Below are 57,671 nucleotides of genomic sequence, written 5' to 3'. Positions count from 1 at the left end.
GCGGCTGCCGTTCGAGCTGACGGCGGGGCAGCGGGAGGTCGGCGAGCAGATCGTCCGGGACCTGTCCGGCGAGCACCCGATGAACCGGCTGCTCCAGGGGGAGGTCGGCTCGGGGAAGGCGCAACCGCTCGACGCGAAGGTGCTGACGCCTGCGGGCTTCCGGTTGATGGGTGATATCCGGTCGGGTGACGAGGTCATTGCGGCCGACGGCGAGGTGACCGTGGTCACCGGTGTCTTCCCGCAGGGCGAGCGCGAGGTCTACCGGGTCGTCCTCTCCGACGGCACCAGCGTCGAGTCCGACTTGGAGCACCTGTGGGCGGTCGACACGACCGTCCGGCGGAACCGGGGGAACCCGCTGAAGGTGCTGACCCTGCGCGAGATCCGGGACGACCTGACGACTGCCAACGGCTCGTCGAAGTGGCACCTGCCGACGATCACCGCGCCGGAGATCGACTGCCACGAAGAACGGCCGGTGGATCCTTACCTGCTGGGGCTGCTGCTGGGAGGTGGCGGCTTGGTGAACGGGCGTGTCGTCTTCACCAGCGCGGACGCGGAGCTGATCACCGGACTGGTCGAAGTCCTGCCCGACGGCTGCGAACTGACGAAGTGGTCGGGCAGTCGCGCGGACGACTGGCACGTCGTGGGCCGTGAGCGCGGTCGCAACCCGCTGCTCGCGGCACTGCGCGAGATCGGCGTCCACGGCCACCGGTCGCACACGAAGCGCGTCCCGGAGTCCTACCTCGTCGCGCCGGTGAAGGACAGGCACGCGCTCCTGCAGGGCCTTCTCGACACCGATGGAACGCTGGATGGGAAACAGGGGTCGAACGTCAGTTTCGTGTCGGCTTCGGCGACGCTCGCCGAGCAGGTCGGGTGGCTCGCGGAGTCGCTGGGTGGAACGGGTCGGGTCCGGCCGATCACCAAGATGGGCAACACCTACCACCTGGTGAGCCTCCGCCTGCCGAACGACTTCCCGCCGTTTCGGCTCGCCCGGAAAGCGGATCTGGTCCAGGCGCGGACGAAGTACGCGAAGCCGGTGCGCGCGATCCGCCGGGTCGAGTACGTCGGTCGCAAGCCGGTGCAGTGCATCTCGATCGCTCACCCCGATCAGCTCTACGTGACCGATCACTTCATCGTGACCCACAACACGATCGTGGCGTTGCGGGCGATGTTGCAGGTGGTCGACGCCGGGCGGCAGGCGGCGATGCTCGCGCCGACCGAGGTGCTGGCGGCGCAGCACGCGCGGTCGTTGCGGGAGTTGCTGGGCGATCTCGGGCAGGCCGGCGAACTGGGTGGCGCGGAGCACGCGACGCGGGTGACGTTGCTGACCGGGTCGATGCCGACGGCGGCGCGGAAGCGGGCGTTGTTGGAGATCGTGTCCGGCGAGGCCGGGATCGTGGTCGGCACGCACGCGTTGATCCAGGACAAGGTCGAGTTCGCGGACCTGGGGCTGGTCGTGGTGGACGAGCAGCACCGGTTCGGCGTGGAGCAGCGGGCCGCGCTGAGCGGGCGCGCGGGCGGGTCGACTCCGCACGTGCTGGTGATGACGGCCACGCCGATCCCGCGCACGGTGGCGATGACGGTGTACGGCGACCTGGAGGTGTCCGCGCTGCGCGAGCTGCCGCAGGGGCGTTCGCCGATCAGCACGTCCGTGGTGCCGGTGGCGCAGAAGCCGGGCTGGCTGGACCGGGCCTGGCAGCGGATCCACGAAGAGGTCGGCAAGGGCCACCAGGTGTACGTGGTGTGCCCGCGCATCGGCGACGGCGACGCGGAGGACGACGGGGAGGCGCCGCCGAAGGAGTCGGCCAAGGGCTCGCCGAAGGACGACGGCTCCGATCGCCGGCCGCCGCTCGCGGTGGTGGACGTGGCGAACAAGCTGGCCGAGGGGCCGTTGCGCGGGCTGCGGATCGACATCCTGCACGGCCGGATGCCGCCGGAGGACAAGGACGCGGTGATGCGGGCGTTCGCGGCGAACGAGGTGCAGGTGCTCGTCGCCACGACCGTGGTCGAGGTCGGCGTGAACGTGCCCAACGCCACCGTCATGGTGATCATGGACGCGGACCGGTTCGGGGTCAGCCAGCTGCACCAGCTGCGCGGGCGGGTCGGACGGGGCAGCGCGCCGGGGCTGTGCCTGCTCGTCACCGAGATGCCGGACGGCACGTCGACGATGGAGCGGCTGCGGGCGGTGGAGTCGACTTTGGACGGGTTCGAGCTGGCGCAGCTGGACCTGGAGCTGCGGCGCGAGGGCGACATCCTCGGCGCGGCGCAGTCCGGCAAGCGGTCGGGGCTGAAGATGCTGTCGCTGCTGCGCGACGAGGACGTGATCGCCGAGGCGCGGGTGGTGGCGCAGGAGGTCGTGGAGTCGGACCCGGAGCTGACCGCGAACCCCGGGCTGGCCGGGCTCGTGGCGGGGCTGTTGGACGACGAGCGGGCGGAGTACCTGGAGAAGGCGTAGTCCGCCCGGGGTGTGGGTGGGCAGGGCCGGGCGCGCTGCCGGTTACCCTGGCTTGTGCGCCGATTCCTGCTCGCCCTGGTTCCGTTGGTGCTCGTCGCCTGCACGGCCGCGCCCGCCGCTGACCAGGCCCCGACCACGTCCTCGCTGCCCAAGGGCGATCTGGCGGTGCTCGCCGAGCGCATCGAGCAACGGTGGGCGGAGCTGGGCACGGCGACGTTCCACACCGAGGGCTTCGCGTCGGACGGGCAGTCCACCGAGGTGCGCAACGTGGTGGACGGCACGCTGCGGCGTGACGGCGACGGCGTGACCGGGTCGATGACGATGGACGTGTCGACCGGCGGTCAGCCGAAGAAGATCGCGCTGGTGGTCGTGCGCGACGGCACGTACGTGCAGGTCGAGGGCGCGCCGATGCCCGCGGGCAAGAAGTGGGGCTTCTACCCGTCGGCCGGCGGTGGCGAGGTGTCCGCGCTGCTGCGCGGCTTCGGGCCGAGCGCGACGCCCGGCGCGGAGCTGGACTACGTGCAGCCGCGGGCGGCGTTGATCATGGGCAAGTCGTCCGAGCAGGTGGACGGGGTGCCGGCGACGCGGTTCGACCTGGTGGTCGACCCGCTCAAGATGGCGAAGGTCATCGAGGACCAGGACATCCAGTTGCAGCACACCCAGCTCGCCGAGTACGGGGTGACGATCTCGGCGTCGGTGTGGGTGGACGACACCAGCGCGCCGGTGCGGGCCGAGTACCGGTTCGAGCTGGACGGCAAGGTCGTGAAGCAGTCGACGACCCGGTTCCGCGGGTGGGGCGAACCGGTCGAGATCACCGTGCCGGCGGCGGGTGAGGTCGTGCCGGCCGACCAGCTGCCCCAGTAGGCGGAGGTAGGGCGCGGACTACTTGGACTGCCTGCCCTTGGGGACCGGCAGCTGGGTGGTCGGCTGCTCGGACGGGTCGACGTCCTTGGCCTTGGCGGCGGGCTTGCCGTCGGAGGGTTTGGTGCCGGCGGGCTTGGTGTCGGCGGGCTTCGGGACAGCGGATTTGGTGTCGGCGGGTTTCGAGCCGGCCGGCTTCGCGGACGCGGGCTTGGCGGTCGCCGGTTTGGTGGGTGCGTCGGCGGTCGCCTTGTCCGCGGCACGGTCGGCTGCCGCGTCGGCGGGGTGGTCGTCGGCCGCGGCTTCCTCGTCCAGCGGGGTGAGCGTGGCCACCGCCAGGGACACCGCTTCCTGCGCCGCGGCGAACTGCTCGCTCAACGCCCGGTGCACGCGGTGCAGCTCGGCCAGCTTCTCGTCGGCCGCCGTGGTGCGGCGGTCGGCGTGGGCGTCGGCCTCGGTGATGGTCTTCTCGGCGTGGGCGTCGGCTTCCGTGATGGTCTTCTCGGCGCGGGCGTTCGCCTCGCTCACCGTCCGCTCCGCCTTGGCCAGCGCCTCGGCCTCCAGCTCGGCGACCTGCTTCTCGGTCTCCGCGCGCAGCGCCGCCGCCTCGGCCCGAGCGGCTTCGAGCAGCTTCACGGCCTCGGCCTTCGCCTCGACCACGTGCACCTCGTGCTCCTTGCGGAGCTTGGTGCGCAGCTCGTCGTACTCCTTGTCGAGGTCGTCGTGGTAGCCCTTGTACTTCTGCTCCAGCTCGACCCGCTTCGCCTCGAGCCCGGCGGTCTTCGCCTCGAAGTCCGCGGTGAGCTTCTCGCGGTCGGCGCGGGACTCCGCCATCAACGCCTCGTGCTCGGCGGTCAGCTTGGCCCGCAGCTCTTCGTGCGAGCGCTCCAGCTCGGTGCGGCGCTCGTCGTACTGCCGCTCCAGCTCGGTGGTCCGCTGCTGGTGGGCGGCCTCCAGCTGCCGCCGCCGGTCCTCCAGCTCGCCCATCGCGCGGTGGTGCGCCGCCTTGCCCTCGGCCGCCGCCCGCTCGGCCTCGGCTCGGGTGGCGTTGGCCTGGTCGAGCGCCGCCTTGCGGATGTCGGCGATCTCCTCCTCGGCCAACGTCATCATCACGCGCACGCGCTCGGTGACGTTGGACGCGCTGGAGGGGCTCGTGGCCAGCTTGCCGAGCTGGGACTTGACCTTGTCGAGCTCGGCGCGGGTGGAGTTGAGGAGCTTGCCCAGCTCCGCCACCTGGGCCGACGCCGCCTCCCGGGCCCGGTTCGAGTTCTTGAGGTCGAACTCGAGCCGCGTCACCCGTTCGTTCACCTGACGCTGGTTGTACCCGCGCAGTACGACGTCGAAATGGGTGCGGGCAGCAGGCTGCCCAGTCCCTTCAGCCCCGGCCATGGGCCAACCCTACCGAGAAGTCGCCGGCCGTAGTCACCCGATGCAGCGAACGCACCGTAACGAGTCGGTGATCCACCGTGCGGGGTGATCCCCGGCGGGCGGGTGGTGGGGTAGGGGCTCGGAGTGCGTCCGTCGATCCGCCGCACGCGTGGGGGCTGCGCCGGTCGCCCCCGCAAGGGAGAATCCCGGGGCGTGATCCCAGGTCGCGCCCGCCTTGACCGGGGGAGTGAACGATCACGATGACGTCCGTCACGTGAGATGGAACTCCCGAGGGGCGGGAAGCGCACGGTAGCGTGCCTTGATTCATCGAGTCCCGCCCGCGCCTCGGGCGGGACTCGCCGAGTAACCGGGAGGGAACGCCGCATGTTCCGCAAGGTTCTTGTCGCCAACCGCGGCGAGATCGCGATCCGGGCCTTTCGCGCTGCCTACGAACTGGGCGCCGGCACGGTTGCCGTCTTCCCCCACGAGGACCGCAACTCCCTGCACCGGCTGAAGGCCGACGAGTCGTACGAGATCGGCGAGCCCGGCCACCCCGTCCGGGCCTACCTGTCCGTCGAGGAGATCATCAAGGCGGCGCGCAAGGCGGGCGCCGACGCGGTCTACCCCGGCTACGGGTTCCTGTCCGAGAACCCCGAGCTGGCCAAGGCCTGCGCGGACGCCGGCATCACGTTCGTCGGCCCGCCCTCGGACGTGCTCGAACTGACCGGCAACAAGGCGCGCGCGATCGCCGCGGCCCGCGCGGCCGGCCTGCCGGTGCTCAAGTCCAGCGAGCCGTCCAGCGACATCGACGCCCTGGTCCGGGCCGCCGAGGACATCGCGTTCCCGGTGTTCGTGAAGGCCGTCGCGGGCGGTGGCGGGCGCGGCATGCGGCGGGTCGAAGAGCCCGCCGCGCTCAGGGAAGCCCTGGAAGCCGCGTCGCGCGAGGCGGAGTCGGCGTTCGGCGACCCGACGGTGTTCCTGGAGCAGGCGGTGGTCGAGCCGCGGCACATCGAGGTGCAGATCCTCGCCGACGGCGAGGGCAACGTGATGCACCTGTTCGAGCGCGACTGCTCGGTGCAGCGCCGCCACCAGAAGGTCATCGAGATCGCGCCCGCGCCGAACCTCGCGCCCGAGCTGCGCGACCGGATCTGCGCCGACGCGGTCAAGTTCGCCCGGCACATCGGCTACCGCAACGCGGGCACCGTCGAGTTCCTGCTCGACCCGAACGGCAACTACGTCTTCATCGAGATGAACCCCCGCATCCAGGTCGAGCACACGGTCACCGAAGAGGTCACCGACGTGGACCTGGTGCAGTCGCAGATGCGCATCGCGGGCGGCGAGACGCTGGACGACCTCGGCCTGAGCCAGGAGACCGTGCAGCTGCGCGGCGCAGCCTTGCAGTGCCGCATCACCACGGAGGACCCGGCCAACGGCTTCCGCCCGGACACCGGCATGATCAGCGCCTACCGCTCGCCGGGCGGCTCGGGCATCCGGCTGGACGGCGGCACGACCGGCGCGGGCACGGTCATCGGCGCGCACTTCGACTCGATGCTGGTCAAGCTGACGTGCCGCGGTCGGACGTTCTCCGCCGCGGTGGCGCGGGCGCGGCGCGCGGTGGCCGAGTTCCGCATCCGGGGCGTGTCCACGAACATCCCGTTCATCCAGGCGGTGCTGGACGACCCGGACTTCTACGAGGGTCGCGTCACGACGTCGTTCATCGAGAAGCGGCCCCACCTGCTGACCGCGCGGCACTCCGCCGACCGCGGCACGCGGATGCTGACCTACCTGGCCGACGTGACGGTGAACAAGCCGAACGGCCCGCGCCCGTCCGTCGTGGACCCGAAGGTGAAGCTGCCGGTGGTCGACCTGAACGCCGAGCCGCCGGCGGGGTCGAAGCAGAAGCTGGACGAGCTGGGGCCGGAGGGCTTCGCCCGCTGGCTGCGGGAGAGCAAGGCCCTGGCGGTCACCGACACCACGTTCCGCGACGCGCACCAGTCGTTGTTGGCGACGCGGGTGCGGACGAAGGACCTGCTGGCCATCGCGCCGCACGTGGCGCGGATGGCGCCCCAGCTGCTGTCGTTGGAGGCGTGGGGCGGCGCGACGTACGACGTGGCGCTGCGGTTCCTGGCCGAGGACCCGTGGGAGCGGCTGGCGGCGCTGCGTGAGGCGGTGCCGAACATCACGCTGCAGATGCTGCTGCGCGGCCGGAACACGGTGGGCTACACGCCGTACCCCGAGGCGGTGACCAGCGCGTTCGTCGAGGAAGCGACGAAGACGGGTATCGACGTCTTCCGCATCTTCGACGCGCTGAACGACGTGGAGCAGATGCGGCCGGCGATCGAGGCGGTGCGCGAGACGGGCACGGCGGTGGCCGAGGTGTGCCTCTGCTACACGTCGGACCTCTCGAACCCGGACGAGCGGATCTACACGCTCGACTACTACCTGAAGCTGGCCGAGCAGATCGTGGGGGCCGGTGCGCACGTCCTCGCGGTGAAGGACATGGCGGGCCTGCTGCGCCCGCCGGCGGCGGCGCGGTTGGTGACGGCGTTGCGCAAGGAGTTCGACCTGCCGGTGCACCTGCACACGCACGACACGGCGGGTGGGCAGCTCGCCACGTACCTGGCGGCCATCCAGTCCGGGGTGGACGCGGTGGACGGCGCGGTGGCGTCGATGGCGGGCACCACGTCGCAGCCGCCGTTGTCGGCGATCGTGGCGGCGACGGACTACACGGACCGGGCGACCGGTCTGGACCTGCGGGCGGTCTGCGACCTGGAGCCGTACTGGGAGTCGGTGCGCAAGGTCTACGCGCCGTTCGAGTCGGGGATCCCCGGGCCGACGGGGCGGGTGTACTCGCACGAGATCCCCGGTGGGCAGCTGTCGAACCTGCGGACGCAGGCGGTCGCGCTCGGGCTCGGGCAGAAGTTCGAGGAGATCGAGTCCATGTACGCGGCGGCCGACCGGATGCTCGGTCGGCTCGTGAAGGTGACGCCGTCGTCCAAGGTCGTGGGCGACCTGGCGTTGCACCTGGTCGGAGCCGGTGTCTCGCCCAAGGAGTTCGAGGCCGACCCCGGTCGGTTCGACATCCCGGCGTCGGTGATCGGGTTCCTGCACGGTGAGCTGGGCGACCCGCCCGGCGGGTGGCCGGAGCCGTTCCGGAGCAGGGCGTTGCAGGGGCGTGCCGCGCCGAAGGGCGTGGCGGAGCTGACCGAGGACGACGTGAAGGGGTTGGAGCACGACCGGCGGGGGACGCTCAACAGGTTGCTGTTCCCGGCGCCGACGAAGGAGTTCCTGGCGCACCGGGACGCGTACGGGGACACGAGCGTGCTCGGCAGCAAGGACTTCTTCTACGGGCTCAAGCCCGGGGAGGAGTACCAGGTCGACCTGGAGCCGGGTGTGCGGCTGCTGATCGGGCTGGAGGCCATCGGTGAGGCGGACGAGCGCGGTATCCGCACGGTGATGGCGACGTTGAACGGGCAGTTGCGGCCGATCCAGGTGCGCGACCGCTCGATCGCGGCCGAGGTGCCGGTGGCGGAGAAGGCGGACCGGGCAAACCCGGGGCACGTCGCGGCGCCGTTCGCCGGTGTCGTCACGCCGAGCGTGGCGGAGGACGAAGAGGTCGAGGTCGGGCAGACGATCGCGACGATCGAGGCGATGAAGATGGAGGCCGCGATCACCGCGCCCAAGGCCGGGCGGGTGAAGCGGTTGGCGGTGCGTGGGGTGCAGCAGGTCGAGGGTGGGGATTTGTTGATCGTCCTGGAGTGAGTGGGGCTCGGCTCGGGTCGGGTCGGCTGGTCGGGGTTAGGTCGGCTGGTCGGGTCGAGTTCGGGTCGGCTGCTTCGGGTTGAGGCCGGCTCGATTCGACATGGGGCCCTTACGGGCACCCAAGGCAGGCCAAAGCCGGGCAGGCATGGCGGAAGAAGCACCCGCCGAGCCTGCCCGGCTTCCTCCGGTCTGTGGCACCCGAACCCATGTCAAATCGGGCCTCGGTGGGGTGGTTTCGGGTCCGTTGTGGGTGGCCGGCGCAGCGTGATTGCTGTGGGAGGGGGTGGGGGAGGCGTGAGGGTTGTAGTGATCGTTGGTGTGGCGGTGGTGGTTGCGGCGGGGTTGTCGGTGGTGCTTCCGGCGTGGTTGTACTTCGTGGCGCTGTTGGCTGGTGAGTGGGTTGGTGGGGCGGCTGGTGACCGGTGGCCGACGCGGGCTGTGGAGCCGGCGGTCCGGGGGCGGTCGATTGGGTGGTGGTTCGTGCACGATCGGCTGGGGCGCAGTCGGTTGGCGTCACTGGCGGCGGGTGTGGCGGTGGCGGTGGCGTTGGTGTGGTCCGGATTGGTGACGTGGGTGGTGGCCGTGGTCGCCTGGGTGATCTTCGGTATGGCGGTGGTGGTGGATTTTCTGTGGTTCAGGCGTGATGTGCGGAAAGCGGAGCGCGGGTGAGTGTTCGCGGCCACATCGGGCGTTCGGGGGAACCGGGGCGTTCCGGTTGGCGTTGGTGGTGGCATGAAGAAGGTCGCTGTCGGGTTGTTCGCTCTCACGGCCGGTGTTGTCGCCTGGGCGGCGCGGGATGTGTCGTTGGCGTTGGGTGGGAAGCCCGGTGGGGAGCGGGTGCGGCGGTCGCCCCGGTATCGCGACGGGAAGTTCCACAACGCGGCGAGCACGCGGACGATGCCGGACGGCGCGGCCGGGACGGTGCGGGAGATGTTCTTCGGTGGGCAGCAGCGGCGGCCGGTGGGTGAGGTGCCGCTGGTCCCGCCGGGCGTCGGCTCGGCGGACGGGTTGCACATCACCTGGTACGGGCACGCGTCGACGTTGGTGGAGATCGACGGCGCACGGGTCCTGATCGACCCCGTGTGGAGTGAGCGGGTCTCACCGTCGCAAGTGGTCGGTCCGCGGCGGTTGCACCCGGTGCCGCACTCGTTGCACGAGGTGGGGCCGGTGGACGCGGTGGTGATCTCGCACGACCACTACGACCACCTCGACCTGGCGACGGTGCGTGCGCTGACCGGGGACACGGACGCGGTGTTCGTGGTGCCGCTCGGCATCGGGGCGCACCTGCGCCGGTGGGACGTGCCCGAGCACCGGATCGTGGAGCTGGACTGGGACGAGTCCCACGAGGTGGCCGGCGTCACGTTGGTGGCCACGGCGGCGCAGCACTTCTCCGGCCGGGGCTTCCAGCGGGACAACACGCTGTGGGCGTCGTGGGTCTTGAAGGGGCCGGCGCACCGGGTCTACTACAGCGGTGACACCGGTTACTTCGACGGTTACCGGGCGATCGGCGAGGAGCACGGTCCGTTCGACGCCTCTCTGATCCAGATCGGTGCTTACGGGCCCGGGTGGCCGGACATCCACATGACGCCGGAGGAAGGTGTGACGGCGCACCGGGACGTGCGGGGCGGGCTGTTGATCCCGGTGCACTGGGCGACCTTCAACCTGGCGTTCCACGACTGGTCCGAGCCGGTCGACCGGGTGTGGCGCGAGGCGAAGGCGCACGGGGTGCCGTTGGCCGTGCCGCGGCCCGGCGAGCGGATCGACGTGGAGCAGCCGCCGGAGGTCGACGGGTGGTGGCAGGCGCTCGCGGTGGGACGATGACCCGGTGACCAGGATCGTCGCGGGCGCCGCCGGTGGCCGCCGGCTGCAAGTGCCGCCCAGGGGTACGCGTCCCACCTCCGACCGGGTTCGGGAGGCGTTGTTCAGCTCGTTGGAGACGCTGGTCGACCTGGACGGCGCGGTGGTGCTCGACCTGTACGCGGGGTCGGGGGCGCTCGGGTTCGAGGCGTTGTCGCGGGGTGCGGTGAGCGCCACGTTCGTGGAGTCGGACAAGCGGGCTGCCGAAGTCCTGAAGAGCAACGCCAAGGTGGTCGCGCTGCCCGGCGCGACGGTGGTGAACCGCACCGCGGAGGCCGTCGTGGGCGGTGCGGCGGAGGTGGCGTGCGACGTCGTCTTCGCCGATCCGCCCTACGCGGTGACGGACGAGCAGCTCAACCGGCTCCTCGCGTCGCTGGTCACGAACGGTTGGACGAAACCCGGGTCGCTGATCGTCGTGGAACGCGGCGCGCGCAGCCCTGAACCGATTTGGCCGAGTCCCGTGGAATCGTTGCGCAGCAAGCGATACGGCGACACCGCGCTGCACTGGGCCGAACAGGTTGACGCCTCCGGGTGATGCCGACCACGCACCGGAGTGGACGCGTCCGATCGGGTGCTACCGTCCGAAACCATGACGCGTGCCGTGTGCCCCGGCTCCTACGACCCGGCCACCAACGGACACCTGGACATCATCGGCAGAGCGGCGAAGCTCTTCGACGAAGTCGTCGTCGCCGTGCTCATCAACAAGAACAAGAAGACGTTGTTCTCGGTGGAGGAGCGCACGGAAATGCTGCGCGAGGTGACCGCGCAGTGGCCGAACGTCCGCGTCGACGCCTGGCACGGCCTGCTGGTCGACTACTGCCTGGAGAACGACATCAAGGCCATCGTCAAGGGCCTGCGCGCGGTCAGCGACTACGACTACGAGCTGCAGATGGCGCAGATGAACCACCAGCTCACCGGGGTCGAGACGCTGTTCATGCCGACGAACCCGATCTACAGCTTCCTGGCCAGCTCCCTGGTCAAGGACGTGGCGACCTACGGGGGCGACGTGAGCAGCCTGCTGCCGCCCACGATCAAGGACCGGCTCGCCGCCCGGCTCGCGGAGGGTCGCTGACCGGTCACGGTCCGTTAACTTGAGGACCGCCTCTTCTTCGCTCGGTGTGGTTAGCGTTCACTGGCATGAGCGAGATCACATCGCGCACCGCGAAGGTGCTGCTCTCCCTGCTGCTGGTCCTCGCGGGCACGTTCACCACGTCGACCCAGGCGGTCGCGGCCGAGTCGGTCGCGGTCGCGCAGGCGGCCTGCGGTGACACGTCCGGCTTCCGCAAGGTCGCGCTGTCCGCCCTGCCCGTGCAGGCGACCGACACCGTCAGGCTGATCCAGCGGGGCGGGCCGTACCCGTATCCGCAGGACAACCAGACCTTCTACAACCGCGAGGGCATCCTCCCGGCGTGCTCGACCGGCTACTACCGGGAGTACACGGTCAAGACGCCCGGCGTCTCCACCCGCGGCGCGCGGCGGATCGTGACCGGCAACGCCACCCCGAAGCTGTACTTCTACACGTCGGACCACTACGCGAGCTTCGTCCTGGTGGACATCACCCGTTAGCCGGACACGCCCTGCCGATCTCCCGGCGGCGAGGAGATCGGCAGGGCACACTAGGACGGGTACTGCTGTGGGCGCGAGGAGTGAGACGTGTACCGGGTGTTCGAGGCCCTCGACGAGCTGGTCACGATCGTCGAGGAAGCGCGTGGCGTGCCGATGACCTCCGGGTGCGTCGTGCCGCGCGGCGACGTGCTCGAACTCCTCGACGACGTGCGCGACGCCATCCCGGCGGAGCTGGACGACGCCCAGGACGTGCTCGACCACCGCGACGAGCTGGTCGGCAAGGCGCAGCACGACGCGGACCAGGCGCTGAGCAAGGCGCGGTCGGACTCCGAGCGGATGGTCGCCGAGGCGCAGCACGAGGCCGAGCGGATGCTGTCCGAGGCGCGGGCCCGGGCCGAGCGGATGGTCGCCGAGGCCGAGGACCAGGCGCAGCGGACCGTCTCCGCGGGCCGCCAGGAGTACGAGGACCTGGTGGGCCGGGCGCACGCCGAGGCCGACCGCATGGTCCAGGCGGGCCGGGCCAACTACGAGCGCGCGATCGAGGAGGGCCGGGCGGAGCAGGCGCGCCTGGTCGACGGGACCGAGGTCGTGCAGGCCGCGCACGCCGAGGCCGGCCGCGTGCTGGACGCCGCCCGGACGGAGGCCATCCGGCTGCGCAGCGAGTGCGACGCGTACGTGGACGGCAAGCTGGCCGACTTCGAGGACCTGCTCGCGCACACCCTGCGCAGCGTCGGGAAGGGTCGCTCGCACCTGCGCGGCCCGGCCGTCGCGAGCGCCGCCGCACCGTTCGACTACCACGAATGACCCGACCGGACGAAGCCCCGACCAGCCGATTTCACTCCGAAGCCCGTTGTCCCGTACCCTTGACCGGCTGGTCGTGGTAAGTCCCCGACGGCACACCAAACATCATGTCTGAGCATCGTCACGCCTCCGCGCGTCCCACAGCGACCGGGCCCTGGGTCATCGACACCAGGGACCTCGGGCGTCGTGCGGGCTCCAGCCGCGGGTTGCGCAGGACGGTGCCCGCGGAGGGCGTCGGCCTTCTCGGCGTGATCGCGGTGCCGGCGGGGGGCGACGTCGAACTCGACCTCCTGCTGGAATCGGTGGTCGAAGGCGTGCTCGTGACGGGCACGGCCGCGACGGTGGTCGAGGGCGAGTGCTCGCGGTGCCTCGATCCGCTGTCCGCGGAGGTCGAGGTGGAGCTGACCGAGCTGTACGCGTACCCGGACAGCGCCACCGACGAGACGACCGAAGAGGACGAGGTCAGCCGTCTGCACGACGACCTGATCGACCTCGAACCCGTGGTGCGCGACGCCATCGTGCTCGCGCTGCCACAGGTGCCGCTGTGCTCGCCGGACTGCCTCGGGCTGTGCGTCGACTGCGGCGGCAGGCTGGCTGATCTCGGCCCCGACCACGGGCATGAGACGATTGACCCCCGTTGGGCCGCCCTGCAAGAGCGGATCGACGGGAATCGTGACAATCCAGAGGAGAACTAGTCGTGGCCGTCCCGAAGCGGAAGATGTCGCGCTCGAACACGCGCTCGCGCCGCGCTCAGTGGAAGACCAGTGCTGTGCACCTGGTGGCTTGCCAGAACAGGGCCTGCCGCCAGCCGAAGCCGCAGCACATCGCCTGCCCGGCCTGCGGTCAGTACGACGGCCGCCAGGTCGTCCAGCCGGCCTGATCACCCCTCTGGCGAAGGTAGCGGCGAATCGTGGGGGGTAGGTCGTCGCGCGGTCGGTCCGCCGACCGCGCCCCGTTGATCGAAGCGCTCGGCGTCCCGTTGGACGCCGAGCTGCTGACGCTCGCGCTCACACACCGGTCGTACGCGTACGAGAACGGCGGGCTGCCGCCGAACGAGCGACTGGAGTTCCTCGGCGACGCGGTGCTCGGCCTCGTCGTCACCGACCACCTGTACCGCACGCACCCCGAGCTGCCCGAGGGCCAGCTCGCCAAGCTCCGCGCGAGCGTGGTGAACATGCACGCCCTGGCGGGCGTGGCCCGAGGTCTCGGCGACGACGGGTTGGGCGGGCACCTGCTGCTCGGTCGCGGCGAGGAGCTGACCGGCGGCAGGGACAAGGCGAGCATCCTCGCGGACGGCCTGGAAGCCGTCATCGGCGCGGTGTACCTGCAGTTCGGCATCGAGACCGCGCGTCAACTCGTTCACCACCTGTTCGACCCGTTGTTGGCGGAAGCGCCACTTCGAGGTGCTGGACTGGACTGGAAGACGAGTCTCCAGGAGCTGACCGCGTCCGCCGGTCTGGGCGTCCCCGAGTACCGGGTGGACGACCAGGGCCCGGACCACCGCAAGGAGTTCACCGCCACGGTGCTCGTCGGTGGCCAGGCCTACGGGACCGGCGACGGGAAAACGAAGAAGGAAGCCGAGCAGAAGGCGGCCGAGGCCGCCTACCGGGTGCTGCACGAACGGGTCCGCGCCGAGGAGACCGGCGCGTCCGGGAACGGCCACGCGCCCGGCTCGGCCACGCAGGCTTCATCCCAGGCTTCACCTCAGGCTTCACCTACTCAGGAAGACTGACGCCGAAATGTATGCCACGAACGTCCGGACGAACCGGCGCGCCCGCCAGGCGCGTCCGTCCCGCCCGCTGAACGCCAGCCGCAACGGCGGCATCCAGGGCCTGGTCCTCGTGCGCGACACCGCCCAGGCGGGCGGCTGGGTGCTCAAGCCGACCAAGCCGCAGGCCGCCGCCTACCAGATGCTCGAAGAGCTGGAGCGGGCCGAGGCCGCCGCCGCCGAGCGCGAGTCCGAGGACTGATCACCCGCCGGTGCCCGAGCTGCCCGAGGTAGAGGTCGTCCGCCGAGGTCTGCACGAGCACGTCGCGGGGAGGACCGTCGAAGCGGTAGAAGTCCTCCACCCACGCGCGATCCGCCGACACCTGCCCGGTGCGGCGGATTTCGCCCTGCGCCTGACCGGTCAGCGACTGGAGGCCGCGCGCCGTCGCGGCAAGTACCTATGGGTCGACCTGTCGGGCGGCGACGCCATGCTCGCGCACCTCGGCATGAGCGGCCAGATGCTGGTCCAGCCCGTCGGCGCGCCCGACGAGAAGCACCTGCGGGTGCGGGTCCGGTTCGCCGATGGCGGCCCGGAACTGCGGTTCGTCGACCAGCGCACGTTCGGCGGGTTGGCGTTGGCGGAGATCGTCGAGGTCGACGGCGCCCGGTTGCCGCAGCCGGTGGCGCACATCGCGCGCGACCCGATGGATCCGGCCTTCGACCCCGACGCGGCGGTCGCGGCGCTGCGGAAGCGGCGGACCGAGGTCAAGCGCGCCCTGCTCGACCAGACGCTCGTCTCCGGCGTGGGGAACATCTACGCCGACGAGGCGCTGTGGCGGGCCGGGCTGCACGGGTTGCGGCCCGTGGGCAAGCTGACCAGGGCCAAGGCCGCCGAGCTGCTCGCGCACGCCACGCAGGTGATGTACGAGGCGCTCGGCGAGGGCGGCACGTCGTTCGACGCGCTCTACGTCAACGTGAACGGCCAGTCGGGCTACTTCGACCGGTCCCTGGCCGTGTACGGGCGGGAGGACGAGCCGTGCCGGCGGTGCGGGACGGCGATCAGGCGCGAGCCGTTCATGAACCGCTCGTCCTACTCGTGCCCGCGCTGCCAGCCCCGGCCGAGGGGCTGACGGGCCGGGCTCACCGCGCCGGGTCGGCGAGCCTGCGCAGCAGCGGCGTGACCGCTCTGAGCGCGTCACGCTCTTCCGGCTCCAGCCGGGCGATCCGTTCGGACAACAGTTCCGCCTCGCCGTGCGCGAGCGACAGGATGGTGTCCCGGCCGAGTCCCGTCAGCTCGACGATGGTGGCCCGCCCGTCGGCCGGATCGGATTCGCGCCGCACCAGGCCGCTCGATTCCAGGCCCGTCACCACCGTGGTCGCCGTCGGCTGCGAGCACAGCGCCCGCACCGCGATCTCGCCGATCCTCATCGGCCCCTGCGACGCGAGTTCCGCGAGCACCAGCAGTTGCGTGGGCTGCAGGCGCCGGACGGACGCGGACTGGCGCAGGCTGCGGATCAGCCGGTGCACGGCGACCACGAGTTGTAACGCGTCCTGATTAGTCACACTGGTGGTCATCAGACCTCCTCGTGGCTCACCGTGAGTGAGCATGTGTCCGAATTCGGACAGGACATTCGCACTTTCGCAGTACGGCTGTCCAGGGAATGGATTCATTCGCACCCGGATGTACTCACGCTTTCCGCACCGATGCGGAGAAGGAAGCGTCAAAACGGCATAAAGGGTGAACGGGGTGCATCAAGAAGTCGTCAGGAAGTTCGCCGAACGTAGTCGGGCACGGCGGGCGCGCGAGGTCCGGGCGTAGTGTCTCAGCGTGACAAAGGTGCTGGTCGTCGATGACGAACCGCAGATCGTGCGGGCGTTGCGGATCAACCTGTCGGCCCGCGGCTACTCGGTCCTGACCGCGCACGACGGCACGACGGCGCTCAAGGCGGCGGCGGAGGGCAAGCCGGACGTGGTGGTGCTCGACCTCGGGCTGCCGGACGTGGACGGCACCGAGGTCATCGCGGGTCTGCGCGGCTGGACGACCGTGCCGATCATCGTGCTGTCCGCGCGGGTCGACTCCGCCGACAAGGTGGAGGCGCTGGACGCGGGCGCCGACGACTACGTCACCAAGCCGTTCGGGATGGACGAGCTGCTGGCCAGGTTGCGGGCGGCGGTGCGGCGCTCGGCGGTGGCGGAGGGCGAGGACGCCGTCGTGGAGACGGCGTCGTTCACGGTCGACCTGGCGGCGAAGAAGGTGCGCCGGGCGGGCGTGGAGGTGCACCTGACGCCGACGGAGTGGGGCCTGCTGGAGATCCTGGCCCGCAACCGCGGCCGGCTGGTGGCGCAGAAGCAGCTGCTGCAGGAGGTGTGGGGCCCGGCGTACGCGAAGGAGACCCACTACCTGCGCGTCTACCTGGCCCAGCTGCGGCGCAAGCTGGAGCCCGAGCCCGCGCGGCCCCGCCACCTGGTGACGGAGCCCGGCATGGGCTACCGGTTCGAGCTCTAGAGGGGCGTGCGCCCAGTGGCGGCACGGACGTCGCTGCGTCGGGCGGGCCGCTCGACCGGCCGGGGCTCGGTGGCCGGTCGGCGGCCCGGTGATCGCTCAGCCCACGGGCATCGTGGGGTGGCGCTGGAACATCAGGGCGCTGCGCACCACGAGTTCCTTGGTGATGGCCGCCGCACGGCCGGTGAGCACGCGTTCCCTCGGCCTGTCGTCGGCGTCCACGAACTGGATCAGGCCGTCCCGGCGACCGAGGCTGATGCACCGGATGCGGTACCGGAAGTCGAGCCGGTCGGCCGGCTGCCCGCCGTCGAGCCGCTTCGCCAGCGCCCGCACGGCCTGCTGCGACGTCGGCAGGCCGGTCGCGCACGCCATGCGCAGTTCGAGGCCGTCGTGGCGCTTCATCGCGGCGGCGTCGCCGATGCCCTGGACGTCCGGGTGCGAGATCGAGGTCAACGTCTGGTCGACCAGCATCCGGCCGCGGCCGTCCACCGCGAAGCCGGCCCGTGCCGCCAGGTCCGGCACGGCGAAACCGGCCGTCCAGACGACCGCGTCGGCGGCGACGAGCTCACCGGTGCCGAGCACCAGGCCGTCGGCGCGGACCTCGGCGACGTGCGCGTGGTCGCGGACCCGGACGCCGAGCCGGTCGAACACCTCGCGCAGGTGCCGCCTGCCCTTGTCCGACAGGGCCTCGCCGAAGCCGCCGGCGGTGACCAGCAGCACGTCGAGGTCCGGGCGCGACTCGGCCAGCTCGGAGGCGGCCTCGATGCCGGTCAGCCCGCCGCCCAGGACGGCGACCGTGCGGGCGGTCGTCAGCGCCGCGGCCAGCTTCTCCGCGTCCTCCTGGGTCGAGACGGCGTGCGCGTGCTCGGCCGCGCCCGGGACGCCGGCCAGGTCGGCGTGGCTGCCCAGGGCGTAGATCAGCCGGTCGTAGGCCAGCGTGCCGTTGGTGAGCTGGACCTTGCGCGTGTCGGGGTCGATGTCGGTGACCCGGTCCACCACCAGCTCGACCCCGGTGTCCTTGAGGATGTCGGCGAGCGGGACGTCGCGCATCCGCTGCCCGGTCGCGAACTGGTGCAGCCGGACCCGTTCGACGAACCGGTCCCGCGCGTTGACGAGGGTGACCCGCGAGTCGGTCCACTTGGCCGCCAGCTTGGCCGCGGCCAGACCCGCGTAACCCGCACCGACCACCACGATGTGCTCTGCCATGTTCGGCTCCTTTCGCCTGTCAGAGGAGCGAGACGGGAGCCCTGGGTGTGACGGCTTAGGGTGTGAAGCGTGTCACTCGTTTCCGTGATCCACACCTGGCAGGTGCCCGCGCCGGCGCTCGTCGCGGCCCGCGAGCTGCTCGACGAGGCGTTCGACGGCGAGTTCGGCGACGAGGACTGGGAGCACAGCCTGGGCGGCGTGCACGCCTTCGTCTGGGACGGCGACGAGCTGATCGGCCACGGCGCCGTCGTGCAGCGTCGGTTGCTGCACGACGGGCGCGCGTTGCGGGCCGGGTACGTGGAGGGCGTCGCGGTGCGTGCGGACCGACGTCGTCAGGGCGTGGGCGGGACTGTGATGGCGGCGCTGGAGGACGTCGTGCGCGGCGCGTACCCCCTCGGCGCCCTCAGCGCGTCGGAGGACGGCCAGGAGTTCTACGCGGCGCGGGGGTGGCAGCGGTGGCGGGGGAGGACGTTCGCGATGACGCCGACCGGGGTCGAGCGCACCGAGGAGGAGGACGACGGGGTCTTCGTCCTGCCGGTCGTGCCGCTCGACCTGACGGGCGACCTCGCGTGCGACTGGCGTGACGGCGACGTCTGGTAGCTACGGCGCGTCCTGGCCGTCCTCGTCGTCCTTGGTGGTCGGCGTGGTGGCGTTGGTCGACGTGGAGGACGACGGCGCGGGCGGGCGGTAGGACGCCGGCGGGTTGCTCGGCGGCTGGGCGGTGAGGCGGGGCTCCGACGACGTCGCCGCGCTGGTCTCCGGCGCCGCGTCCGCCGCCGGTGGTGACGCCTGCTCCGGTGTGGAGCCCGCCGACTTGCCCGGTGGCTGCTCGCCCGCGCGCTTGGACACCGTGACCACGAGCGTGGCCGTCCGCGCGTCCGGCGCGGCGGCGTCCGGCGCGTCCTCCGTCGTCAGCACCTCGACCTCGGGCACGGGTGGTGGCGCCGCCGTCGACCCGCCGCCGGTCAGCACCGACGCGAGGGTGGCGATCACGGTGGCGACGACAGCGCCGCCCGCGGCGAGCAGCACGACCGCGGTGAGCTTCTTCTTCGGCGGCGCGGTCTGGTCTTCCTCGAACACACCATCTCCCTGTGGGGGATCCGGACGGATGGTCAGTGTTCGGGTTATCGGCCGCTCACGCCGCCTGCCTCAACGTTCGGGCAGTCCACCACACGATGGTGTGGCGGACCGTCACCGGCCGCGGATGATCTCGTTAGGTGCCGGCGCTGTTGGTCGTCGTGGTGGTCGTCGGGGCAGTCGTGGTCGTCGGCTGCGTGGTGGTCGTCGTGGTCGTGGTGGTGGTCGTCGTGACCACCGGCGGTTGGGTGGTGGTCGTCGGCTGGGGCTGGGGGTCGTCCACCACCGTGGTCGTGGTGGTGCCGTCCGGCCGGGTCACCGTGGTCACGCGGGTGCGGCGCGACGTGGTGGTCGTCGTGGTGGTCTCGCTCGTCGTGGTGGTCGACTCCGCGGTGGTGGTCTGGCTCACCGAGGAGGACGACGTGCGCGGCGCCGTGCTGAGGGTGCTGCGGGACACCACGTCCTCACGCGGCAGCTGGTTGCCGGGCGAGGCGTCCGGGGTCGCGCCCGCCAGGGACGCGATGGTGGCGAAGATCGTCGACACGGCGACACCGGACGCGGCCAGCAGCACGTGGGGCGACACGCGCGGGCGGGTGCGCTCGGGCTCCGGGGTCTCGTACAACGGTTCTCCCAAGGTCTGTCGGACGTCGTCTCTACCAGCCGAAGTTCTGGGTCCAGTACCAGCCGCGGGTGTCCAGCCCGACGCCGATGGTGGTGAACCCGCAGTTCAGGATGTTGCGGCGGTGCCCGTCGGAGTTCATCCAGGCCTTCATGACCTGCTCGGCGGACCGCTGGCCCATGGCGATGTTCTCCCCGCCGGGGCTCGGGTAGCCCGCCGCGCGCATGCGCTGGGCGAAGTCGACGCCCTCGGGGGTCGTGTGCGAGAAGTAGTCGCGCTGGGCCATGTCGGCGCTGTGGCCCTGCGCGGCCGCGACCACCCGGTCGTCCACCTTCAGCGGCTTGCAGCCGGCGAGGTCGCGCGCCTCGTTCACCAGGGCGACGACCTGCTGCGCCTGCGGCGCGTCGGCGGGCGTGGTCGTCGTGGGCGCGGGGGACGGCTCTGACGTCGTGGTCGTCGTCTCCGTCGTCGTGGTGGTGGTCTCGGTCGTGGTCGTCGTCTCGGTGGTGGTCTGCGTGGACGGCGGCGCTTCGGTGGTGGTCGGCAGGACCTCCGGCTCACGGCTCTGCGCGGGCCCGCCCACACCACCGACCCCGCCGACGCCGATGTTGTCGGAACCGCCGCGCTGTGCTGCGCTTTCCCCGACGAACGGGGCGAGCTGTTCCGGGTTGGCGACGGCGACGCCGGTCGCACCGGCCGCGCCGAGGAGCAGGCCGACGAGTCCGCCGATCACGGACCGGTTACCGCGCCGTGCTGTCACGGTCGCGCACCGTACCACTAACGGGTGAAATGACAGGATGGCTCTTGTGGCTGGAGTAGAGCAGGCCGTGCGCCTGACCGCCTGGGTGCGGGGTCGCGTGCAGGGTGTCGGATTCCGGTGGTGGACCCGCGCCAGGGCGCTTGAGCTGGGACTTGTCGGTTCGGCGTCCAACCTGCGTGACGGCCGGGTCGAGGTGAACGCGGAGGGGCCCGAAGCCGCGTGCCGGGAGCTGCTGACTGCGCTGCGTTCGGGTGACACCCCCGGTCGGGTGGACTCGATCGTGGAGCGCTGGTCGGAGGCCCGCGGTGGCTTCACGGGTTTCGTCGAGCGTTGAACGCCGAGGGTCCCGATGGCGTAGTACATCGATGTGGACCGTGGCGAAGATGTCGTCAGGCAGCTGTACGGCCGTTGGCGCGGCCCGCTGCACGGCTACGTCCTGCGTCTGGTCGGCGGTGACCACCAGCAGGCGGAGGACGTCGTCCAGGAGACGTTGCTGCGGGCGTGGCGGCACGTCGACGAGCTGACCCCCGCCGACGCCGGCCCGTGGCTCTACACCGTGGCCAGGAACCTGGTCATCTCCGGCTTCCGCAAGCGCGGTGGCCGCAACAGCGAGGTGCCGATCGAACCGGGCGACCTGCCGCCGGTCGCGGACGAGGTGGAGCACGTCCTGCAGAGCTGGCAGGTCGCGGAGGTGCTGCGCGGGCTCAGCGCGGATCACCGCGACGTGGTGGTCGAGCTGTACTACCGGCGGCGTTCGGTGGCGGAGGCGGCGGCGGTGCTGGGCATCCCGCCCGGCACGGTCAAGTCGCGCTGCTTCTACGCCCTCCGGGCGCTGCGGGACGCGTTGGAGGAGCGGGGGGTGACGGAGTCGTGAGCTGTGACCGGACCGTGGCGCTCGGCGCCTACCTGCTCGGCTCGCTCGACCCGGCGGAGCGGTCGTCGTTCGAGCGGCACGTGCGCGGTTGCGCCGCCTGCCGGCGGGAGATGGTCCGGTTGGCCCCGCTGCCCGGGTTGCTCGGCCAGGTGCAGCTGTCGGACCTGGAGCTGCCGTTCGACGACCCCGCGCCCGATCCCGACCTGCGGCCGTTGCCGCCCGCGCCCGAACCTGAGCACGTGCCCGCAGCGCGTCGGCGGCGGTGGCCGGTGCTGGTCGGCGCCGGTGTGCTCGCCGTGGTCGTGGCGCTGGGCGTGCTCCTGGTGCCTCGGCTGACCGGGGACGACGCCGTGACGTGGCACGCCACCGACGCCGCGTCCGGTGTGGTGGCCAGCGCGGACCTCGTCGGCAAGTCGTGGGGCACCGAGCTGTGGATGAGCATCGAGAACATGCCGAAGGGCGCGAGGTGCAAGCTGATCGTCCACGACCGGGCCGGGCGGACCGAGATCGGCGGCTGGTGGGGCACCGACCACGCCCCGGACGAGCGGATACCCGGCGCCACGTCGTTCCCGGTCGAGGAGATCGAACGGCTCGACCTCGTGGTCGACATGACGGTGCTGGTCTCGGTCCGGCCCTGATCGCGCAGGTCAGCGTGCCGACGACTGGTTCGCGGCCCGCACGGGTACGCTGCCCCGCGTGCACCTCAAGAGCCTGACGCTGAAGGGGTTCAAGTCCTTCGCCTCGGCTACCACGCTGCGCTTCGAGCCCGGCATCACCTGCGTCGTCGGACCGAACGGCTCGGGCAAGTCGAACGTGCTCGACGCGCTGCGCTGGGTGATGGGCACGCAGGGCGCGAAGGACCTGCGCGGCGGCAAGATGGAGGACGTCATCTTCGCCGGCACGTCCGGCCGCGCGCCGCTCGGCCGCGCCGAGGTGACGCTGACCATCGACAACTCCGACGGCGCGCTGCCGATCGACTACGTCGAGGTGTCGATCACCCGCCGGATGTTCCGCGAGGGCGCCACCGAGTACGAGATCAACGGCAACTCGTGCCGGTTGATGGACATCCAGGAACTGCTCAGCGACTCCGGCATCGGCCGCGAGATGCACGTGATCGTCGGCCAGGGCCAGCTCGCCGCGATCCTGGAGTCCAAGCCCGAGGAGCGGCGCGCGTTCGTCGAGGAGGCCGCCGGCGTCCTGAAGCACCGCAAGCGCAAGGAGAAGGCGCTGCGGAAGCTGGAGGCGATGCAGGCGAACCTGACCCGCCTGACCGACCTCACCGCCGAGCTGCGCCGCCAGCTCAAGCCGCTGGGCAAGCAGGCCGAGATCGCGCGTCGCGCGCAGGTCGTGCAGTCGGAGCTGCGGGACGCCCGGATGCGCCTGCTGGCCGACGACCTGGTGACGCAGCGCGAGGCGTTGGCGCGCGAGGAGCAGGACGAGGCCGCCGCCCGCGCCCGCCGCGCCGAGGTGGAGAAGTCGCTGCAGCAGGCCCAGTTGCAGCAGAACGAGCTGGAGGACCAGGTCGCGGCCGACGCGCCGAAGCTCCAGCAGGCCCAGGACACCTGGTACCGGCTCTCGGCGCTGGAGGAACGGCTGCGCGGCACCGTGCGGCTGGCCGTGGAACGGGAGCGGCACCTGTCGGCGGCGGTGGACGCGCCGCGCGGCGGGCGTGACCCGGACGAGCTGGACGCCGAGGCCGAGCAGACCGCGGAGCTGGAGCAGGAGCTCCAGGACGGCGTGACCGAGGCCCGGGTGGGGCTGGCGGAGGCCGTGGAGACGCGGGCCGAGCTGGAGCGCATGGTGTCGGCGGCGGAGAAGGCGCACCTGGCCGCGGTGCGGGCGATCGCCGACCGGCGCGAGGGCCTGGCCCGGCTGTCCGGGCAGGTGGAGGCGCTGCGGTCGAAGACGAGCGCGACCGCCGAGGAGATCGAGCGGATGTCGATCGCGCTGGCCGAGGCGGTCGAGCGGTCGGAGGTCGTGCAGCAGGAGTTGGCCGAGGCCCGCGAGGTGACCGGGACCGAGGACGAGGACGACGTCGGGCTCGACGAGCGGCACCGGCTGGCCGCGGAGTCGGACGACGCGGCGCGCCGCCGGGTCGAGGAGCTGGTCAAGGCCGAGCGGACGGCCGAGCGGGACATCGCGTCGTGGAAGGCGCGGGTGGACGCGCTGTCGCTGGGCCTGACCCGCAAGGACGGCGCGGGCGCGTTGCTGGCGTCGCGGTTGCCGGGGTTGCTGGGCTCGGTCGCGGCGCTGCTGACCGTGGAGCCGGGCGCGGAGGTCGCGCTGGCGGCGGCGCTGGGTCCGATCGCGGACGCGGTCGCGGTGGCGTCCGGCGCGGACGCGGTCGCGGCGTTGGAGCTGTTGAAGGAGCAGGACACGGGTCGGGCCGGCGTGCTGGTGGGCGGCGCGCCGGTGAGCGTCGACCGGTCCGGTTGGCCGTCGCTGCCGCCGGACGCGCGGTGGGCCGTGGACGTGGTGCAGGCGCCGGAGCCGCTGCGGCCCGCGCTGCACCGCGCGTTGGACCGGGTCGTGGTGGTCGACTCGCTGGCCACCGCGCGTGAGCTGGTGGACGCGCACCCGTCGGTGCGCGCGGTGACCCGTGACGGCGACGTGCTCGGCGCGGACTGGGCGGTCGGCGGGTCCGGGCGCAGCCAGAGCGTCATCGAGGTCCAGGCCGCGGTGGACGAGGCGTCGGAGAAGCTGGCGCTGGCGGAGCGGGCGCTGGAGCAGTCCACGGCCGCTCTCGAGGGTGCACGGGCCGAGCAGCAGGCACGGCGTGCCGAGGTCGCCGCGGTGAAGGAGCAGCTCAACGAGGCCAAGGTGCGGCGCGCCCGGTCGTCGGAGCGGCTGAACCGGTTGGCCGCGGCGGTGCGCTCGGCCGAGGCCGAGGTGGAGCGCGTGCGGGCGCAGCGGGCGAAGGTCGAGGCGGCCCGCGAGGAGAACCTGCTCAAGCTCGGCGAGCTGGAAGAACGCCTGCTGGTGGCGCAGGAGCAGCCGCTGGACGACGAGCCGGACACCTCCCACCGCGACGAGATGGCGTCCGAGCTGGCCGCCGCCCGCCAGGGCGAGGTGGACGCCCGGCTGGCGCTGCGGACCGCCGAGGAACGCGCCCGCGCGTTGCAGGGCAAGGCGGAAGGGCTGCGCCGGGCGGCGCGTGCCGAGCGCGAGGCGCGGGAACGAGCCCAGCGCGCCCACGCCGCTCGGGCCAGGGGCGCGGTCGTGGCGAAGGCCGTGGTGCGGGGTGGTGAGGTCGCGCTGGAGCGGATCGCCGCGTCGTTGGGCCGTGCGGCCCGGGAACGTGACGCGGCGCAGGAGCGCAAGGCGCGGCGCGAGACGTACCTGGCGCAGGTGCGCAACCTCGTCCGCGAGATGTCGGTGGAGCTGGAGAAGCTGACCGACGCCGTGCACCGCGACGAGGTGCTGCGGGCCGAGCAGCGGATGCGCATCGAGCAGCTGGAGACCAAGGTCGCCGAGGAGTTCGGCATCGGCCTGGAGGACCTGGTCGCCGAGTACGGCCCGGACGTGTTCATCCCGCCGTCGCAGCAGGAGGTGGCCGAGTACGAAGCGGCCAAGGAGCGCGGCGAAGCGGTGACCGCGCCGCAGCCGATGCCGTACGACCGGGACACCCAGGCGCGGCGGGCCAAGCGCGCCGAGCGGGACCTGTCGCTGCTGGGCAAGGTCAACCCGTTGGCGCTGGAGGAGTTCGCGGCGCTGGAGGAGCGCTACAAGTTCCTGTCCAACCAGCTGGAGGACATCAAGGCGACGCGGCGCGACCTGCTGACCGTGGTGAAGGAGGTCGACGACAAGATCCTGGAGGTCTTCACGTCGGCCTACGAGGACGTCGCGCGCGAGTTCGAGGTCGTGTTCAAGGTGCTGTTCCCCGGCGGCGAGGGACGGCTGGTGCTGACCGAGCCGGACGACATGCTGACCACCGGCATCGAGCTGGAGGCCCGGCCGCCGGGCAAGAAGGTCAAGCGGCTGTCGCTGTTGTCGGGTGGCGAGAAGTCGCTGGCGGCGGTGGCGATGCTGGTGGCCATCTTCCGGGCGCGGCCGTCGCCGTTCTACGTGATGGACGAGGTCGAGGCGGCGTTGGACGACACCAACCTGCACCGGCTGATCAGCCTGTTCGAGCAGCTGCGCGAGCACTCGCAGCTGCTGATCATCACGCACCAGAAGCCGACGATGGAGATCGCCGACGCGCTGTACGGCGTCTCGATGCGCGGTGACGGCATCAGCCAGGTGATCTCCCAGCGCCTGCGCGGCGAGGACAAGCCGAAGCGCGCCAAGGCCGGACCCAAGGCCGCCGCGGCGGTCGCCGTCGACGCCGCTCCGGAAACCGATGCCGTTCGGGAAGCCGATGCCGGGCCGGAAACCGTTGCCCGGCCGGACTCCCAGGCCGTCCCGGAGGACGCGCCGGTCGCCGGGGACGTGCCCGTCGCCCAGCCCGGATCGACCCCGCCCGCCTAGGACCGGACCGGTAACGGGAGCGTCCCGGCGGTCGACTCCGTGATCAAGGGGAGTGGCCGGCCGCCGCGACGTGCGCCGGCCCGTTCGGCACGAGGGGGTTCGATGCGGTGGTCCTGGGTCGGAGCGGTCCTGTCCGCGGTACTGGTGGCCGGGGCGGTGCTCCCGGTGTCGGCACAAGCGGCACAAGCGGGAGCCACGACGCCCTACGCGTTCGAGGACCGGGCCTACACGCCCGTCACGCCGACGCGGGTCCTCGACACCCGTAGCGGCCTCGGCGCGCCGGCGGCGGCCCCGGTCGGGCGGCAGGGCCGGGTCGACGTGCGGCTTGCGGGTCGCGGCGGGGTGCCCACCTCGGGCGTGGCCGCGGTCGCGATCAACCTGACCGGCACCCAGCCGACCGCCGCCACCCACGTGATCGCCTACCCGGCCGGTGACACCAGGCCGACGGCGAGCAACCTGAACCTGGTCGCCGGCCAGACCGCGCCCAACGCGGTGGTCGTCAAGCTCGGCGCGGACGGCTCGATCAGCCTCTACAACAACGACGGGTCGGTGCACCTGATCGTCGACGTGGTCGGCTGGTTCGCCCACGGCCCCGACTTCACCGCCACCCGGCCCGCGCGCCTGCTCGACACCCGCTCGGGCCTCGGCGCCCCGGCGGGCAAGGTGGGTCCGCGCGGGACCGTCGACCTGGACGTGACCGGGGTGGGCGGTGTGCCCGCGGCGGGTGTCGGCGCGGTGGTGGTCAACCTCACCGGGACGGAGGCGACCGAGGGCACGCACGTCATCGCGCACGCGAAGGGCACCGCGAGGCCGTCGACCAGCACCCTCAACGTGGTCGCCGGGCAGACCGTGCCGAACCTCGCGGTCGTCGCGGTCGGCGCGGACGGCTCGATCAGCCTCTACAACAACGCGGGTTCGATCCACCTCCTGGCCGACGTGGTCGGCTGGTTCGCGATCGGCGCCGACTACGCCGGCGTCGCGCCGACCCGCCTCTTCGACAGCCGCGCCGATCACCCCGTCCGGGAGGTCGGGGGCACGGACGTCCAGGTCGCCGGTCAGGGCGGGGTGCCCACCGTGGGCGTGGGCGCGGTCGTGCTCAACGTGACCGCGACCGAGGCGAACCGGGGCACCTACGTGACCGCGGGTCCGGTGGAGGAGTCCTTTCCGCAGATCAGCCACGTGAACGTCGAGCCGGGGCAGACCGCGTCGAACATGGTGGTCGTCAAGCTCGGCCCGTCGGGCCTGGTGCACCTGCACACCTGGACGGGCGACGTCCACCTCGTCGTCGACGTCGTCGGTTGGCTGTCGGTCGGCGTCACCGCCGCGGTCGACAAGCCGGACGGCACCGAGATCGTCGCGCCCTCACGCGTCACCGCCGTGTCCGGCGCCGACGTCACGCTGACCGGCGCGGCACCCGCCGCGGGCGCCGTCGTGTTCGTCGCGCCCGGCTCGGCGACCACCGGCCGCGGCCTGCTCGGCCGGGTCACCGGCACGACCGCCGGCGACGGCGTCACCACGGTCCACACCCAGCCGGTGATGATCACCGAGGCCTTCCCGTCCGGGCGGGTGGTGGGTGCCGTCGACACCCGGTCCCTGATGCCCGACGCCCCGCCGTCACCGGCGAAGGTGCTCGCCGGCCCGCTGGTCGCCGGTCCGGGAGGCCGGGTGCGGGTCACCGCGCAGGACCTCGTCGCGCAGTGCCCGGTGGGCACGGCCGAGGCCGACGCCGACCTGTCGCTCCACGCCCGGGCGCTCGTCCACGCCGAATGGGGCGCCGACGGCGTCCGGACCGTGCGGACGGCCTTCGAGTTCGACCTCGACGGCTCGCTCACCGCGGTCGTGGCCGGGCACGCCGCGCCGCCCGCGCCGTGCCGGTTCGAGATCGGCCCTGACATCCCGCTCGGCACGATCTGGGGCTTCACCCCCACCGTGCGCAACGTGCTGGACGTGCGGTTGTCGGGCGGCGTCGCGGAGACGGTCGACGTCAGCGGGAACGTGCGGGTCGGTGCGCACCACGTGCGCGGCAGTGACCTCCAGTGGCTCGACGAAGGCGACGTGCGGGGCAGGCGGACCTCGGCCGCCATCGGTGTGGAAGGGACCGTGAAGGTGCTCTTCGCGCCGCGCGGGTCCGTGGCGTTCGCCTCCGTCGCCGGACCGTCGTTCGTCGGCGGCATGTACGCCGACTCGACCACGTCGGTCATCGGCGATCCGTGGTGGTACTCGATCTACGGGGTGGAGGCCGCAGGGGACTTCGACGTCGACGGCTGGTTCCCCGTCGCGTCCGCCGCGCTCCCGGTGTCGCGGGGCCCGTGGACCGACTCCTACAACAACTACGGGCTCTGGCCGGGACCGAAGCTGGTGTCCGGTCCGCTGCGCTCGGCCGTGGTCGGCGCCGCCTACTTCGGGAACGTGAACCTCAGGACCGGTCAGAGCGCCCTCGCGGGCGCGAGCGTCGTCGAGGGCGCCCTCCCACCCGGCCTGACCATGTTCCCGGAGACCGGTGTGCTGCGCGGCACCCCCACCGCCGCGGGCGACCACAAGTTCACCGTGGAAGCCCGTGACGTCAGGGGGTACCGGGTGCGGGCCTCGTTCACCCTGCCGGTGAACCCGGCGTAGGCGGGCGGTGTGCGTAGGGTCGGGTCATGGGCGACTTCGAGGACCGGCTCCGGGCGCGCGTCGAGGACGTGAGGCGGGAGCGGAGCCGGTCGCGGCGGCTCGCGGCGGACGTGATGGCCCGGTTGCCCGAGCACCGCGAGGTGTGGCGCGAGCAGGCGCGGGCGTTCGCGCGCGTCGCCGCCGCGATCGGCATGGCGGCCAGGCGCGTCTCCGCCGAGCGCCGGTCGAGGAAGCGGTTCGGCATGGCGTGGACGACCGTCGTGGAGCACGACCTGCTGTTCGCCGAGGGTGGCGTCGCGGTCACGGCCGCCGGTGACCTCGTGGAGGTGGAGGGCGGCAAGCCGCTGCCGTTCGCCGGTTTCCTCGACGAGGACGGCTTCAGCTACGACACCCTCACCGCCTGCGTGTACCGCGCGGACGACCGGGCGCACGTCGAGGACGTGGTCGGCGTCCGCCGCAGCCCTCGCGGGCTCGCCTGCTGCGTCACCGCCGGCGGTGAGCTGGTGGTGGTCTGCGACGGCGGCCAGGCGTTGCTGACCTTCGAACGGCGGCTGGCGGAGTCCGTGGAGAAGTGGGCCTAGGGCCCCGGCCTCAGCGCCCGGCTCAGCGGTCGTCGAGGCGCTTGGCCTCTTCCGGCGTCGGCGCGGCGCCGCCGAGGTGGGCCGGTTGCCACCACTGGCCCTCGCCCGACTCCGGGTAACGGGCCTGCGCGTCGTCCAGCAGCTCCTGCATCCGCTCGCGCAGCGCGGCGTCCGTGGTCGGCTCCACCGGCTCGCCGACGATGATCCTGATCGGCACGTGCCGCTGGGTCAGCGACTTCGGCCTGCCCTTCGTCCACAGGCGCTGCGTGCCCCACACCGCGGTCGGCAGCAACGGCACACCGGCCTCGGCCGCCAGCCGCACCGCGCCGCTCTTCACGTCCTTGACCGTGAACGACCGGCTGATCGTGGCCTCGGGGAAGATCCCGACGACCTCGCCGGACCGCAGCGCGTCCAAAGCCTGCTGGTAGGACGCCTGCCCGGCGGCCCGGTCCACCGGGATGTGGTGCATCCCGCGCATGAGCGGGCCGGACACGCGGTGCTTGAACACCTCGTGCTTGGCCATGAACCGGACCAGCCTGCGCGCGGGCAGCGCGCCGTAACCGGCGAAGATGAAATCGAGGTAGGAGACGTGGTTCGAGGCCAGCACGGCCCCGCCGGTGGTCGGCACGTGCTCCGCGCCCTCCACGGTGATCCGCATGTCGAGCAGGCGGAACATCAGTTTGGCCGCGGCGATCACCGGCGGGTACACGCGATCTGGCATGAACCCCAGCGTACGTTACTCGTCAGTAGTGCGATCGTGTTCGCGCACCACACGTGGAACGCCGGCCAGGTCCTCCTCATTGCACAGCAGCTTGAGGGCGTAGTACGGCGAACCCTTGGTGTCGTCGTAGTCCAGGTGGACCGCGATCACGTCGACCGCTTCACCGAGCCAGTCCTGTGTCTGCCGCAGCCAGGAGGCCGCGCGCTCCAACGCGCTGGGCAGGTCGTCGTCGCGGAACTCGACCGGCCGATAGGGGACCTCCTGCACGGTGTCCCGCTGGTTGGCAGGCATCGGTAGGTCTACCGCCACCCCGCTGTCGTTGAGTTCGAGTTGGATCGTTTCCTCGCTCACCCTCCCAGGGTTCCCCAACGCGAAACGCGCGGCAATAGATGTCGGTCATCCGAGGCTGACCGGCAACTCGGCCAGACCGCTGACCAGCACCCTCCGCCACGCCAGCTCGTCGACCGGTCGGGCTGCCCGAAGCCCCGGGAACCGCCGCAGCAGGACCAGCAGCGCCTCCTGGAGCTCGATGCGCGCCAACTGCGCGCCGAGGCAGAAGTGCGGGCCGATCCCGAGCGCCAGGTGCGGGTTGGGCGTGCGCGCGAGGTCCAACGCGTCCGGCTCGGCGAACGCGCGCGGGTCGCGGTTGGCCGAGCCGATGGACGCCATGACGCCCTCGCCCGCCCGCACGACCACGCCTGCGACCTCCACGTCCTCCAGCGCCACCCGCAACTGCCCGACCTCGCTGAGCCGGGTGAACCTCATCAGCTCCTCGACCGCGCTCGGCACCAGCGCCGGATCGCCGACCAGCCGTTCCCACTGCGACCGCTCGCGCAGCAGGGTGGCGACGAAGCTGGTGATCTGGTTGGCCGACGTCTCGTGCCCCGCGACCAGCAGGTTCAACGCGAACGCGACCAGCTCGTCGTGCGTGAGCGGCGTCGCGCACAGTTCGTCGAGCAGGTCGTCCGACCTCGGCGTCCGGCGTTTCGCCTCGACCAGGTCGCCCATGTACGCCAGCAGGCTCGCCATCGCCGCCTCGACCCGCGGCTGCTCGGCCATCTCCAGGCTGTACGCGAGCTCGATCCACTCGCGGAACCGCTCCCGGTCCTCGTAGGGCACGCCGAGCAGCGTGCAGATGACCTGGATCGGCAGCGGCAGCGCGTACACCTGCCGCAGGTCGGCGCCGTCCACGACGTCGTCGGCGAGCCGTTCGCACAGCTCGCGCACCCACGGCCGGGTCTGCGAGATCGTCCGGTGCGAGAACGCGCCGGACACGAGCTTGCGCAGCCGGGTGTGCTCGGGCGGGTCGGTGGTCGGCAGGGTGCCGGGCAGCGGCCGGGACACGCCGACCCGGGGCGCACCCGCCGCCACCACGCCCGCGCGGGAGAAGCGCGGGTCGGCCAGCACCAGCTTCACGTCGTCGTAGCGGGTGACCAACCACACCTCGGCGCCCGCGAGCGTGCGGACCCGGACCACCGGCGACTCGTCACGCAGCCGCGCCCACGTCGGCGAGGGGTCGAAGGCGAAGGCGTCGGCGAAGGGTATGTCGAGGACCTCGTCCGTCATGACCTCGACGCTAGTGCCGTGACCGGCAACCTTCCCCGGGTCTTCCGGCGCTCGGCGGGGCGATCCACCCGTCCGGCCGTCGGAAGACGGGGCGAAGGCCGCCGACCACGGCGCTAGGAGCCGAGGGGGGCGCTGTGCCAGCGCCACCCGGTGCGCTTCGGCAGGTCGTCGAGCGGCACGCGGCCGTTCGCCCACAGCAGCGTCCGCGCCGGGTCGCCGCCGGTCGGCGCCTCGGGGAACATCCGGACCAGCACCTTGCGCGCGAGGTCGGGCGGGATCGCGAACTCGCACCCGAGGCCGCGGGCCGCGTCGTGGGTGTGCACCAGCATCTCGTCGCACCCCATGCCGGCGAACCCCGCCGCGTCCGCCAGGCCCCACGGGTGCCAGCCGAGGGTGCCTGCCGGTGTCGCGTCGACCACCGCCGCCAGCACCGACGCGAACGACCGCAGCGTGCGCACCAGGTCGGCGGGCGAGGAGTCGGGTCGCACGCCCACCTCGGCCGTGCTCAGCTCGACGGGTCCGGCGGCGAGGTCCGTGGCGTACCAGAGCAGGCAATCCGAGACGTGGGCGACGGTCCGCGCGACCGTCCAGTCCATCCCCGGCACGACCGCCGCCCAGTCGCGGTCCACCACGCCCGCCAGGAACGCCGCGCACCGCTCGGCGACCTCCGTCACGTCCCGTCCGTCCACCACGGAAAACTCCCTCGCGTCGAGCCGACCTCGCGGGTGACCATTCCAGACATGTACGACATCCGTCCCGCCGCCCAGGACGACCTGGACGCCGTCCTCGCGCTGGTCCTGCGGTTGCAGGCCGACGACGCGCACCACATCGGCTACCTCGGCGAGACGCTCGGCGACATCTCCGCGGAGCTGGCCGAGTTCGAGCCGGACTGGGCCGCGTGCACCGTGGTCGCCACCGACGACTCGGGCTGGGTCGTCGGCGCGCTCAGCGTCGAGGTCGACGCCGAGTCGGGCCGCGCCTACCTGCACGGACCGTTCGTCGACGTGCCGGTCAACCACCCGGCGGGCAGCCGGATCTGGGACCAGACCGCCGACGCGCTCTACACCGCCGCCCTACCGCTGCTCGACGGCGTCACCGACCGCGAGCTGCTCGGGCACACCGGGCACCGCCGGCTGGCGGCGTTCGCCGAACGGCACCGCTTCGCCGCCGCGCGGGCGTGCGGCATCCACGTCCTCGACGGCGACGGCCTGCGCGGCCTGCTGCTGCGCGAGGCGAGCTGCCCGCGCACCGGCCCGGCCCGCGAGATGCGGGTCCTGCCGACCGACCGCGCCGTGCACGAGGCGGTGGCCGTGCTGCACGAGCGGTGCTTCCCCAAGACCTACCTGTCCGGTCGCAAACTCGTGGACGCCGCCCGACGGCACACCGTGGTGGTGGCCATGGACGGCGACCGCGTGCTCGGCTACGCCTCGGGCAAGGCCGAGCCGAGCGAGTTCTACCTGGACTTCGTGGCCGTGGAGCCGGACGTGCGCGGGCAGGGCGTCGGCGCGGCGCTGGTCACCGAGCTGGTCTGGAAGCTGGCGGAGAAGTCCGGGGCACGACCACAGGCCGCCGCCGCGATACTGGCCGGCAACCGCTCCTCCCAACGGCTCTTCGACCGGCTCGGCTTCCGCCTCCACCTCGAACTCGTCGCCTACCGCGCCAACGCCGCCTGAGCCCTGGCCCGACTCAGGACGCCTTGGCCGACATCACGTCGCCCTGGACGTCCGGCGGCTGGTAACCCTTGTGCCGCAACGACATCAAGCCACCCACGAGCAACGTCACCAGCACGCCGAGCACCGTGTACCAGGGATAGGCCAGCGACACGATCTTCTGCGCGGGCGCCGCCGGCGAGAAGTCGATCGCCAGGGTCGCCTCCGGCCCGACGAACTTCACGCCCAGGATCACGAACGCCATCACGACCACCGTGACCACGAACGCCACGATCGCGTCGAGCTCCTTGGCCTTGCGGAACACCAGCCCGAGCAGGAACGCGCCGAGCAGCGCGCCGTAGGTGAACCCGGCGATCGACAGGCCCTGCTCCACGATCGGGTTGCCGCGCCGCGTCAGCGTGGCGAAGAGCCCGGCGCACACGATCAGCAGACCGGCCCAGACCACCGTCCAGATCCGACCCTGCTTGAACACCTCCGCCTCGCTCATCGGCCGCCGCACCACGCGCTGCACGATGTCCGTCACGGTCGAGGAGGCCAGCGCGCCCAGCGACGACGACAGCGCCGCCGCCAGGATGCCCGCGATCACGAACCCGGACAGGCCCGACGGCATGTCGTTGACGATGAAGTTGGCGAACAGCTCGTCGTTGTTGTTGAGCCCGAGGTCCTTGACCGGGTTGGCCGCCTTGTAGAACGCCCACAGCATCACGCCGATGAACAGGAACAGAGCGAACTGGAGGAACACCACGACACCGCTCGCGATCAACGCCTTCTGCGCCGAGCGCACGTCCTTCGTGGCCATCAGCCGCTGCACGATGAGCTGGTCCGCGCCGTGCGAGGCCATGGACAGCACCGCGCCGCCGATGAACGCGACGACGATGGCGTACGGCGAGGTGAGCGCGCTGGCGTTGAAGTCGAGGATCTGGAACTTGCCGGCGTCGGCGGCACTGGCGAACCACCCGTCGGGCAGCTTGCCGTTCAGCACGAGGATCACGGCGAACGCGCCGACGACGTACCAGAGCATCTGGATCGCGTCGACCCACACCACGGCCCGCACGCCGCCGAGGAAGCTGTAGACGACCATCGCGATGCCCAGCGCCGCCACGATCACCCAGTACGACACGTCCACGCCGTACGCGACGAGCACGACCTTGATCGGGATGGCGGTGGCGAACAGCCGCAGCCCGTCCGCCAGCAGCCTGGTGACGAGGAACGTCAGCGACGCCGTGCTCTGGATGTTGCGCCCGAACCGCTTGCCGAGGAAGCCGTACGCGGTGATCAGCTCGCCCGCGATGTACTTCGGCAGCAGCACGAACGACACCACGATCCGGCCGATCAGGTAGCCGACGGCCAGCGACAGGAACGTCATCGTGCCCAGGTAGGCGACCGTCGGCACGCTCAGCACGGTCAGCGTGGACGTCTCCGCCGACACCACCGACACGCACACGACCCACCAGGAGATGCGGCGTTCGCTGACGAAGTAGTCGGTGGCGGAGCGCTGGCGCCCGGCGATCCACACGCCCAGCAGCGGCATGCCCACCAGGAACAGCACGATGATGCCGACATCAAGTGCGCGCATGGTCTCCTCCGTCTTCCTGGCACTCTTGGCCTGACCGCCGCCCACGGCGGCCGATCGTCAATCCCGTCACGGCGGTGATCACGGGCTCGGGCAGGCGCAGCGGGTAGCGGCCGGGGGTGATCGACCCCAGCGGGCGCGGGCCGGCGGCGCCGGTGGCGGACGGCACGTTCGCGGGCAGACCGTGCCAGGTCAGGAAGCCGAGCAGGGCGGCGAGGTAGGCCTCCTTGCCCGCGGCGGGCAGTCCCAGCTCGTCGCTGGTGCGCAGGTCCACGAGCCGTCCCAACGACTCGACCAGCACGGGGTTGCGCATCCCTCCGCCGGAGCCGATGACGGTGCCCTCGCACTCGGCGGCGATCGTGCGCGCGGTGAGTTCGGTCAGCGTGGCCAGCAAGTCCTCGGCCGGCATGGTCAGGCCTTCGGTGACGCGGTCCAGGTAGGCGCGGTTGAAGTGCTCCTTGCCGGTCGACTTGGGCGCGGGGAGGCCGTAGTACGGGTCGGCCAGCAGGCGGTCGAGCAGCTCGGCGCGCACCCGGCCGCGGCGGGCGAACTCGCCGTCGGTGTCCTGGTTGCGCAGGCCACCGGACAGGACGGTCATCGCGGCGTCCATGAGCGCGTTGCCGGGTCCGGTGTCGTAGGCGATGACACCTTCGGGCGACACCTTGGTGACGTTGGCGATACCGCCGATGTTCAGGGCGGTGGCCGGTCCGTCGAAATCGGCCAGCCACAGCGCGTCCAAGGTGCTCGCCAACGGCGCGCCGTGACCGCCCGCGGCGACGTCGCGGACCCGCAGGTCGGAGATCACCGGCAGGCCGGTGGCTTCGGCTATCCACGCGGGCTGGCCGAGCTGGAGCGTGCCGAGGCAGCGGCCGTCCTCGACCCAGTGGTGCACGGTCTGGCCCAGTGACGAGACGAGGTCGCCCTCGTACCGGGCGGCGACCTCGGCGAACGCCTGGCCGAGCCTGGTGTCGAGCACGCACAGGTCGGCGGCGCTGGTCGGCGGCCTGCGCAGGTCCTCCGGGAACGGGTGCTCGGCGTGCTCGACCGGGGTCAGCACGACGGTGCGGCCGTCCAGGGACAGGTCGGCGACGGCCACGTCGATGGCGTCCATCGACGTGCCCGAGATGAGCCCGATCACCTTCACGCCCTGTGGTCTATTCCACACTGCACGCTCGCGCAAGAGTGTTCGTTGGAAAGTTGCCTGAAATCAACCTGGTTCGTCGATCGTCAACATACGATGGCGTGCGAGGATTGCGCCGTGTCCACCACGTCCCTGATCTGGATCATCGTCGTCGTCGCGGCACTGCTCGCGGTCGCCCTCGTGACGGGCGTCGTGCTGGCGCGACGCCGGCGGATCAGCCTCACCGAGCCCGAGCAGGACAAGCCGGCCAAGGGCGGTTACCAGGCCGGTGGCGCCATCACGTTCAACGCGCCCGCGCCGCCGGTGGTGGCGGAACCGACCAGACCGGCCGAGCCCGTGGAGCGCGCCGGTGCGTCGCCCGCCCCCGCCCCCGCCCCCACGCCCGCTCCCTCGCCGGTCGAACCTGTCGAGCACCCGGTCACCGAGCGGACCGAGGTCGACGGTCAGCCGGGCGTCGGTGACGACGCGGCCGTGCCGCGCGACTCGGTCAAGCGCGGGTTCGTCGAAGTCGAGTTGCCCGAGGAAGCCTCCGAGATCGAGGAGATCGAGCCGACCTCCGGGCGGTTGGAGCGGCTGCGCGGGCGGCTGTCGCGGTCGCGGTCGACGTTCGGGCAGAGCCTGCTGGGGCTGCTCGGCGCGGGCGACCTGGACGAGGACTCGTGGACGGACATCGAGGACACGCTGTTGATGGCCGACCTCGGTGCGGCGATCACGGACCAGATCGTGACGGCGCTGCGCGAGCAGATCGTGGCGCGCGGCGTGCGGACGTCGGACGACGCGCGGGCGTTGCTGCGGGAGGTGCTGGTCGACGCGCTGCACCCGGAGATGGCTCGCGCGGTGAACGCGTTGCCGCACGCCGACGGCGAGTCCGGGCCGAAGCCCGCCGTGGTGCTGGTGGTGGGCGTGAACGGCGTCGGCAAGACCACGACGACGGGCAAGCTGGCCCGGGTGCTGGTGGCCGACGGCCGCACCGTGCTGCTGGGTGCGGCGGACACCTTCCGCGCGGCGGCGGCCGACCAGTTGGAGACGTGGGGTTCGCGCGTGGGTGCGTCGACCGTCCGCGGGGCCGAGGGCGCGGACCCGGCTTCGGTGGCGTTCGAGGCGGTGAAGCGCGGCGTCAACGACGGCGTGGACACCGTGCTGATCGACACGGCCGGCCGGCTGCACACCAAGACCGGCCTGATGGACGAGCTGGGCAAGGTCAAGCGCGTGGTGCAGAAGCAGGCGGAGGTGGACGAGGTGCTCCTCGTGCTCGACGCCACCACCGGCCAGAACGGCCTGACCCAGGCGCGGGTGTTCGCCGAGGTGGTCGACGTGACCGGCATCGTGCTGACCAAGCTGGACGGCACCGCCAAGGGCGGCATCGTGTTCCAGGTCCAACGCGAGCTGGGCGTCCCGGTGAAGCTCGTCGGCCTGGGCGAAGGCGCCGACCACCTGGCCCCGTTCGAACCAACCGCCTTCGTCGACGCCCTCCTGAACTGACCGCGAGAGTCCTGCGTTCACAGCGCGAGAGTCCTACGTTCGCGACCCTCGAGTTCAACGCTCAGCCAGACCGCTCGGTCGGTCGAGTGTTGAACTCAGGGTCTCTGAACGTAGGACTCTCGCGTTCCGAACGTAGGACTCTCGCGCGGGGGTTAGGGGTGGGAGTGGGTGGAGAGGCGGGTGGCGGTGGCCAGGACGGCCGGGATGATGTGCGGTAGGGAGTCCTTGGTCAGTCGGCTGTCCGGGCCCGAGACGGAGACGGCGGCCAGGGTCGGCGCACCGTGCAGCGGAACGGCGACGCAGCGCACGCCCAGTTCCTGCTCGCTCTCGTCCAGCGCGTAGCCCTGCTCGGCGATCTGGTCCAGGGACGCCAGCAGGACGTCCGGGTCGGTGATGGTGTTCGGCGTGTACGCGGGCAGGCCGGTGCGGGACAGCAGGGCGCGCACCTCGTCACGCGGCAGCTGCGACAGCATCGCCTTGCCCACGCCCGTGCCGTGCGGCAGCAGCCGGCGACCCACCTCGGTGAACATCCGCATCGAGTGCCGTGACGGCACCTGCGCCACGTACACCACCTCGTCACCGTCCAGCACGGCCAGGTTGGCGGTCTCCTCCACCTGGTCCACCAGCTGCGCCAGCAACGGCCGCGCCCACGTGCCGAACTGCCGCGACGCGCTCTCGCCGAGCCGGATCAGCCGGGACCCGAGCGTGTACCGGCGGTTGCTGTTCTGCCGCACGTACCCCAGCGTGACAAGGGTGCGGATCAGCCGGTGGATGGTCGGCAGCGGCAGGCCGGAGGTGGCCGCGAGCTCGGACAGGCTCGCCTCGCCACCCGCGTCGGCCAGGCGTTCCAGCAGGTCGAAGGCGCGTTGGAGCGACTGGACGCCGCCCGTGGACTCTCGTGCCACCGACACCACTCCTTCGTTGCCGTTCCGCGTGGTGAAAACTATAGTCCGCGAAGTAGAAACCGACTCGGAACGAGGTGGGCTTCCATGTCCGGTGTTCGCGTCCTCGGTGGCGAAGTGGAGCGCGGGGACGAGATCCTCACGCCGGACGCGCTGGAGTTCGTGGCCGAGCTGCACCGCACGTTCGCGCTCGAGCACGCTGCCCTGATGCGCCGCCGCGCGGACCGCCGCCCGCTGGGCTTCCTGCCCGAGACGCAGGCGATCCGCGACGGCGACTGGCGGGTCGCCGAGGCGCCCGAGCCGCTGCGCGACCGGCGGGTGGAGATCACCGGCCCGACCGAGCGCAAGATGACCGTCAACGCGCTGAACTCCGGCGCGAAGGTCTGGCTGGCCGACCTGGAGGACGCCAACACGCCGCACTGGCACAACGTCGTCTCCGGCCAGGTCAACCTCTACGACGCGGCCCGCGGCACGGTCGAGCACACCTCTCCGGAGGGCAAGCACTACACCCTGCGCGACGACGTGGCCAGGCCGACGATCGTGGTCCGCCCCCGCGGCTGGCACCTGCCCGAGCGGCACGTCGAGGTCGACGGCAAGCCGGCCATCGGCGCGCTGGTCGACTTCGGCCTGCACTTCTTCCACAACGCCGAGCTCGGCCGGCCCTACTACTACCTGCCGAAGATGGAGAGCCACCTCGAAGCCCGGCTCTGGAACGACGTCTTCACCGCCGCCCAACGACGCCTCGGCGTCCCGCACGGCACGATCCGCGCGACCGTGCTGATCGAGACGATCCCCGCCGCGTTCGAGATGGACGAGATCCTCTACGAGCTGCGCGAGCACGCGTCCGGCCTGAACGCGGGCCGCTGGGACTACCTGTTCAGCACCATCAAGTACTTCCGCGACGCGGGCCGGGACTTCGTGCTGCCCGACCGCAACAGCATCACGATGACCGTGCCGTTCATGCGCGCCTACACCGAACTGCTCGTGCGCACGTGCCACAAGCGCGGCGCGTTCGCGATGGGCGGCATGGCGGCGTTCATCCCGAACCGGCGCGACCCCGAGGTCACCGCGCAGGCGCTGGAGAAGGTGCGCGCGGACAAGACCCGTGAGGCGGGCGACGGGTTCGACGGCTCGTGGGTGGCGCACCCCGACCTCGTGCCGGTGTGCCAGGGGATCTTCGACGACAAGCTGGGGGACAAGCCCAACCAGCTCGACGAGCTGCGGCCCGAGGTGTCCGTCACCGCCGAGCAGCTCTTGGACTTCAAGTCGGCCGGTGGCAGCGCCACCCGCGCGGGCGTGGAGTCCGCCGTGGACGTCGGCGTGCGGTACCTGCTGTCCTGGCTGGGCGGCAACGGCGCGGCGGCCATCCACAACCTGATGGAGGACGCCGCCACCGCCGAGATCTCCCGCTCGCAGCTGTGGCAGTGGGTGCACAACGACGTCGTGCTGGACGACGGCACGCCCGTCACCGCCGAGCTGGTCCGCACCGTGCTCGCGCAGGTGAAGGACAAGCTCGAAGGCGAGCACCTCGACCCGGCCGCGGAGCTGTTCGAGCAGGTCGCGCTGTCCGACGACTTCGTGGACTTCCTGACCCTGCCCGCCTACGAGCGGATCGGCTGACGTGCCGCGGACGTCGTTGTCGGCCGACGCGGTGCGCGCGGTCACCGCGCGGCTGTCCGATGTGGAGCTGCGCGCGCCGGCGGGCCGTCAGCCGGTGCACACCTGCTACGCGCCCGCCGACCGGGTGAGCCCGACCACGCTCGGCGACTGGGGCGCGCAAGCGCTTGCGGCGCTGGACGAGCACGCGCCGGACGGCTTGGCGGACGTGCTCGACCTCGCACCGGACGTGGCGGAGGTCGTGCACGGGCGCGTGCGGGCGAAGCTGGCCGCCGAACCCGTGGAGGACCTGCGGATCGACTTCGAGGACGGCTACGGCGTCCGCTCCGACGCGGAGGAGGACTCGGACGCCGAACGCACCGCGCTCGTGGTGCGGGACTGGCTGCGCGACGGCACGGCGCCGTTGCGGTTCGGGCTGCGGATGAAGTCCTTCGACACCAGGGCCCTGCGCGAGCGCGGCATCCGCACGCTGGACGTCTTCCTCACCGCGCTGGGCGAGGCGCCCGACGGTTTCGTGATCACGTTCCCGAAGGTCACCTCGGTGGCCCAGGTGGAGGTGCTCGGCGACGTCCTGGACCTGTTCGGGCTGCCGCTCCGGTTCGAGATCCAGGTCGAGACGACGCAGTCGATCGTGGACCGCGAGGGCAGGCTGGCCCTGCCCCGGTTCATCGAGGCGGGCCGCGGCCGGGTCACCGGGCTGCACTTCGGCACGTACGACTACACGGCGGGCTGCGGCTTGGGCGCGGCGCACCAGCACCTCGCGCACGGCGCGTGCGACTTCGCGCGCAACGTGATGCAGGTGTCCGCGGCCGGCACGGGCGTCGCGCTGTCGGACGGCTCCACCAACGTGCTGCCGGTCGGCGACGACGTGCACGAGGGCTGGCGCACGCACTACCGGCTGGTGCGGCGTTCGTTGGCGCACGGCTTCTACCAGGGCTGGGACCTGCACCCGGCGCAGCTGGTGACCAGGTACGCGGCCGTGCACGCCTTCTACCTCGAAGGCGTGGACGCGGACGCGCGCCGGCTCAAGGCGTACGTGGCGCGGGCCGGCGGCTCGGTGCTGGACGAGCCCGCAACCGCGCAGGCGCTGTCCACGTCGTTCATCCGCGCCTTGGATTGCGGTGCCCTGGACGAGGACGAAGTCCGCCGCGCGACGGGACTCACCGTGACCGAATTGCAGGCTCTAGCCAGAAGAGAGTGATCGTGGCATCGCTGGATGGGGTGATCCTCAAACCAGCGAAAAGCCGAATCACGCCACACCGGTCAGTGTGTGTCCATGACCATGCGAGCCGGGTTGTGGACCGGGCTGCCGGACCTGGAGCGGGCGGAGTTCCGCTACCAGGTGGTGGCGTGCGCGGCGGACGTGGACGTGCTGATCGCCGCCTTGGCGCGGCCCGAGTGCAATGACGGGATGCTGGAGCACTTCGGCCGGGCGCCCGACGCCGAGGGGGAGAGCGACCACAACCTGGTGCTCGCCGTCCGCGGCGCGTGGGGCTACCTCAACTACGTGGACGACGAGTTCACCGGCTGGCCCAAGGGCGAGCCGGACGCGCCGTACGTGGACGAGACCTACACGGACTTCCCGCCGGGCGTGGGCGTGCCGCTGATGACCTACCGCGAGATCCTGCTGGAGTTCATGTTCACCGCCCGCCGGCCGACCGTCGTGGACTGGTACGAGGAGGCCGACCTGTTCCACGCCTGGCGGCTGCAGCGCATGGCCCTGCACAAGAAGGTGACGGGCCACTAGACCGTGCTCCCCGGACCGGGAGCACGGTCACCGGGCCCGCCTCAGAACGTCGGCAGGGTGTGCCAGGCCGACCCGGCGTCCTCGGCGTCGTCACGCAGCACGGCGCCCTCGATCAGCCCGTACGGCCGGTCGGCGGCGTAGAACACCTCGTTGTCGTTCTCCAGCCCGAACGGCGACAGGTCCACCGCGAAGTGGTGCTTGTTCGGCATCGACAGCCGCACCTCCGCCACCTCCGGCCGGGCCCGCAGCACCGCCTCGCCCATCGCGTACAGGGTCTGCTGCAACGACAGGCTGTGCTTCGCCGCGAACGTGGCCAGCAGCAGCCGCCGGATCTCGGCGAAGCTCTTCGCCCAGTCGATCCCGTCACCTTGGTAGCGCCACCGCGCGGTCACCGACGTGGCCAGGATCCGGTCGTGGGTCTCCTTCAACGTCGTGTACTCGTCGCGCGGGAAGCCGTGGAACTCCGACCCGGTCGACTTGAGGACCACCACGTCCCGCACGCCCGACACCACCCACGCGCGCTCGCCCTCGACGGTCACGGCGGTCGTCCGCTTCTCGTTGCCGCCTTGCACGAACGAGTGGTCGTTGCCCTCGATGCGCTCCCACGCGTGCTCGTCGATGAGCACGCGGGCGCCGGTGATCGCCTCCTGCGACGAGACGAAGTGCCGGCCCAGGCGCAGCGCGAAGTCCTCGATCTCGCCGACCGGCGCCTGCTTGGCGAAGGCGTAGACGGTGTTCTTCTGCGTGTCGGTCGCCAGCACCTTCGAGTTGTCGCCGGTCAGGTGGGTGTCCGCCAGGTCGCCGCGCAGGGAGGTGCCGACCGTGAGGTCCTTGATCGTGTGCACGGGGCCGTTGCGGGTCACCGTGACGAGGCGGTTCTCCGCCTTCCCGTACTGGTTGGGCCCCAGGACGATGGCCATCGGTCAGCTCCCTCGGTAGGTGGTGAACGCGTACGGGCTCAACAGGATCGGCACGTGCAGGTGACCCTGGTCGCCGGTGACCCGGAACGCGACGGTGATCTCCGGGTAGAACGGCGTGTCGACCTCGAACGTCAGCCGGTGCACGCCGGGCGACAGCTCGCGCTCGAACCGCAGCCGGCCGTCGTCGTCGGTGGCGCCCTCGGCCAGCACCTCGCCGTCGCGCGCCAACCGGACCGGCACGCCGACGCGCGGTCGGCCGGCCTCGGCGTCGAGGACGTGGGTGGACAGCGTCGTCGGCTTCGGGTCTGTCATGCCAGCACCTTCCTCAGCCGCAGCGCGGCGATCTTCGCCAGCTCCCGGTTCACCACGCGCAGCTCCACGTCCGGCGGGTTGTCCATCCGGGCGGCGAGGTCGGCCAGCACCTGATCGCCGCTCAACCCGGTCGCGCACACCAGGTAGATGTGCCCGAACCGGTCCTCGTAGGCGGCGTTGGCGGCCAGCAGCCGGTCGGCGGGCGACGCGGCGACCCCGGACTGCTCGTCGGCCGACCACTTCGCGGACACCCCGCCTCCGGCAGCCCGCTCCCCGATGCGCGGGTGGCCCCCGATGGCGGCGCGGACCTCGTCGTCGGTCAGGTCGGCGTGCCGGTCCGACGCGGCGAGCAGCGCGTCCACGTCGGCGTAGGGGCGCTCGGCGAGCAGCGCGTCGACCCAGCGCGGCACGGCGAGGCACTCGGTGAGCAGGGGGCGGAGCTCGGCCGCGGGTGCGGAGTTGAACCCTTCCAGATCGGGCACAAGGCTCCCTTTTCTGTATCGCGGAATCACATTTCCGCCAGGAGGGACGGTACGAGCGCGCCTCCAAGCGTGTCAACAGTCTTGCGCCGCCGTCGAGGGCCTGCCTACTCTCTCGATGTACGGAAGTTGTCTTCCGCATTGTGGAAGGGATCTCCAAATGCGCTACGACGTCAACCTGTCGATCCTGTTCACCGACCTACCGGTGCTGGAACGACCCGCCGCGGCCCGGGCGGCCGGGTTCGACGCGGTCGAGTTCTGGTGGCCGTTCGCCGAAGCCGTGCCCCCGTCCCGCGAAATCGAGGCGTTCGAGGCGGCCGTCGCCGACGCGGGCGTGCGGCTCGTCGGGCTCAACTTCTTCGCGGGCGACCTGGCCGCCGGCGACCGCGGCCTGGTGGCGTGGCCGGGCAGGCAGTCCGAGTTCCGCGCGAGCGTGGAGATCGCGGTCGGGATCGCGGGCCGGCTCGGCTGCCGCGCGTTCAACGCCCTGCACGGCAACTTCCCCACCACGGACGCGGCGCTGGAGAACCTCGCGCACGCCGCCGACGTGGCCGCGGAGATCGGCGCGGTGGTCCTGGTGGAGCCGCTCTCCGGCGCGCCGGAGTACCCGCTGCGCACCGCCGCGGACGTGCTGGAGGTCGTCGACCGGGTCGGCCGCGACAACGTGGCGCTGCTGGCCGACCTCTACCACCTCGCCGTCAACGGGGACGACCTCGACGCCGTCGTCTCCGACCACGTGGACCGCATCGGCCACGTGCAGATCGCCGATGCGCCGGGCCGCGGCGAGCCGGGCACCGGGGAGCTCGACGTCTTCGGCTACCTGGCGAAGCTCGAGGCCAACGGCTACCAGGGCTACGTGGGCCTGGAGTACCAGGCGCGGACCGGCGGCTTCGACTGGCTCCCCGAGGAGGGACGGCGATGAGCAGGATCGGTTTCATCGGCCTGGGCATCATGGGCACGCCGATGTCCGCGCACCTGGTCGCCGCGGGCCACCGGGTCACCGGCTTCGACCTGAGCCGGGACGCGCTCGACAAGCTCACCGCGGCGGGCGGCACGGCGGCGGCGAGCGCGCGTGACGCGGTGGCCGGCGCCGAGGTCGTCATCACCATGCTGCCGAACCACCCGCAGGTGGAGGACGTCGTCCTGGGCGCGGTCCTCGACGCGGTCGACCGGGGCACGCTCCTGGTCGACATGAGCACCATCCGCCCGGAGACGTCCCTCGCCGTGGCCGAGGAGGGCGCGAAGCGCGGCGTCCGCGTGCTCGACGCGCCGGTGTCCGGCGGTGAGACCGGCGCGCGGCAGGCCACCCTGTCGATCATGGTCGGGGGTGACGAGGCCGACTTCGCCGCCGCGAAGCCGATCCTCGACGTCCTGGGCAAGACCGTCGTCCACGTCGGCCCGCACGGCGCGGGCCAGGTGGTGAAGGCCGCGAACCAGCTCCTGGTCGGCGGCATCTACGCCCTGGTGGCCGAGGCGATCGTGCTGCTGGAGGCGTCCGGGGTGGACGCCAAGGCCGGCTTGGACGTCCTCGCGGGCGGGCTGGCCGCCAACCGGATCCTGGACCTCAAGCGCGACACGATGATCGCGCGCGAGTTCCAGCCGGGTTTCCGCATCGACCTGCACCACAAGGACATGGGGATCGCGCTCGCCGCGGCCCGCCAGGTCGACGTCGCGCTACCGGTGACGGGGCTGATCGCCCAGCTCATCGCGTCCGGCCGGGCACAGGGGTACGGATCCCTCGACCACTCGGCGTTGTTGAAGGTCGTCGAGAACCTGTCCGGGAGGGCCTGATGGCTCGGATACCCGTCATGCAAGCGGTCGTGGAAGTCCTCAAGAGCGAGGGCGTCGACACGGTCTTCGGATGCCCGGGAGCGGCGATCCTGCCGCTCTACAAGGCCATGGAGCAGGACGGCACGATCGAGCACCTGATCGTGCGGCACGAGGAAGGCGCCACGCACATGGCCGACGGCTGGTCGCGCACGACCGGCAACGTCGGCGTGGCCATCGGCACGTCCGGCCCGGCGGGCACCAACATGATCACCGGCCTCTACACCGCGCAGGCGGACTCCGTGCCGATCCTGTGCGTCACCGGTCAGGCGGCGACGTCCGAGCTGCACCAGGAGGCGTTCCAGGCGGTCGACATCGTGGCGGTCGCCGCGCCCGTCACCAAGTGGGCGGTGCAGGTCAAGGAGGCCGCGCAGGCGCCGTGGATCTTCCGGGAGGCGTTCCGGATCGCCCGGTCGGGCCGGCCGGGGCCGGTGCTGATCGACCTGCCGATCGACGTGCAGAAACAGGAGATCGAGTGGGACCACACCATCGACGCGCCGCTGCCCGTCACCCGGCCCGAACCGCACCCGGCCCGCGTGGCGCGGGCGCTGGACATGCTCCTCGCCGCCGAACGGCCGTTGCTGCTCGCGGGCGGCGGCGTGATCCTCGCCGAGGCGCACGAGGAGCTGCTGGCGCTGGCCGAGCACCTGAACGTGCCGATCCAGGCCACGTTGATGGGCAAGGGCGCGATCGACGAGGACCACCCGCTGTACGCGGGCATGACGGGCATCCAGACGTCGCAGCGGTACGGCAACGCGTCGTTCCTGGAGAGCGACCTGGTGGTGGCGCTGGGCGCGCGGTTCGGCGACCGGCACACGGGTGACCTGGCGACGTACCGGGGCGACCGGAAGTTCGTGCACGTGGACGTGGAGCCGACGCAGATCGGCAAGGTCTTCGGGCCGGACCTGGGCGTGGTCTCGGACGTGAAGGCGTTCCTGCGGGCGTTGCTCGCCCTGGCGCGGACCAGGACAGGGCCACGCCCGGACAACGCCTGGACGGCGCGGACCCGTGAGCTCAAGGCGACCCTGTTGCGCCGCGAGGACTTCGACACCGTGCCGGTGAAGGCGCCGCGGGTGTTCAAGGAGATCAACGAGTTCTACGGCCCGGACGCCTACTTCGTCACGGCCATCGGGCTGTACCAGATCTGGTCCGGCCAGCACCAGAAGGCGCACCGGCCCCGGCACTACCAGGTGTGCGGGCAGGCCGGGCCGCTCGGCTGGGAGATACCGGCCGCGATCGGCGTGAAGAAGGCGCTCAAGCACAGCGACCCGGCCGCCGAGGTGGTGGGGATCGTCGGCGACTACTCGTTCCAGTTCCTGGTGGAGGAGCTGGCCGTGGGCGCCCAGTACGACGTGCCGTTCGTGCTGATCATGCTGAACAACGAGTACCTGGGTTTGATCCGCATGGCCGAGGACCACGGCGGCTACGACATGGCGTACGAGGTGGACATCCACTACGACACCGTCGGGTCGGACAACGTCAAGATCATGGAGGCCTACGGCTGCTCCGGCACCAGGGTCACCGAACCCGGCCGCATCCGGGAGAGCCTGGAGTGGGCGCGCAAGGAGGCCGAGCGCACCAGCCGCCCCGTCCTGGTCGAGATCATGATCGAACGCGAGGGCGACACCGCCAACGGCACCTCGATCGCCGCCGTTCGCGAGTACGAAGAGGTGCCGTGACGGGGCACGTCGTCGTCGCGCCCGACAAGTTCAAGGGCACGCTCACCGCACCGCGCGTGGCCGCCGCCGTCGCGCGCGGCCTGCGCGACGTGGTCCCCGACCTGGACGTGCGCTGCCTGCCGGTGGCCGACGGCGGCGACGGCACGGTGGACGCCGCCGCCGCCGCCGGGTTCGTCCGGGTCGGCCGGTGGGTCACCGGGCCCGCCGGCAGGCCGGTCCCGGCGAGCTTCGCGGTGCGCGGCGACACGGCGGTGGTCGAAGTGGCCGCGGCGGCGGGCTCCGCCCTGCTGGACCGCCCCGCTCCGATGACGGCGACCAGCAGGGGCGTCGGCGAGCTGCTGCGCTCCGCCCACGACCTGGGCTGCCGGCGGCTGGTCCTGGGCGCGGGCGGCAGCGCGTGCACCGACGGCGGCAGGGGGATGCTCGACGGGCTCGGCGGCCGGGACCTGCGCGACGTCGAGCTGGTCCTGGCCACCGACGTCGACAACCCCCTGCTGGGGCCGCACGGCGCGGCGGCGGTCTACGGCCCGCAGAAGGGCGCGACCCCGCGCCAGGTCGAGGAGTTGGAAGCGAGGCTGCGCGACTGGGCCGACGAGATCGACCCGTCCTACGCCGACCACCCGGGCGCGGGCGCCGCCGGCGGCATCGGGTTCGCCGCGCTGGCCGTGCTCGGCGCGACCAGGCGGCCCGGCATCGACGTGGTGCTCGACCTGGTCGGGTTCGCCGACCACCTGCCCGGCGCCCGCCTGGTGATCACCGGCGAGGGCTCGCTCGACCACCAGACCGCGCACGGCAAGGCGCCGGCGGGCGTGGCGAAGGCGGCCGGCGGCGTGCCCGTCGTGGCGGTGGCCGGCCGGTGCGCCGTCGACCCCGCCGACCTGGGCATCGAAGCCGCCTACGCGCTGCTGGACGTCGAGCCGGACCTGGCGCGCTGCCTGGCCGAACCGGAACCGGTCCTGCGACGTCTGGCCGGTCGCATCGCCGCCGACCGGCTGGGAGAGTGACGTGCATGGATTTGGTGCTGCGCGCTGCCCGAGTGATCACGCCGGACGGGGAACGCCGTGCCGACGTCGGCGTCGCGGGCGGTCGGATCGTCGAGGTGGCCGACCACCTGGACGCCGGGACCGTCGTGACGCTCGCCGACGACGAAGTCCTCCTGCCCGGCCTGGTCGACACGCACGTCCACGTGAACGACCCGGGCCGCAGCGACTGGGAGGGCTTCGAGACCGCGACCAGGGCGGCGGCGGCGGGCGGCGTCACCACGATCATCGACATGCCGCTCAACAGCGTGCCGCCGACGACCACGGTGGCCGCCCTGAAGGCCAAGCGGGAGGCGGCGCGGGACCGGGCGCACGTCGACGTCGGGTTCTGGGGCGGCATCGTGCCGACGAACCTGGACGACCTGGAGGAGTTGCACGACGCCGGCGTGTTCGGCTTCAAGTGCTTCCTGATCCACTCGGGCGTGGACGAGTTCCCGCACGTCACCGAGGACGAGCTGAGGGCGGCCCTGCTGCGGCTGCGCGGACGTGACGCCCTGACGATCGTGCACGCCGAGGACCCGCTCGAGGTCACCGACTCCGGTCCCGGCTACCGCGCCTTCCTCGACTCCCGGCCGCACCGGGCCGAGCAGCACGCCATCACGACCGTGGTCGACCTGGCCAACGAGACCAGGGCCAGGCTGCACGTGCTGCACCTGTCCAGCGGCGAGGCCGTGCGGCAGGTGCGGATCGCCAAGGACCTCGGGCTGCGGCTGACCGCCGAGACGTGCCCGCACTACCTGACGTTCGTCGCGGAGGAGATCGGCGACACGGCCACGGAGTTCAAGTGCTGCCCGCCGATCCGCGACGCGGCCAACCGCGAGCAGCTCTGGCGCGCGTTGGGCGAGGACCTGATCGACCTCGTCGTCACCGACCACTCGCCGTGCACCCCGGAGCTGAAGCAGGGCGACTTCGCCACCGCGTGGGGCGGTATCGCGAGCCTGCAGCTGGGCCTGTCCGCGGTGTGGACCCAGGCCAGGCAACGGGGGCACGCGCTGACCGACGTGGTCCGGTGGATGGCGACCAACCCGGCCGACCTGGTCGGGCTGGGGACGAAGGGCCGCATCGCGCCCGGCGCGGACGCCGACTTCTGCGTGTTCGCGCCGGACGACGCGTTCGTCGTGGACCGCGCCGCACTGCGCCACCGCAACCCCGTCACGCCCTACCACGGCCGTCCGCTGGCGGGCGTGGTGCGGCAGACGTGGCTGCGCGGTCGGCCGATCGACGACCGGCCGCGCGGCCGGCTGCTGAGCCACCACGGCTGAGCCGAGGACCGACAGAGGAGCCGCATGACGGAAGCACCCGGCTGGACCCGACTGCCCGACCTGGCCTGCCGCGCGGTCGGCGGCAGCGTGATGTGGGCCAACGACGAGTTCTTCGCCGAGCGCGAGAACCTGATCCGCGCAGGCGAGCCGGAGTACCGGACCTACACGTTCGGGCACAAGGGCCAGGTCTACGACGGGTGGGAGACCCGCCGCCGCCGGGAGAGCGGCGAGGACCGGGCGATCGTCCGGCTCGGCCTGCCGGGCGTGATCAAGGGCGTCGTGGTCGACACCGCGTTCTTCAAGGGCAACTACCCGCCGTTCGCGTCGGTCGAGGCCACCTCCGCCACGGGCTACCCGGCGCCCGACGAGCTGGCCGGCTGGGAGACCGTGGTGCCGAAGTCGCCGCTGGGAGGCGACCGCAAGCACTACTTCGAGGTGTCGGCTGCCCGCCGCTACACGCACGTCCGGCTCACCATCCACCCGGACGGCGGGGTGGCCAGGCTGCGCGTGCACGGCACGCCGGTGGCCGACCCCGACCTGATCGTGCCGGACGCGCTGGACCTGGCCGCGCTGGAGAACGGCGCGTCGGTCACCGGGTGCAGCAACATGTTCTACAGCGACCCGGGCAACCTCATCGCGCCCGGTCAGGCCACGGTCATGGGCGAGGGCTGGGAAACCGCGCGCCGGCGTGACGACGGCAACGACTGGGTCGAGGTCGAGCTGGCCGCGCCGGGCGTCATCCGGCTCGCGGAGCTGGACACCAGCCACTTCAAGGGCAACGCGCCGGGCTGGGCGTCGGTCCGGGCCCGCGACGCGCGGACCGGCGCGGAGTTCGACGTGCTGCCGCGCACCCGGCTCCAGCCCGACACCCGCCACCGCTTCCGCGTCGAGGACGCCCCCGAGGCCACCCACGCGCGGCTCGACATCTACCCGGACGGCGGGATGGCGCGGCTGCGGCTGTTCGGCCGGTTGACCGCCCGCGGTCTCAGGGTGATCACCCAGCGCTACCAGGACTTGCGCTGAAAGACGCGGAAGTTGTCAGTCCTTGGGTTGATTGTTGGTGAGACTTCAGTCGGTTGTGGTGCGTTCGGCCGCCCTGGAAGCCTGCGGAAACCCGATTGGGTGAACAGGAACTAGGGAGGAACCTGTGCGACCGATCATCAGGGCGCTCGGCGGTGTCGCCACCGCGTTGGCGCTCGCAGCGGGGACGACGTCGGTGGCGTCGGCCGAAACGGAGCCGGCGCGCGGCGCGGGTGGGATCGACTGGCGGCCGTGCCCGGAACTGGCCGAGGTGGAGTGCGGCACGCTGAGCCTGCCGATCGACTGGGCGAACCCGCGCGGCGAGAAGTTCGACCTCGCCGTGGCCCGCCGCAAGGCCACCGACCCCGCCAAGCGCATCGGGGTCATGGTCGTCAACCCGGGCGGGCCGGGCGGCTCGGGCGTGAACTTCGCCCTGGGGGCGGACGGCTACTTCAGCCCGGAGGTGCAGCAGCGCTTCGACATCATCGGGTTCGACCCGCGCGGCGTCGCCCGCAGCCAGCCGGTGCAGTGCTCGGTCGAGGTGCTGCGCGCCCAGCCGTCGATCCACCCGGCCGACCAGCGGGAGTTCGACCGGCTCGCCGCGTACAACCGCGAGCTGGCCGCCGACTGCCGCGAGCACAGCGGCCCGATCTACGACCACGCCGACACCGGTGCGGTCGTCAAGGACATCGACGCGCTGCGCAAGGCCCTCGGCGAGCGCAAGATCAACTACTACGGCCTGTCCTACGGCACCCTCATCGGCCAGCAGTACGCCGAGGAGTTCGGGCGGAACATCCGCGCCATGGTGATCGACTCCAACATGGACCACAGCCTCGGCACCTGGCGGTTCAACGAGACCGAGGCCGCGACGGCCGAGGACTCGTTCCGCGAGTTCGTGGCGTGGTGCGACCGCACCGAGTCGTGCGCCCTGCACGGCCAGGACGTGGCGAAGGTGTGGGACGAGCTGCTGGCCCGCGCCGACCGGGGTGAGATCACCGACCCGCTGGAGCCGGACCGCGAGGTGACCGCCGACGACGTCATCGGCGTCGCGTTCGGCGCGTTCTACGGCCCGCACTGGCAGCGGCTGTCGGAGTTCCTGGTCGAGCTCGGCGCGGGCACGCACGCGACGTCCTTCGCAGTGGAGGAGACCGCGCGCAACCCGTTCCCGGCCGTGTTCTGCCAGGACTGGGCGATCCGGGTCAAGGACCACCGCCAGTTCTCCGCCCTGGTCGACCGCGCCCGTCAGCTCGCGCCGCACATGCGCGGCTCGTCGCTCGGGCACACCGCCATGGCGGGCTGCGTCGGCCTGCCGGAGCGGGTCAACAACCCGCAGCACCGGCTCGAGATCGAGGACGCGCCGAAGATCCTGATGCTCAACGCGCTGCACGACCCCGCCACCGGCTACGAGTGGGCCGTCAACGCGCACCGGCAGAGCCGCGACACCACGGTCCTGCTGACCTACGAGGGCTGGGGCCACGGCGTCTACGACCGCAGCGAGTGCACCCGCCGCGCGACGGACGACTACCTGGTCGACTTGAAGACGCCTCGGCCGGGTGCGCGGTGCGCGGCCGTCGAGCCCGCGCCGCAGTCGATCGCGTCCCTGGACGCGAAGCCCGTCCCGGCGGGCCCGACCACGGCCATCCCGGGCTGGCTGGAGTAGCAGTCGGCCGGCGCCGCCCCCACCACCCGGCTGGGGCGGCCCCGGCCGGTCTGGCAGGCTCGGCCGCGACCACGGGGCACGGCGGCCGACCGTTGGTGACCCAGCGTCGTCAGGCCATTGCGCGGGATCACACGAACCACCGCAAAGCCGAGTCGCGCTCGCACGGTCCGTCACCGGAAATCTCGCGGCGACCCGGACTGGTTGCGGGCGGAACTGCTTGCTTCAACCCCGCGAAACGTGCCTGTAACACCAGGGGCGGGACAGTTCACCTGTACGAAACCTGAGGCGCAACCGCGTGAAACAGGACATACCGATGCTCCCTGCAACCGACGTGCAGTGGAGGTCGACGTGGATACAGGGGACACCGCCTGGGTGCTCACCAGTGCCGCACTGGTGCTGTTGATGACGCCGGGACTTGCCTTCTTCTACGGGGGCATGGTCCGGTCGAAGAGTGTGCTCAACATGATGATGATGAGCCTGGGCGCAATCGCCGTGGTCGGTGTGCTCTGGGTGTTGGTCGGCTATTCGATGGCGTTCGGCACCGACGTCGGCGCCGGCCTGCTCGGCAAGCCGTTCGAGTTCTTCGGCCTCGACGGCCTGCTCGGCAAGGAGTCGTTGTCGGGGACCATCCCGAGCACCGTCTTCGTCGCGTTCCAGGCGATGTTCGCCATCATCACGGTGGCGCTGATCTCCGGCGCGATCGCCGACCGGGCGCGCTTCGGGCCGTGGCTGCTGTTCGCCGGCCTGTGGGCCGTGCTCGTGTACTTCCCGGTCGCGCACTGGGTGTTCGACTTCGACGGCAAGGACGCTGACGGCAACGTCGTCGACGCGGGCGGCTGGATCGCCAACAAGCTGCTCGCCATCGACTTCGCGGGTGGCACGGCGGTCCACATCAACGCCGGTGCGGCGGGCCTCGCGCTGGCGCTCGTCCTCGGCAAGCGCGTCGGTTGGCCGAAGGACCGGATGAAGCCGCACAGCCTGCCGCTGGTCGTGCTGGGCGCGGGTCTGCTGTGGTTCGGCTGGTTCGGCTTCAACGCGGGCTCCGCCCTCGGCGCGAACGCCACCGCCGGCGTCACCTTCGTCAACACCCTGGTCGCCACCGCCGCCGCGATGCTCGGCTGGCTGCTCGTGGAGCGCGTGCGCGACGGCAACGCCACCACGCTCGGCGCCGCGTCCGGCGTTGTCGCGGGCCTGGTCGCCATCACCCCGGCCTGCTCGTCGGTCACCCCGCTCGGGGCCATCGCGATCGGCGCGATCACCGGCGCCCTGTGCGCCCTGGCGGTCAGCTTGAAGTACCGCTTCGGCTTCGACGACTCGCTCGACGTGGTGGGCGTGCACCTGGTCGGTGGCCTCTCCGGCACCATTCTGATCGGCTTCTTCGCCAGCTCCTCCGCCCCGGCGGGCATCGACGGCCTCTTCTACGGCGGCGGCGTCGACCAGTTGTGGCGGCAGGCCGTCGGCGCGCTGGCCGTGCTCGCGTACTCGTTCGTGCTGAGCCTCGTCCTCGGCTACCTGGTCAAGCTCACCGTCGGCTTCCGCGCCGACGAGGAGGCCGAGGTCGCCGGCATCGACGAGGCCGAGCACGCGGAGACCGCGTACGAGTTCGGCAGCGGCATCGGCGCCCGTGGCGGCAGCAAGCCCAGTGTCGCCGCCGGCGCCACTGCGGTCCTCGAGGGGAGCAACAAGTCATGAAGTTGGTCACCGCGATCATCAAGCCCTTCACCCTGGACGACGTGAAGGCGTCCCTGGAGCAGCTGGGCGTGCTGGGCATGACCGTCAGCGAGGTCCAGGGGTACGGCAGGCAGAAGGGCCACACCGAGGTCTACCGCGGCGCCGAGTACGCCGTGGACTTCGTGCCCAAGCTGCGCATCGAGGTCCTGGTGGACGACACCGCCGTGGAGAAGGTCCTCGACGCCGTCGTGGAGGCCGCGCGCACCGGCAAGATCGGTGACGGGAAGGTCTGGGTGACGCCGGTCGACACCGTCATCCGGGTCCGCACCGGGGAGCGCGGCTCGGATGCCCTATAGGGATCCGAAGTAGGAATGGGAGACGGCCGTATGGATAACGCCGAGGCGGCCGTCGTCACGGCTGACGACCTGGTGCGAGCACGCGATCGGCTGCTCGCGCCAGGTCGGCGCCGTTTGACGGGGGAGTCGCTGCGCGAGGCGCTGGTGGACCTGCACGAGTTCTGGCTCACCGCGCACGCCTCGCTGTCGGGCGTCGGCGGACCGGGCAGTGGGGTCGCACTGGTCGCCGTGGGGGGTCTGGGCAGGCGGGAGCTGGTGCCCTATTCCGATCTCGACCTGCTCTTGGTGCACAACGGGCACAAGGGCGTGGACGGGATCGCCGAGAAGCTCTGGTACCCGCTGTGGAACTCCGGCATCGGCCTCGACCACTCGGTGCGCACGGTCGGCGAGGCGCTGCGCGTCGCCGCCGGTGACCTGCGCACCGCGTTGGGGCTGCTGGACATCCGCCACATCGCGGGCGACCAGGAGATCAGCAAGCGGCTGACCGACAGCGCCCGGCAGGCGTGGCGCACCGGGGTGCGCACGAGGCTGGACGAGATGGCCGAGTCGGCGTCGCGGCGGTGGGCCCGCAGCGGCGAGATCGCGCACCGCGTCGAGCCGGACCTCAAGCACGGCCGCGGTGGGCTGCGCGACGTGACGCTGCTGGACGCGTTGAGCGCGGCGCAGCTGACCGACCGGCCGTCCGCCGAGGTCAACGAGGCCCGCAAGCTGCTGCTGGACGTGCGCACCGAGCTGCGCCGGGTGGCGGGCAAGCCGCGCGACGTGCTCCGCGCGCAGGACGGTGACGAGGTCGCCACCGCGTTGGGCCTGCAGGACCGCTTCACGCTGGCCCGGTCGATGTCGTCCGCCGCCCGCACGATCGTGTACGCCGTGGACGTGGCCATGCGCACAGCGCGCGCCGCGGTGCCCAAGCGCGGGCTGGGCGTGTTCGCCCGTTCCCCGCTCAGGCGTGCCCCGGCCAGGCGCCCGCTGGACGAGGGCGTGGTGCTGCACGGCTCCGAGGTGGCGTTGGCGCGTGACGCCGTGCCCAGCCGCGACCCGGCCCTGCTGCTCCGCGTCGCCACGGCCGCCGCGCGCAGCAAGCACCCGATCGCCCCGGGCACGTTGGCCAAGCTCGCCGACTCGGCACCGGAGCTGCGCCAACCGTGGCCGAGGGAGGCCCGCGAGGAACTGCTGGCCCTGCTCGGCACCGGCGTGGGCCTGATCGACGTGGTCGAGGCGCTGGACCGCACCGGCCTGTGGGGCAGGCTCTTCCCCGAGTGGGGCGCGGTGCGCGACCTGCCGCCGCGCGACGCCGCGCACACGTGGACCGTCGACCGGCACCTGGTGCAGGCCACCGCGCACGCCGCACGCCTGGTGACCAGGGTCTCCCGGCCGGACCTGCTGCTGCTCGGCACGTTGGTGCACGACATCGGCAAGGGCAGGCAGGCCGACCACTCCGAGGTCGGCGCGGCGATCACCACCCAGATCGCCGAACGGCTCGGCCTGTGGCCGCAGGACGTGGCCACGCTCACCGCGCTGGTGCGCCACCACCTCCTGCTGCCGCACACGGCCACCCGCCGTGACGTGGAGGACGAGGCCACCGTGCGCCGCGTGGTGGACACGCTCGGCGGCGACCCCGTGCTGCTGGAGCTGCTCTACGCGCTGGCCGAGGCCGACGCCGTGGCCACCGGGCCGGGCGTGTGGTCGGACTGGAAGGCCTCGCTGATCAGCGACCTGGTCGCGCGCTGCCGCACGGCGATGGCGGGCGACCCGCTGCCCGAGCCGGAGCCGTTGGACCAGCGCCAGCAGGACCTCGCGCGGGCCGTGCTGGCCAGCGGCAAACCGGACGTGCTCATCGACCCGGGCGACCACGCGGCCACCGTGACGGTGGTCGCGCCCGACCGGCCGGGGCTGCTGTCCCGGGCGGCCGGCGTGCTCGCGCTGAACTCCCTGGAAGTGCACGCCGCCACCCTGCGCTCCCACGAGGGCGCGGCCGTGGACGTGTTCACGGTGTCGCCCAGGTTCGGCTCCCTGCCGGACGTGACCCTGCTGCGCGAGCAGCTCACCAGGGCGCTGGACGGCTCCCTCGCGCTGGCCGACAAGCTCGCCGCGAAGGAACGCGACTACGGCGGCCCGCCGCAGGACCCGCCGCCGCCGAAGGTGCTCTGGTTCGACGACGAGTCGACCGGCGCGGTGGTGCTGGAACTGCGCGCGGCGGACCGGATCGGGCTGCTGCACCACGTCGCGGACGCGTTGGAGCAGTCCGGAGTGGACATCGTCTGGGCGCGGGTGTCCACATTGGGCTCCACGGTGGTGGACTCGTTCGCCATCACCTCGCCCGAAGGCGGCAACGCCGACCAGCGGCGGCGGGTCGAGCGGGCCGTGCTGCTCGCCGCGCGCTGAGGTTGCGTAGGTCTACGCACAACCGACCGAGGGTGCTCACGCTGCCGGTGGACCCCCGTGCCGGGGGAGGCTTCTCCCCGTGGCACAGGGGACCGCGCGGCCGGGGGGCGCCGGCGGGGTCAGCGCCACCGCGTGGTCGGGAGCGGCCTGTCGAGGGGTTGGGCCGCTCTCGATCACGCCCGGAACTCGTGGTCGTCCGAAACGTCTCTTTAGTATGGATGCGATGACCGCTGTCGCCGTGAGGCCGCGCTCGCTGGTCGTGCTGGCCGGACTGCCGGGAGCGGGCAAGTCGACGCTGCTCGCCGCCGCCGACACGGGCGGCGCGCCCACCGTCGTGCTGGATTCCGACCAGGTGCGGACCAGCCTCCGCGCCTTCTTCCCCAAGGCCCTGCCGTACCGGCTCTACCGCCCGTTGGTGCACTTCGTGCACCGGGCCCGGATCGTGTGGTTCGCGATCACCACGAACGGCCTGCTGCTCGTGCACGAGCCGTCCACCCGCCCGACCACCCGCGCCGGCCTCGTCGCCGTCGGCGCGCTGACCAACCGGCCACGGCACTTCCTGTGGCTGGACGCGAGCCCCGAGCAGGCCCTGTCCGGCCAGGTGGCGCGGGGCAGGCTGATCCGGTCGCGGTCGTTCACGCGGCACGTGCGCCGCGCGGCCAGGCTCCGCGCCCGGTTCGCCGAGGGCGTGCCGCCGCGCGGCTGGCAGGGCCTGACCCTGCTGACCCGTCGTGACCACCTGCGCCTGTCGGTGACGCCGGCGTGAACGGCTACCCTGAGTACGAGGAACCCACCGACGACGTGCGAGGTCTGGCGGCATCGTGTTCAACACCCTTTCCGACCGGCTCACCTCGGTCCTGCAGAACCTGCGGGGCAAGGGGCGGCTGTCCGAGGCCGACATCGACGCCACCGCGCGCGAGATCCGGGTCGCGCTGCTGGAGGCCGACGTCGCGCTGCCCGTGGTGCGCACGTTCATCGCGAAGGTCAAGGAGCGCGCCAAGGGCGCCGAGGTCAGCCAGGCCCTGAACCCGGCCCAGCAGGTCGTCAAGATCGTCAACGAGGAGCTGGTCGGCATCCTCGGCGGGGAGACCCGCAGGCTCAACCTGGCCAAGAACCCGCCGAGCGTGATCATGCTCGCGGGTCTGCAAGGTGCCGGTAAGACCACCCTGGCGGGCAAGCTCGCCAAGTGGCTCAAGGGCCAGGGCCACACCCCGATGCTGGTGGCGTGCGACCTCCAGCGCCCCAACGCGGTGACCCAGCTGCAGGTGGTCGGCGAGCGCGCGGGCGTGCCCGTGTTCGCGCCCGAGCCCGGCAACGGCGTGGGCGACCCGGTCGACGTGGCCCGCAAGGGCATCGAGGAGGCCAAGCGGGCGCAGCACGACATCGTGCTGGTCGACACCGCGGGCCGCCTCGGCGTCGACGAGGAGATGATGCGCCAGGCCGTCGACATCCGCGCCGCCGTGCAGCCCGACGAGGTGCTGTTCGTGGTCGACGCGATGATCGGCCAGGACGCGGTGAACACCGCCACGGCGTTCCAGGACGGCGTCGGCTTCACCGGCGTGG

54 protein-coding genes and 1 pseudogene (1 of these 55 running past the window's edge) are annotated in these 57,671 nt (G+C 71.9%); 39 read left to right on the top strand and 16 right to left on the bottom strand.

Annotation, left to right across the window (positions count from 1 at the left end):
- Positions 1–742: 742 nt before the first annotated feature.
- Both LNK82_RS15770 and LNK82_RS15765 read left to right on the top strand, forming a co-directional pair.
- Positions 743–2,452 (top strand): annotated as a pseudogene (locus LNK82_RS15770) (helicase-related protein); the annotation flags it as partial.
- A gap of 54 nt (positions 2,453–2,506) precedes the next feature.
- Positions 2,507–3,316, top strand: coding sequence for an SCO4651 family lipoprotein (locus LNK82_RS15765; protein WP_230567737.1), 810 nt, complete (start codon positions 2,507–2,509; stop codon positions 3,314–3,316).
- 18 nt (positions 3,317–3,334) lie between these two features.
- Here LNK82_RS15765 and LNK82_RS15760 read toward each other — a convergent pair whose 3' ends face one another.
- A complete protein-coding gene (locus tag LNK82_RS15760) occupies positions 3,335–4,609 on the bottom strand; it encodes a coiled-coil domain-containing protein (RefSeq protein ID WP_230567736.1) in 1,275 nt (424 codons plus the stop codon).
- A 456-nt stretch (positions 4,610–5,065) separates the two neighbouring features.
- On the opposite strand from LNK82_RS15760, the gene LNK82_RS15755 reads away from it, so the two are divergent.
- From LNK82_RS15755 to mutM, 12 genes are all read left to right on the top strand, one after another.
- Positions 5,066–8,443, top strand: coding sequence for a pyruvate carboxylase (locus LNK82_RS15755; protein ID WP_230567735.1), 3,378 nt, complete (start codon positions 5,066–5,068; stop codon positions 8,441–8,443).
- 294 nt (positions 8,444–8,737) lie between these two features.
- Positions 8,738–9,112: a hypothetical protein gene (locus tag LNK82_RS46760; protein WP_268996472.1), complete on the top strand. Its 375-nt coding sequence runs from the start codon at positions 8,738–8,740 to the stop codon at positions 9,110–9,112.
- Between the two features lie 63 nt (positions 9,113–9,175).
- Complete coding sequence (locus tag LNK82_RS15745) at positions 9,176–10,264, top strand: MBL fold metallo-hydrolase (RefSeq protein WP_230567734.1); 1,089 nt, start codon at positions 9,176–9,178, stop codon at positions 10,262–10,264.
- 4 nt (positions 10,265–10,268) lie between these two features.
- Complete coding sequence (rsmD, locus tag LNK82_RS15740; RefSeq protein WP_230567733.1) at positions 10,269–10,835, top strand: 16S rRNA (guanine(966)-N(2))-methyltransferase RsmD; 567 nt, start codon at positions 10,269–10,271, stop codon at positions 10,833–10,835.
- Between the two features lie 54 nt (positions 10,836–10,889).
- Positions 10,890–11,372 carry a pantetheine-phosphate adenylyltransferase gene (gene coaD / locus LNK82_RS15735; RefSeq protein ID WP_230567732.1) on the top strand — a complete coding sequence of 161 codons (483 nt, stop codon included), beginning with the start codon at positions 10,890–10,892 and terminating at the stop codon, positions 11,370–11,372.
- Positions 11,373–11,437: 65 nt separating this feature from the next.
- Entirely contained in the window at positions 11,438–11,866 is a 429-nt protein-coding gene (locus LNK82_RS15730) for a guanyl-specific ribonuclease (RefSeq protein ID WP_230567731.1), read from the top strand.
- An 87-nt stretch (positions 11,867–11,953) separates the two neighbouring features.
- Positions 11,954–12,670 carry a F0F1 ATP synthase subunit B gene (locus LNK82_RS15725; RefSeq protein ID WP_230567730.1) on the top strand — a complete coding sequence of 239 codons (717 nt, stop codon included), beginning with the start codon at positions 11,954–11,956 and terminating at the stop codon, positions 12,668–12,670.
- Positions 12,671–12,774: 104 nt separating this feature from the next.
- The gene (locus LNK82_RS15720) at positions 12,775–13,362 is read left to right on the top strand and encodes a YceD family protein (RefSeq protein WP_230567729.1); all 588 of its coding nucleotides are present in this window, start codon (positions 12,775–12,777) and stop codon (positions 13,360–13,362) included.
- A gap of 2 nt (positions 13,363–13,364) precedes the next feature.
- The gene (gene rpmF, locus LNK82_RS15715) at positions 13,365–13,547 is read left to right on the top strand and encodes a 50S ribosomal protein L32 (RefSeq protein ID WP_053720453.1); all 183 of its coding nucleotides are present in this window, start codon (positions 13,365–13,367) and stop codon (positions 13,545–13,547) included.
- 30 nt (positions 13,548–13,577) lie between these two features.
- Entirely contained in the window at positions 13,578–14,399 is an 822-nt protein-coding gene (rnc, locus tag LNK82_RS15710) for a ribonuclease III (RefSeq protein WP_230567728.1), read from the top strand.
- 7 nt (positions 14,400–14,406) lie between these two features.
- Positions 14,407–14,637: a hypothetical protein gene (locus tag LNK82_RS15705; RefSeq protein WP_230567727.1), complete on the top strand. Its 231-nt coding sequence runs from the start codon at positions 14,407–14,409 to the stop codon at positions 14,635–14,637.
- 10 nt (positions 14,638–14,647) lie between these two features.
- Complete coding sequence (gene mutM / locus LNK82_RS15700; RefSeq protein ID WP_230567726.1) at positions 14,648–15,505, top strand: bifunctional DNA-formamidopyrimidine glycosylase/DNA-(apurinic or apyrimidinic site) lyase; 858 nt, start codon at positions 14,648–14,650, stop codon at positions 15,503–15,505.
- Positions 15,506–15,515: 10 nt separating this feature from the next.
- Here mutM and LNK82_RS15695 read toward each other — a convergent pair whose 3' ends face one another.
- Entirely contained in the window at positions 15,516–15,950 is a 435-nt protein-coding gene (locus LNK82_RS15695; protein WP_230567725.1) for a MarR family winged helix-turn-helix transcriptional regulator, read from the bottom strand.
- Positions 15,951–16,203: 253 nt separating this feature from the next.
- Between LNK82_RS15695 and LNK82_RS15690 the strand changes: the two genes are divergently transcribed.
- Positions 16,204–16,881, top strand: a complete 678-nt coding sequence (locus LNK82_RS15690) for a response regulator (RefSeq protein ID WP_230567724.1) — start codon at positions 16,204–16,206, stop codon at positions 16,879–16,881.
- Between the two features lie 96 nt (positions 16,882–16,977).
- Here LNK82_RS15690 and LNK82_RS15685 read toward each other — a convergent pair whose 3' ends face one another.
- Positions 16,978–18,084 (bottom strand): NAD(P)/FAD-dependent oxidoreductase, encoded by a 1,107-nt coding sequence (locus tag LNK82_RS15685; protein ID WP_230567723.1) that lies wholly within the window; start codon positions 18,082–18,084, stop codon positions 16,978–16,980.
- 69 nt (positions 18,085–18,153) lie between these two features.
- On the opposite strand from LNK82_RS15685, the gene LNK82_RS15680 reads away from it, so the two are divergent.
- Positions 18,154–18,684, top strand: coding sequence for a GNAT family N-acetyltransferase (locus LNK82_RS15680; protein ID WP_230567722.1), 531 nt, complete (start codon positions 18,154–18,156; stop codon positions 18,682–18,684).
- Here LNK82_RS15680 and LNK82_RS15675 read toward each other — a convergent pair whose 3' ends face one another.
- The 3 genes from LNK82_RS15675 to LNK82_RS15665 form a co-directional block, all read right to left on the bottom strand.
- Complete coding sequence (locus LNK82_RS15675; RefSeq protein WP_230567721.1) at positions 18,685–19,164, bottom strand: hypothetical protein; 480 nt, start codon at positions 19,162–19,164, stop codon at positions 18,685–18,687. It lies immediately after the preceding gene.
- Between the two features lie 133 nt (positions 19,165–19,297).
- On the bottom strand, positions 19,298–19,783 hold the full coding sequence (locus tag LNK82_RS15670) for a hypothetical protein (RefSeq protein WP_230567720.1): 486 nt from the start codon (positions 19,781–19,783) through the stop codon (positions 19,298–19,300).
- 31 nt (positions 19,784–19,814) lie between these two features.
- Positions 19,815–20,540 carry a CAP domain-containing protein gene (locus LNK82_RS15665; protein ID WP_230567719.1) on the bottom strand — a complete coding sequence of 242 codons (726 nt, stop codon included), beginning with the start codon at positions 20,538–20,540 and terminating at the stop codon, positions 19,815–19,817.
- 37 nt (positions 20,541–20,577) lie between these two features.
- Here LNK82_RS15665 and LNK82_RS15660 point away from each other — a divergent pair, with 37 nt between their 5' ends.
- The 6 genes from LNK82_RS15660 (at position 20,578) to LNK82_RS15635 (ending at position 29,078) form a co-directional block, all read left to right on the top strand.
- Positions 20,578–20,874 carry an acylphosphatase gene (locus tag LNK82_RS15660; protein ID WP_230567718.1) on the top strand — a complete coding sequence of 99 codons (297 nt, stop codon included), beginning with the start codon at positions 20,578–20,580 and terminating at the stop codon, positions 20,872–20,874.
- A 33-nt stretch (positions 20,875–20,907) separates the two neighbouring features.
- The gene (locus LNK82_RS15655; protein WP_230567717.1) at positions 20,908–21,414 is read left to right on the top strand and encodes a sigma-70 family RNA polymerase sigma factor; all 507 of its coding nucleotides are present in this window, start codon (positions 20,908–20,910) and stop codon (positions 21,412–21,414) included.
- Positions 21,411–22,052, top strand: a complete 642-nt coding sequence (locus LNK82_RS15650; RefSeq protein ID WP_230567716.1) for an anti-sigma factor family protein — start codon at positions 21,411–21,413, stop codon at positions 22,050–22,052. Before LNK82_RS15655 ends, LNK82_RS15650 begins: the two co-directional genes overlap by 4 nt.
- A gap of 58 nt (positions 22,053–22,110) precedes the next feature.
- Positions 22,111–25,881, top strand: a complete 3,771-nt coding sequence (gene smc, locus LNK82_RS15645) for a chromosome segregation protein SMC (RefSeq protein ID WP_230567715.1) — start codon at positions 22,111–22,113, stop codon at positions 25,879–25,881.
- A gap of 102 nt (positions 25,882–25,983) precedes the next feature.
- Positions 25,984–28,497, top strand: a complete 2,514-nt coding sequence (locus LNK82_RS15640; RefSeq protein WP_230567714.1) for an Ig domain-containing protein — start codon at positions 25,984–25,986, stop codon at positions 28,495–28,497.
- Positions 28,498–28,523: 26 nt separating this feature from the next.
- Positions 28,524–29,078 (top strand): hypothetical protein, encoded by a 555-nt coding sequence (locus tag LNK82_RS15635; RefSeq protein ID WP_230567713.1) that lies wholly within the window; start codon positions 28,524–28,526, stop codon positions 29,076–29,078.
- A gap of 22 nt (positions 29,079–29,100) precedes the next feature.
- Here the strand turns inward: LNK82_RS15635 and LNK82_RS15630 are convergent, their stop codons facing one another.
- The 4 genes from LNK82_RS15630 to LNK82_RS15615 form a co-directional block, all read right to left on the bottom strand.
- Positions 29,101–29,799, bottom strand: a complete 699-nt coding sequence (locus LNK82_RS15630) for a lysophospholipid acyltransferase family protein (RefSeq protein WP_230567712.1) — start codon at positions 29,797–29,799, stop codon at positions 29,101–29,103.
- A 15-nt stretch (positions 29,800–29,814) separates the two neighbouring features.
- Positions 29,815–30,150 carry a hypothetical protein gene (locus LNK82_RS15625; protein ID WP_053720469.1) on the bottom strand — a complete coding sequence of 112 codons (336 nt, stop codon included), beginning with the start codon at positions 30,148–30,150 and terminating at the stop codon, positions 29,815–29,817.
- A gap of 45 nt (positions 30,151–30,195) precedes the next feature.
- Positions 30,196–31,365 carry a cytochrome P450 gene (locus LNK82_RS15620; protein ID WP_230567711.1) on the bottom strand — a complete coding sequence of 390 codons (1,170 nt, stop codon included), beginning with the start codon at positions 31,363–31,365 and terminating at the stop codon, positions 30,196–30,198.
- Between the two features lie 113 nt (positions 31,366–31,478).
- The gene (locus LNK82_RS15615) at positions 31,479–32,057 is read right to left on the bottom strand and encodes a maleylpyruvate isomerase N-terminal domain-containing protein (RefSeq protein ID WP_230567710.1); all 579 of its coding nucleotides are present in this window, start codon (positions 32,055–32,057) and stop codon (positions 31,479–31,481) included.
- A 48-nt stretch (positions 32,058–32,105) separates the two neighbouring features.
- On the opposite strand from LNK82_RS15615, the gene LNK82_RS15610 reads away from it, so the two are divergent.
- Positions 32,106–33,038, top strand: a complete 933-nt coding sequence (locus LNK82_RS15610; protein WP_230567709.1) for a GNAT family N-acetyltransferase — start codon at positions 32,106–32,108, stop codon at positions 33,036–33,038.
- A 13-nt stretch (positions 33,039–33,051) separates the two neighbouring features.
- Here the strand turns inward: LNK82_RS15610 and LNK82_RS15605 are convergent, their stop codons facing one another.
- Positions 33,052–34,611 (bottom strand): sodium:solute symporter, encoded by a 1,560-nt coding sequence (locus LNK82_RS15605; RefSeq protein WP_230567708.1) that lies wholly within the window; start codon positions 34,609–34,611, stop codon positions 33,052–33,054.
- Positions 34,598–35,752: an anhydro-N-acetylmuramic acid kinase gene (locus tag LNK82_RS15600; protein ID WP_230567707.1), complete on the bottom strand. Its 1,155-nt coding sequence runs from the start codon at positions 35,750–35,752 to the stop codon at positions 34,598–34,600. The genes LNK82_RS15605 and LNK82_RS15600 overlap by 14 nt, the downstream gene beginning before the upstream one ends.
- A 93-nt stretch (positions 35,753–35,845) precedes the next feature.
- Here LNK82_RS15600 and ftsY point away from each other — a divergent pair, with 93 nt between their 5' ends.
- On the top strand, positions 35,846–37,231 hold the full coding sequence (ftsY, locus tag LNK82_RS15595; protein ID WP_230567706.1) for a signal recognition particle-docking protein FtsY: 1,386 nt from the start codon (positions 35,846–35,848) through the stop codon (positions 37,229–37,231).
- A gap of 152 nt (positions 37,232–37,383) precedes the next feature.
- Here ftsY and LNK82_RS15590 read toward each other — a convergent pair whose 3' ends face one another.
- Entirely contained in the window at positions 37,384–38,136 is a 753-nt protein-coding gene (locus LNK82_RS15590; protein WP_308257219.1) for an IclR family transcriptional regulator, read from the bottom strand.
- Between the two features lie 84 nt (positions 38,137–38,220).
- Here LNK82_RS15590 and aceB point away from each other — a divergent pair, with 84 nt between their 5' ends.
- From aceB to LNK82_RS15575, 3 genes are all read left to right on the top strand, one after another.
- Complete coding sequence (gene aceB / locus LNK82_RS15585) at positions 38,221–39,753, top strand: malate synthase A (protein ID WP_230567704.1); 1,533 nt, start codon at positions 38,221–38,223, stop codon at positions 39,751–39,753.
- A gap of 1 nt (position 39,754) precedes the next feature.
- Positions 39,755–40,951, top strand: a complete 1,197-nt coding sequence (locus LNK82_RS15580) for a DUF6986 family protein (protein ID WP_230567703.1) — start codon at positions 39,755–39,757, stop codon at positions 40,949–40,951.
- A 75-nt stretch (positions 40,952–41,026) separates the two neighbouring features.
- Positions 41,027–41,497: an Imm1 family immunity protein gene (locus LNK82_RS15575; protein WP_230567702.1), complete on the top strand. Its 471-nt coding sequence runs from the start codon at positions 41,027–41,029 to the stop codon at positions 41,495–41,497.
- A gap of 41 nt (positions 41,498–41,538) precedes the next feature.
- Here LNK82_RS15575 and pucL read toward each other — a convergent pair whose 3' ends face one another.
- The 3 genes from pucL to uraD are packed head-to-tail and all read right to left on the bottom strand — an operon-like array spanning position 41,539 to position 43,211.
- Positions 41,539–42,417, bottom strand: a complete 879-nt coding sequence (gene pucL, locus LNK82_RS15570; protein WP_230567701.1) for a factor-independent urate hydroxylase — start codon at positions 42,415–42,417, stop codon at positions 41,539–41,541.
- A gap of 3 nt (positions 42,418–42,420) precedes the next feature.
- The gene (locus LNK82_RS15565) at positions 42,421–42,729 is read right to left on the bottom strand and encodes a hydroxyisourate hydrolase (protein ID WP_230567700.1); all 309 of its coding nucleotides are present in this window, start codon (positions 42,727–42,729) and stop codon (positions 42,421–42,423) included.
- The gene (gene uraD, locus LNK82_RS15560) at positions 42,726–43,211 is read right to left on the bottom strand and encodes a 2-oxo-4-hydroxy-4-carboxy-5-ureidoimidazoline decarboxylase (protein WP_230567699.1); all 486 of its coding nucleotides are present in this window, start codon (positions 43,209–43,211) and stop codon (positions 42,726–42,728) included. The genes LNK82_RS15565 and uraD overlap by 4 nt, the downstream gene beginning before the upstream one ends.
- A gap of 157 nt (positions 43,212–43,368) precedes the next feature.
- Between uraD and LNK82_RS15555 the strand changes: the two genes are divergently transcribed.
- The 12 genes from LNK82_RS15555 to ffh all read left to right on the top strand — a co-directional run.
- Positions 43,369–44,130, top strand: a complete 762-nt coding sequence (locus tag LNK82_RS15555; protein ID WP_230567698.1) for a hydroxypyruvate isomerase family protein — start codon at positions 43,369–43,371, stop codon at positions 44,128–44,130.
- A complete protein-coding gene (locus LNK82_RS15550; RefSeq protein WP_230567697.1) occupies positions 44,127–44,999 on the top strand; it encodes a 2-hydroxy-3-oxopropionate reductase in 873 nt (290 codons plus the stop codon). Before LNK82_RS15555 ends, LNK82_RS15550 begins: the two co-directional genes overlap by 4 nt.
- 17 nt (positions 45,000–45,016) lie before the next feature.
- Positions 45,017–46,714 carry a glyoxylate carboligase gene (gene gcl, locus LNK82_RS15545; RefSeq protein WP_230567696.1) on the top strand — a complete coding sequence of 566 codons (1,698 nt, stop codon included), beginning with the start codon at positions 45,017–45,019 and terminating at the stop codon, positions 46,712–46,714.
- Positions 46,711–47,718, top strand: a complete 1,008-nt coding sequence (locus LNK82_RS15540) for a glycerate kinase (RefSeq protein WP_230567695.1) — start codon at positions 46,711–46,713, stop codon at positions 47,716–47,718. The genes gcl and LNK82_RS15540 overlap by 4 nt, the downstream gene beginning before the upstream one ends.
- Before the next feature lie 5 nt (positions 47,719–47,723).
- Positions 47,724–49,016, top strand: a complete 1,293-nt coding sequence (gene allB, locus LNK82_RS15535; RefSeq protein WP_230567694.1) for an allantoinase AllB — start codon at positions 47,724–47,726, stop codon at positions 49,014–49,016.
- Positions 49,017–49,040: 24 nt separating this feature from the next.
- Positions 49,041–50,039: an allantoicase gene (gene alc, locus LNK82_RS15530; RefSeq protein ID WP_230567693.1), complete on the top strand. Its 999-nt coding sequence runs from the start codon at positions 49,041–49,043 to the stop codon at positions 50,037–50,039.
- 124 nt (positions 50,040–50,163) lie between these two features.
- Entirely contained in the window at positions 50,164–51,696 is a 1,533-nt protein-coding gene (locus LNK82_RS15525; RefSeq protein WP_230567692.1) for an alpha/beta hydrolase, read from the top strand.
- A gap of 348 nt (positions 51,697–52,044) precedes the next feature.
- Complete coding sequence (locus LNK82_RS15520; RefSeq protein ID WP_230567691.1) at positions 52,045–53,388, top strand: ammonium transporter; 1,344 nt, start codon at positions 52,045–52,047, stop codon at positions 53,386–53,388.
- A complete protein-coding gene (locus tag LNK82_RS15515; RefSeq protein WP_230567690.1) occupies positions 53,385–53,723 on the top strand; it encodes a P-II family nitrogen regulator in 339 nt (112 codons plus the stop codon). The genes LNK82_RS15520 and LNK82_RS15515 overlap by 4 nt, the downstream gene beginning before the upstream one ends.
- 30 nt (positions 53,724–53,753) lie before the next feature.
- A complete protein-coding gene (locus LNK82_RS15510; protein ID WP_230567689.1) occupies positions 53,754–56,108 on the top strand; it encodes a [protein-PII] uridylyltransferase in 2,355 nt (784 codons plus the stop codon).
- Positions 56,109–56,331: 223 nt separating this feature from the next.
- Positions 56,332–56,874 (top strand): AAA family ATPase, encoded by a 543-nt coding sequence (locus LNK82_RS15505; protein WP_230567688.1) that lies wholly within the window; start codon positions 56,332–56,334, stop codon positions 56,872–56,874.
- 55 nt (positions 56,875–56,929) lie between these two features.
- A protein-coding gene (gene ffh, locus LNK82_RS15500) for a signal recognition particle protein (protein ID WP_230567687.1) crosses the window boundary here: on the top strand, positions 56,930–57,671 show its 5' portion. It continues 794 nt past the right edge of the window; the window shows 742 of its 1,536 coding nt (coding positions 1–742); its start codon is at positions 56,930–56,932; the stop codon falls past the right edge of the window.

Origin of the sequence: Saccharothrix luteola, assembly GCF_020859565.1 — a bacterium.
Classification (GTDB): domain Bacteria; phylum Actinomycetota; class Actinomycetes; order Mycobacteriales; family Pseudonocardiaceae; genus Actinosynnema; species Actinosynnema luteola.
This window is presented reverse-complemented; position numbering and strand designations above follow the sequence as displayed.

Coding starts and splice junctions, on each gene's coding strand:
- LNK82_RS15755 (WP_230567735.1), top strand. CDS start 5,066: ATGTTCCGCAAGGTTCTTGTCGCCAACCGCGGCGAGATCGCGATCCGG.
- LNK82_RS15745 (WP_230567734.1), top strand. CDS start 9,176: ATGAAGAAGGTCGCTGTCGGGTTGTTCGCTCTCACGGCCGGTGTTGTC.
- coaD (WP_230567732.1), top strand. CDS start 10,890: ATGACGCGTGCCGTGTGCCCCGGCTCCTACGACCCGGCCACCAACGGA.
- LNK82_RS15730 (WP_230567731.1), top strand. CDS start 11,438: ATGAGCGAGATCACATCGCGCACCGCGAAGGTGCTGCTCTCCCTGCTG.
- LNK82_RS15720 (WP_230567729.1), top strand. CDS start 12,775: ATGTCTGAGCATCGTCACGCCTCCGCGCGTCCCACAGCGACCGGGCCC.
- LNK82_RS15705 (WP_230567727.1), top strand. CDS start 14,407: ATGTATGCCACGAACGTCCGGACGAACCGGCGCGCCCGCCAGGCGCGT.
- LNK82_RS15695 (WP_230567725.1), bottom strand. CDS start 15,950: ATGACCACCAGTGTGACTAATCAGGACGCGTTACAACTCGTGGTCGCC.
- LNK82_RS15685 (WP_230567723.1), bottom strand. CDS start 18,084: ATGGCAGAGCACATCGTGGTGGTCGGTGCGGGTTACGCGGGTCTGGCC.
- LNK82_RS15660 (WP_230567718.1), top strand. CDS start 20,578: ATGGCTCTTGTGGCTGGAGTAGAGCAGGCCGTGCGCCTGACCGCCTGG.
- LNK82_RS15640 (WP_230567714.1), top strand. CDS start 25,984: ATGCGGTGGTCCTGGGTCGGAGCGGTCCTGTCCGCGGTACTGGTGGCC.
- LNK82_RS15635 (WP_230567713.1), top strand. CDS start 28,524: ATGGGCGACTTCGAGGACCGGCTCCGGGCGCGCGTCGAGGACGTGAGG.
- LNK82_RS15630 (WP_230567712.1), bottom strand. CDS start 29,799: ATGCCAGATCGCGTGTACCCGCCGGTGATCGCCGCGGCCAAACTGATG.
- LNK82_RS15620 (WP_230567711.1), bottom strand. CDS start 31,365: ATGACGGACGAGGTCCTCGACATACCCTTCGCCGACGCCTTCGCCTTC.
- LNK82_RS15610 (WP_230567709.1), top strand. CDS start 32,106: ATGTACGACATCCGTCCCGCCGCCCAGGACGACCTGGACGCCGTCCTC.
- LNK82_RS15605 (WP_230567708.1), bottom strand. CDS start 34,611: ATGCGCGCACTTGATGTCGGCATCATCGTGCTGTTCCTGGTGGGCATG.
- ftsY (WP_230567706.1), top strand. CDS start 35,846: ATGGCGTGCGAGGATTGCGCCGTGTCCACCACGTCCCTGATCTGGATC.
- aceB (WP_230567704.1), top strand. CDS start 38,221: ATGTCCGGTGTTCGCGTCCTCGGTGGCGAAGTGGAGCGCGGGGACGAG.
- LNK82_RS15575 (WP_230567702.1), top strand. CDS start 41,027: ATGACCATGCGAGCCGGGTTGTGGACCGGGCTGCCGGACCTGGAGCGG.
- pucL (WP_230567701.1), bottom strand. CDS start 42,417: ATGGCCATCGTCCTGGGGCCCAACCAGTACGGGAAGGCGGAGAACCGC.
- LNK82_RS15565 (WP_230567700.1), bottom strand. CDS start 42,729: ATGACAGACCCGAAGCCGACGACGCTGTCCACCCACGTCCTCGACGCC.
- LNK82_RS15555 (WP_230567698.1), top strand. CDS start 43,369: ATGCGCTACGACGTCAACCTGTCGATCCTGTTCACCGACCTACCGGTG.
- LNK82_RS15550 (WP_230567697.1), top strand. CDS start 44,127: ATGAGCAGGATCGGTTTCATCGGCCTGGGCATCATGGGCACGCCGATG.
- gcl (WP_230567696.1), top strand. CDS start 45,017: ATGCAAGCGGTCGTGGAAGTCCTCAAGAGCGAGGGCGTCGACACGGTC.
- allB (WP_230567694.1), top strand. CDS start 47,724: ATGGATTTGGTGCTGCGCGCTGCCCGAGTGATCACGCCGGACGGGGAA.
- alc (WP_230567693.1), top strand. CDS start 49,041: ATGACGGAAGCACCCGGCTGGACCCGACTGCCCGACCTGGCCTGCCGC.
- LNK82_RS15515 (WP_230567690.1), top strand. CDS start 53,385: ATGAAGTTGGTCACCGCGATCATCAAGCCCTTCACCCTGGACGACGTG.
- LNK82_RS15510 (WP_230567689.1), top strand. CDS start 53,754: ATGGATAACGCCGAGGCGGCCGTCGTCACGGCTGACGACCTGGTGCGA.
- LNK82_RS15505 (WP_230567688.1), top strand. CDS start 56,332: ATGACCGCTGTCGCCGTGAGGCCGCGCTCGCTGGTCGTGCTGGCCGGA.